The organism is Lactobacillus sp. B4005, from assembly GCF_026536045.1.
Taxonomy (GTDB): domain Bacteria; phylum Bacillota; class Bacilli; order Lactobacillales; family Lactobacillaceae; genus Lactobacillus; species Lactobacillus panisapium.
In genome coordinates, this window is record NZ_JAFNOZ010000001.1 from 288,358 (window position 1) to 346,028 (window position 57,671).

At 35.9% G+C, this 57,671-nt stretch carries 51 protein-coding genes and 2 tRNA genes (2 of these 53 only partly in view); 45 read left to right on the forward strand and 8 right to left on the reverse strand.

What is annotated here, in order from left to right; translation table 11 throughout:
• The 4 genes in view from J3U73_RS01515 to J3U73_RS01530 are tightly spaced (at most 26 nt apart) and all read left to right on the forward strand, a layout consistent with a single transcriptional unit that may run on beyond the window.
• A protein-coding gene (locus J3U73_RS01515; RefSeq protein ID WP_267409380.1) for a type I phosphomannose isomerase catalytic subunit crosses the window boundary here: on the forward strand, positions 1–174 show its end. It extends 795 nt beyond the left edge of the window; the window shows 174 of its 969 coding nt (coding positions 796–969); the start codon falls outside the window, past its left edge; it ends in the stop codon at positions 172–174.
• A gap of 26 nt (positions 175–200) precedes the next feature.
• Complete coding sequence (locus J3U73_RS01520) at positions 201–596, forward strand: SdpI family protein (RefSeq protein ID WP_220269514.1); 396 nt, start codon at positions 201–203, stop codon at positions 594–596.
• Positions 593–1,330: a response regulator transcription factor gene (locus tag J3U73_RS01525; protein ID WP_309478035.1), complete on the forward strand. Its 738-nt coding sequence runs from the start codon at positions 593–595 to the stop codon at positions 1,328–1,330. The genes J3U73_RS01520 and J3U73_RS01525 overlap by 4 nt, the downstream gene beginning before the upstream one ends.
• A gap of 9 nt (positions 1,331–1,339) precedes the next feature.
• A complete protein-coding gene (locus tag J3U73_RS01530; protein WP_267409381.1) occupies positions 1,340–2,791 on the forward strand; it encodes a sensor histidine kinase in 1,452 nt (483 codons plus the stop codon).
• Between the two features lie 55 nt (positions 2,792–2,846).
• Here the strand turns inward: J3U73_RS01530 and J3U73_RS01535 are convergent, their stop codons facing one another.
• Together J3U73_RS01535 and J3U73_RS01540 are read right to left on the reverse strand one after the other, a co-directional pair.
• A complete protein-coding gene (locus tag J3U73_RS01535; protein WP_258562435.1) occupies positions 2,847–3,710 on the reverse strand; it encodes an SPFH domain-containing protein in 864 nt (287 codons plus the stop codon).
• A 50-nt stretch (positions 3,711–3,760) separates the two neighbouring features.
• Positions 3,761–5,956, reverse strand: a complete 2,196-nt coding sequence (locus tag J3U73_RS01540; protein WP_267409382.1) for an LTA synthase family protein — start codon at positions 5,954–5,956, stop codon at positions 3,761–3,763.
• Between the two features lie 144 nt (positions 5,957–6,100).
• Between J3U73_RS01540 and J3U73_RS01545 the strand changes: the two genes are divergently transcribed.
• The 11 genes from J3U73_RS01545 to J3U73_RS01595 all read left to right on the forward strand — a co-directional run bounded on the left by J3U73_RS01545 (position 6,101) and on the right by J3U73_RS01595 (position 17,947).
• Positions 6,101–6,715, forward strand: a complete 615-nt coding sequence (locus J3U73_RS01545) for a VanZ family protein (protein WP_220269518.1) — start codon at positions 6,101–6,103, stop codon at positions 6,713–6,715.
• 91 nt (positions 6,716–6,806) lie between these two features.
• Positions 6,807–8,153 carry a glucose-6-phosphate isomerase gene (locus J3U73_RS01550; protein ID WP_267409384.1) on the forward strand — a complete coding sequence of 449 codons (1,347 nt, stop codon included), beginning with the start codon at positions 6,807–6,809 and terminating at the stop codon, positions 8,151–8,153.
• A 248-nt stretch (positions 8,154–8,401) separates the two neighbouring features.
• The gene (locus J3U73_RS01555; protein ID WP_220221023.1) at positions 8,402–9,787 is read left to right on the forward strand and encodes an MFS transporter; all 1,386 of its coding nucleotides are present in this window, start codon (positions 8,402–8,404) and stop codon (positions 9,785–9,787) included.
• A 132-nt stretch (positions 9,788–9,919) separates the two neighbouring features.
• A complete protein-coding gene (locus J3U73_RS01560; RefSeq protein WP_267409385.1) occupies positions 9,920–12,508 on the forward strand; it encodes a sigma 54-interacting transcriptional regulator in 2,589 nt (862 codons plus the stop codon).
• Between the two features lie 123 nt (positions 12,509–12,631).
• Positions 12,632–13,042 carry a PTS sugar transporter subunit IIA gene (locus J3U73_RS01565; RefSeq protein ID WP_267409386.1) on the forward strand — a complete coding sequence of 137 codons (411 nt, stop codon included), beginning with the start codon at positions 12,632–12,634 and terminating at the stop codon, positions 13,040–13,042.
• The gene (locus tag J3U73_RS01570; protein ID WP_220269522.1) at positions 13,035–13,520 is read left to right on the forward strand and encodes a PTS system mannose/fructose/N-acetylgalactosamine-transporter subunit IIB; all 486 of its coding nucleotides are present in this window, start codon (positions 13,035–13,037) and stop codon (positions 13,518–13,520) included. Before J3U73_RS01565 ends, J3U73_RS01570 begins: the two co-directional genes overlap by 8 nt.
• A gap of 15 nt (positions 13,521–13,535) precedes the next feature.
• Complete coding sequence (locus J3U73_RS01575) at positions 13,536–14,351, forward strand: PTS mannose/fructose/sorbose/N-acetylgalactosamine transporter subunit IIC (protein WP_267409387.1); 816 nt, start codon at positions 13,536–13,538, stop codon at positions 14,349–14,351.
• The gene (locus J3U73_RS01580) at positions 14,344–15,186 is read left to right on the forward strand and encodes a PTS system mannose/fructose/sorbose family transporter subunit IID (protein ID WP_258562436.1); all 843 of its coding nucleotides are present in this window, start codon (positions 14,344–14,346) and stop codon (positions 15,184–15,186) included. The genes J3U73_RS01575 and J3U73_RS01580 overlap by 8 nt, the downstream gene beginning before the upstream one ends.
• Positions 15,187–15,203: 17 nt before the next feature.
• Positions 15,204–16,577 (forward strand): family 43 glycosylhydrolase, encoded by a 1,374-nt coding sequence (locus tag J3U73_RS01585; RefSeq protein WP_267409388.1) that lies wholly within the window; start codon positions 15,204–15,206, stop codon positions 16,575–16,577.
• A gap of 189 nt (positions 16,578–16,766) precedes the next feature.
• On the forward strand, positions 16,767–16,889 hold the full coding sequence (locus tag J3U73_RS01590; RefSeq protein ID WP_258562437.1) for a hypothetical protein: 123 nt from the start codon (positions 16,767–16,769) through the stop codon (positions 16,887–16,889).
• The gene (locus tag J3U73_RS01595; RefSeq protein WP_267409389.1) at positions 16,862–17,947 is read left to right on the forward strand and encodes a PTS sugar transporter subunit IIC; all 1,086 of its coding nucleotides are present in this window, start codon (positions 16,862–16,864) and stop codon (positions 17,945–17,947) included. Before J3U73_RS01590 ends, J3U73_RS01595 begins: the two co-directional genes overlap by 28 nt.
• 75 nt (positions 17,948–18,022) lie before the next feature.
• Here the strand turns inward: J3U73_RS01595 and pgmB are convergent, their stop codons facing one another.
• From pgmB to J3U73_RS01610, 3 genes are read right to left on the reverse strand one after another with little or no spacing between them, the layout of a single operon-like run.
• Positions 18,023–18,715: a beta-phosphoglucomutase gene (gene pgmB / locus J3U73_RS01600; protein ID WP_267409390.1), complete on the reverse strand. Its 693-nt coding sequence runs from the start codon at positions 18,713–18,715 to the stop codon at positions 18,023–18,025.
• Positions 18,696–21,512 (reverse strand): alpha-L-rhamnosidase, encoded by a 2,817-nt coding sequence (locus J3U73_RS01605; RefSeq protein ID WP_267409694.1) that lies wholly within the window; start codon positions 21,510–21,512, stop codon positions 18,696–18,698. Before J3U73_RS01605 ends, pgmB begins: the two co-directional genes overlap by 20 nt.
• Positions 21,513–21,530: 18 nt before the next feature.
• Positions 21,531–23,234 carry a glycoside hydrolase family 3 protein gene (locus J3U73_RS01610; protein ID WP_267409391.1) on the reverse strand — a complete coding sequence of 568 codons (1,704 nt, stop codon included), beginning with the start codon at positions 23,232–23,234 and terminating at the stop codon, positions 21,531–21,533.
• A 189-nt stretch (positions 23,235–23,423) separates the two neighbouring features.
• On the opposite strand from J3U73_RS01610, the gene J3U73_RS01615 reads away from it, so the two are divergent.
• The 5 genes from J3U73_RS01615 to J3U73_RS01635 all read left to right on the forward strand — a co-directional run bounded on the left by J3U73_RS01615 (position 23,424) and on the right by J3U73_RS01635 (position 30,413).
• Positions 23,424–24,434, forward strand: coding sequence for an AraC family transcriptional regulator (locus J3U73_RS01615; RefSeq protein ID WP_267409392.1), 1,011 nt, complete (start codon positions 23,424–23,426; stop codon positions 24,432–24,434).
• 1,304 nt (positions 24,435–25,738) lie between these two features.
• Entirely contained in the window at positions 25,739–27,154 is a 1,416-nt protein-coding gene (locus J3U73_RS01620; RefSeq protein WP_267409393.1) for a family 1 glycosylhydrolase, read from the forward strand.
• A 1-nt stretch (position 27,155) separates the two neighbouring features.
• The gene (locus J3U73_RS01625) at positions 27,156–28,421 is read left to right on the forward strand and encodes a PTS sugar transporter subunit IIC (protein WP_267409394.1); all 1,266 of its coding nucleotides are present in this window, start codon (positions 27,156–27,158) and stop codon (positions 28,419–28,421) included.
• Positions 28,422–28,523: 102 nt separating this feature from the next.
• Positions 28,524–29,990: a GH39 family glycosyl hydrolase gene (locus tag J3U73_RS01630; protein WP_267409395.1), complete on the forward strand. Its 1,467-nt coding sequence runs from the start codon at positions 28,524–28,526 to the stop codon at positions 29,988–29,990.
• A 246-nt stretch (positions 29,991–30,236) separates the two neighbouring features.
• A complete protein-coding gene (locus J3U73_RS01635) occupies positions 30,237–30,413 on the forward strand; it encodes a hypothetical protein (RefSeq protein ID WP_220269531.1) in 177 nt (58 codons plus the stop codon).
• A gap of 27 nt (positions 30,414–30,440) precedes the next feature.
• Here the strand turns inward: J3U73_RS01635 and J3U73_RS01640 are convergent, their stop codons facing one another.
• Positions 30,441–31,451, reverse strand: a complete 1,011-nt coding sequence (locus J3U73_RS01640) for a serine hydrolase domain-containing protein (protein ID WP_267409396.1) — start codon at positions 31,449–31,451, stop codon at positions 30,441–30,443.
• 199 nt (positions 31,452–31,650) lie between these two features.
• Here J3U73_RS01640 and J3U73_RS01645 point away from each other — a divergent pair, with 199 nt between their 5' ends.
• The 6 genes from J3U73_RS01645 (at position 31,651) to J3U73_RS01670 (ending at position 36,435) form a co-directional block, all read left to right on the forward strand.
• Positions 31,651–31,806 carry a hypothetical protein gene (locus J3U73_RS01645; protein WP_220269533.1) on the forward strand — a complete coding sequence of 52 codons (156 nt, stop codon included), beginning with the start codon at positions 31,651–31,653 and terminating at the stop codon, positions 31,804–31,806.
• Positions 31,799–31,999, forward strand: coding sequence for a PTS transporter subunit EIIB (locus tag J3U73_RS01650; protein ID WP_220269534.1), 201 nt, complete (start codon positions 31,799–31,801; stop codon positions 31,997–31,999). The genes J3U73_RS01645 and J3U73_RS01650 overlap by 8 nt, the downstream gene beginning before the upstream one ends.
• A 107-nt stretch (positions 32,000–32,106) precedes the next feature.
• Positions 32,107–32,178 (forward strand) — tRNA-Glu (locus tag J3U73_RS01655).
• 8 nt (positions 32,179–32,186) lie between these two features.
• A tRNA-Gln gene (locus J3U73_RS01660) sits at positions 32,187–32,258 on the forward strand.
• An 822-nt stretch (positions 32,259–33,080) separates the two neighbouring features.
• The gene (locus J3U73_RS01665; RefSeq protein ID WP_267394394.1) at positions 33,081–35,168 is read left to right on the forward strand and encodes a BspA family leucine-rich repeat surface protein; all 2,088 of its coding nucleotides are present in this window, start codon (positions 33,081–33,083) and stop codon (positions 35,166–35,168) included.
• A gap of 565 nt (positions 35,169–35,733) precedes the next feature.
• Positions 35,734–36,435 (forward strand): MucBP domain-containing protein, encoded by a 702-nt coding sequence (locus tag J3U73_RS01670; protein ID WP_267394393.1) that lies wholly within the window; start codon positions 35,734–35,736, stop codon positions 36,433–36,435.
• A gap of 285 nt (positions 36,436–36,720) precedes the next feature.
• On the opposite strand, the gene J3U73_RS01675 is transcribed toward J3U73_RS01670, so the two are convergent.
• On the reverse strand, positions 36,721–38,073 hold the full coding sequence (locus J3U73_RS01675; RefSeq protein ID WP_267394392.1) for a Mur ligase family protein: 1,353 nt from the start codon (positions 38,071–38,073) through the stop codon (positions 36,721–36,723).
• Between the two features lie 145 nt (positions 38,074–38,218).
• On the opposite strand from J3U73_RS01675, the gene J3U73_RS01680 reads away from it, so the two are divergent.
• The 18 genes from J3U73_RS01680 to J3U73_RS01765 all read left to right on the forward strand — a co-directional run bounded on the left by J3U73_RS01680 (position 38,219) and on the right by J3U73_RS01765 (position 52,221).
• The gene (locus tag J3U73_RS01680) at positions 38,219–38,818 is read left to right on the forward strand and encodes a thymidine kinase (protein ID WP_103752223.1); all 600 of its coding nucleotides are present in this window, start codon (positions 38,219–38,221) and stop codon (positions 38,816–38,818) included.
• A gap of 17 nt (positions 38,819–38,835) precedes the next feature.
• Positions 38,836–39,924, forward strand: a complete 1,089-nt coding sequence (prfA, locus tag J3U73_RS01685) for a peptide chain release factor 1 (RefSeq protein ID WP_267394391.1) — start codon at positions 38,836–38,838, stop codon at positions 39,922–39,924.
• Entirely contained in the window at positions 39,917–40,765 is an 849-nt protein-coding gene (gene prmC / locus J3U73_RS01690; protein WP_267394389.1) for a peptide chain release factor N(5)-glutamine methyltransferase, read from the forward strand. The genes prfA and prmC overlap by 8 nt, the downstream gene beginning before the upstream one ends.
• Positions 40,765–41,769 carry an L-threonylcarbamoyladenylate synthase gene (locus tag J3U73_RS01695; RefSeq protein WP_267409398.1) on the forward strand — a complete coding sequence of 335 codons (1,005 nt, stop codon included), beginning with the start codon at positions 40,765–40,767 and terminating at the stop codon, positions 41,767–41,769. The genes prmC and J3U73_RS01695 overlap by 1 nt, the downstream gene beginning before the upstream one ends.
• Before the next feature lie 87 nt (positions 41,770–41,856).
• Positions 41,857–42,486 carry a uracil phosphoribosyltransferase gene (gene upp / locus J3U73_RS01700; RefSeq protein WP_220269542.1) on the forward strand — a complete coding sequence of 210 codons (630 nt, stop codon included), beginning with the start codon at positions 41,857–41,859 and terminating at the stop codon, positions 42,484–42,486.
• 118 nt (positions 42,487–42,604) lie between these two features.
• On the forward strand, positions 42,605–43,318 hold the full coding sequence (gene atpB / locus J3U73_RS01705; RefSeq protein WP_220269543.1) for a F0F1 ATP synthase subunit A: 714 nt from the start codon (positions 42,605–42,607) through the stop codon (positions 43,316–43,318).
• 18 nt (positions 43,319–43,336) lie between these two features.
• On the forward strand, positions 43,337–43,561 hold the full coding sequence (atpE, locus tag J3U73_RS01710; RefSeq protein WP_220269544.1) for a F0F1 ATP synthase subunit C: 225 nt from the start codon (positions 43,337–43,339) through the stop codon (positions 43,559–43,561).
• A gap of 45 nt (positions 43,562–43,606) precedes the next feature.
• Positions 43,607–44,119, forward strand: coding sequence for a F0F1 ATP synthase subunit B (gene atpF, locus J3U73_RS01715; RefSeq protein WP_220269545.1), 513 nt, complete (start codon positions 43,607–43,609; stop codon positions 44,117–44,119).
• Entirely contained in the window at positions 44,119–44,667 is a 549-nt protein-coding gene (gene atpH, locus J3U73_RS01720; RefSeq protein ID WP_267409399.1) for an ATP synthase F1 subunit delta, read from the forward strand. Before atpF ends, atpH begins: the two co-directional genes overlap by 1 nt.
• 14 nt (positions 44,668–44,681) lie before the next feature.
• A complete protein-coding gene (gene atpA / locus J3U73_RS01725) occupies positions 44,682–46,193 on the forward strand; it encodes a F0F1 ATP synthase subunit alpha (protein WP_267394380.1) in 1,512 nt (503 codons plus the stop codon).
• 10 nt (positions 46,194–46,203) lie between these two features.
• Positions 46,204–47,166, forward strand: a complete 963-nt coding sequence (locus tag J3U73_RS01730) for a F0F1 ATP synthase subunit gamma (protein WP_220269548.1) — start codon at positions 46,204–46,206, stop codon at positions 47,164–47,166.
• 23 nt (positions 47,167–47,189) lie between these two features.
• Entirely contained in the window at positions 47,190–48,629 is a 1,440-nt protein-coding gene (gene atpD, locus J3U73_RS01735; protein ID WP_267409400.1) for a F0F1 ATP synthase subunit beta, read from the forward strand.
• A gap of 11 nt (positions 48,630–48,640) precedes the next feature.
• A complete protein-coding gene (locus J3U73_RS01740; protein WP_267394375.1) occupies positions 48,641–49,078 on the forward strand; it encodes a F0F1 ATP synthase subunit epsilon in 438 nt (145 codons plus the stop codon).
• A gap of 71 nt (positions 49,079–49,149) precedes the next feature.
• Positions 49,150–49,380, forward strand: a complete 231-nt coding sequence (locus tag J3U73_RS01745) for a DUF1146 family protein (protein WP_220221054.1) — start codon at positions 49,150–49,152, stop codon at positions 49,378–49,380.
• An 82-nt stretch (positions 49,381–49,462) separates the two neighbouring features.
• Positions 49,463–50,452 carry a rod shape-determining protein gene (locus J3U73_RS01750; RefSeq protein WP_220221055.1) on the forward strand — a complete coding sequence of 330 codons (990 nt, stop codon included), beginning with the start codon at positions 49,463–49,465 and terminating at the stop codon, positions 50,450–50,452.
• Positions 50,453–50,470: 18 nt separating this feature from the next.
• Positions 50,471–50,764 (forward strand): membrane protein insertion efficiency factor YidD, encoded by a 294-nt coding sequence (gene yidD / locus J3U73_RS01755; RefSeq protein WP_267409401.1) that lies wholly within the window; start codon positions 50,471–50,473, stop codon positions 50,762–50,764.
• 8 nt (positions 50,765–50,772) lie between these two features.
• Complete coding sequence (locus J3U73_RS01760) at positions 50,773–51,000, forward strand: DUF2969 domain-containing protein (protein ID WP_220269552.1); 228 nt, start codon at positions 50,773–50,775, stop codon at positions 50,998–51,000.
• 27 nt (positions 51,001–51,027) lie between these two features.
• A complete protein-coding gene (locus J3U73_RS01765) occupies positions 51,028–52,221 on the forward strand; it encodes an FtsW/RodA/SpoVE family cell cycle protein (RefSeq protein WP_267394369.1) in 1,194 nt (397 codons plus the stop codon).
• A 58-nt stretch (positions 52,222–52,279) separates the two neighbouring features.
• Here the strand turns inward: J3U73_RS01765 and J3U73_RS01770 are convergent, their stop codons facing one another.
• On the reverse strand, positions 52,280–52,738 hold the full coding sequence (locus J3U73_RS01770; protein WP_220269554.1) for a universal stress protein: 459 nt from the start codon (positions 52,736–52,738) through the stop codon (positions 52,280–52,282).
• 1,929 nt (positions 52,739–54,667) lie between these two features.
• Between J3U73_RS01770 and J3U73_RS01775 the strand changes: the two genes are divergently transcribed.
• The coding region annotated (locus tag J3U73_RS01775; protein ID WP_267409402.1) for a pectate lyase-like adhesive domain-containing protein crosses the window boundary (this coding region is incomplete at its 3' end): on the forward strand, positions 54,668–57,671 show 3,004 of its 4,752 nt. The annotated region continues 1,748 nt past the right edge of the window.

Here is a 57,671-nt window from a genome sequence, read left to right on the forward strand (position 1 = left end):
AATAAACCTTACCTTTTGGTAACAGTCATTGAAGGCTCAGGTAAACTTGAAGTTAATTCGAAGATTTATGATTTAGATATAGGTACCAATTTAATAATTCCTAATCAGATGAAGAATTTTATATTCACTGGCAAGATGAAAATGGTTATTTCTGCACCAGGAAATGATAACTAATTTTTTTCGTTAAAAGGGGAGACAGTATGATTTATATAGCTTTTGGGTCGATTATTCTAGTTGTAGGTATTTTATGGCTAGTTAACCCACCCAAGAAACCTTGCCCATTTTATGGTTATTATTCATACTTAGCTCAGGTTAATAAAGCTAGTTTTAAATTTGCTCAAAAAAGGGCAAGCTTTTACTTTATTATTTTTGGCGGAATTCAGATAATATTAGGAATTGGGATTCATTCTTTTGAGTGGGATCGCTATTTTTTGCTTTGGCTACTTACATTTTATTTTTTTCTTCTGTTTCCAATTATGGTGACAGAAAAAAATTTGAAGCAATTTTTGCTTAAACGTCATGAATTACCGCGTGATTACACGGATCCTGACAATATAAAAAGGGTAAAAACTAAAGGATTTAGGGACCGAAAATGAAACCAGAAAAGAATTTGAAAATTTTAATGGTTGAGGATGATAAATCAGTTGCTGAAATGATGGACATGTTTATTAAAAAAGAAGGATGGACCATGGATGTAGCTGTTGATGGTGAGCAAGCTGTCAAAATGTTTGCTAAAAATCCTGACCAGTATGATTTGATCACTTTAGATTTAAATTTACCTAAAAAAGATGGTATTCAAGTTGCAAAAGAAGTTTGTGCCATCTCACCAACAATTCCAATTATTATGTTAACCGCTAGGAATAGTGAGGCTGAGCAAATCTTAGGATTGGAAGTTGGAGCAGACGAATATGTTTCAAAACCGTTTAGTCCACTTGCCTTAATTGCTCGTATTAAGGCATTGCAACGCAGGATTATGATTGAAGATAATCAAAGCAAAGTCAACTCTGAAAAAAGAGATGAGACTTTTGATGTCGAAACTAAACATATGAAAATTTCTAAAAAAAGACGAGAAGTACTATTTGATAATAAGGAAGTTGACTATATTACTCCGAAAGAGTTTAATTTATTGTATACAATGGCTCAAAAACCTAAACAGGTGTTTTCGCGCGGACAGTTGCTTGAATCCGTTTGGGGTTACGATTACTTTGGCGAAGAAAGAACAGTTGACGCCCACATAAAGAAACTAAGGCAAAAACTAGAAAAGGTTGGTGCTAAAGTTATTCAGACTGTTTGGGGTGTCGGCTATAAATTTGATGATTCGCAGGTATAAATTTACAATATGAAGTTAATTTATCAGCACATGCTCAGTTTTTTGCTGATTATTCTGACCACAGTGGGGATTATTGGGTATTCTGAAATTTTGTATGTTACTAATCAATCTTATTCTCAAAATTACCAACGAATGGAAGATTACGCATCGGCTCTGGGGTCACTTGCAACTACTGATAAGAAAAACGGTACTTATTTGCTTAACTCCGAATTTTTACATCAATTAGAATTTATTTTACATGGGGATGATCTTCACATTCGTGTTTTTGATTCTAAAAGTAAGCAAATATATCCCAAGACATCTGAGGATTTACATTTAGCTTCTGATGTTTTAGCAATTTTGAAGCAGGGACAAGAAATTCGAATTAAAAATAACAACGACTCTCATACTTATCTCGGCCATACGAAAGATTCATGCACTGGCGTGCTGGTTCCTTGGATTAGTGAACATCGATTCATTGGTGCTGTTTGGATTGGTGCCCGTGTCAAAAATGTGGAAAAACCAATTACTATGGCCAAGCAAAATTTAGTCAATGCCTTGATAGTTGCATTAATAGTTGGACTGGGGCTAAGTTTTGCTTTATCTTATTACACTACGAATAAAATTAAACACTTAACCCATGCAACACAAAGAGTTACCGCAGGCAATTTTGAAGTTCAATTAAATTATACGGGGCATGATGAAATTGATCAGCTTGCTGCTAATTTTAATCAAATGGTAAGAACATTGAAACAATCCGATAATGAGATTAAAAAGCAGGAAAAAAGACGTGATCAATTTCTAGCTGATGCGGCTCATGAAATGCGTACGCCTTTGACAACAATTAATGGTATTTTAGAGGGATTGCAGTACAATGCAATCCCTGAAGAATCAAAACCGAAATCAATTGAACTAATGCAGCGTGAGACTAAGCGTTTAATCAGACTAGTAAATGAAAATCTTGATTTTGAAAAAATTAGAAACAATCAGATTCTTTTGACTAAGACAGAATTTAATGCTGCGAAAATTTTAAATGATGTATCTATTCAACTTTCGCATAATGCTGAAAAAGTACATGATAAAATTACGGTTATTGCTTCAACTAACTTACCAATCTATGCTGATCAGGATCGCTTTACCCAAATAATCGTTAATCTCGTTCAAAACGCTATTCAGTTCACTAAAAAGGGTGAAATTACGATTTATGGTAAGAGAATAGATCATGGAACTGAAATTAGCGTTAGTGATAGCGGGATTGGGATGAGTGATGAACAGATGAAGTATATTTTTGAAAGATTTTTCAAAGCAGATCTTTCACGAGTACGTGATGGTTCTGGAGAATCGGGCCTTGGATTGTCTATTGTATCTTCACTCATCAAACAGCATGGCGGTAAAATTACGGTTAGATCTCAACCAAAGCATGGCGCGATTTTTACGATTATACTTTTTGATAAGGGATATGAACAATACACTACTGAGTAACGAAAAAAGACGCTTTTAGTTAAAGTGTCTTTTTTGTTTACTAATTTATGTTCGCTTATTCGTTTTTAGTAGATTCATTCCAAACTTTAGCTGTTGCTGGAATTGAACTTAAATTAGTCATATCATCTTTGTCAACTACAATCATATTGTTAGGACCAGCGGCTAATTTATTAAAGCTATCCAAACTTTGATTTTTAAAGTACCCATCACTAGCCTCAGCTAAGCTGCTTTGCAACTTACTAATTCTGTATGCCTCAGCATCTGCTTCTGTTTTAACGGCTTCGGCTTTTGCTTTTGCCGTTGCAATTAAAGCATCATTTTTAGCTTTAGTAGTCAATTCAATATTTTTAGCTTCACCTTCAGCTTTTTCAATAGCTGCAATTTTTTCACGATCGGCGGTCAATTGCTTATCCATTGCTTTCTGAATTTCAGCGCTTGGTAACAATTCATCGATATTGACCCGCACAACCCGAATACCATAAACATCAGTTAAATCACCAATGGCGTCAGCTAGTTGGGTATTAATTTTACTCGTTGATCCGAGAGCTTCATTTAAGTCCATGCGGCCAATGATGTCACGTAAATGCCCTCTAATTAATTCAACCATCGATTTAACTGAATCAGTATTATTGTAAAAATATTTATAAGAATCAGTTACCAAATAATTTAAAGTCAAGCTAGTGGTAATCTCAGCATTGTCTTTGGTAATGATAGAATACTTTGAAATTTCTGCTGGAAACATAGCTAAAGAAACGCGCCGCATTTTCTGAATAATTGGAATGATAATAACTAGACCGGCTTTAACGGTTCTAGAATATTTGCCCAGAGTCTCAATTAGTCCTTCGTTATTTTGTGGTACAACGCGTAAAGATGATAAAACGAGTAGAATAACCAAAATGGCAATTATTGCTTTAAACATAATTAAGGTAACCTCCATTAAAAATGAAATTTTTCTGATATCCTTATTTTTTAATTATAAGACTTTCTACCTTTTTTACTAGCTTTATTTTTCTTTTCAACTAAGTGATTGCCCGAAACCGAATCCGGAATATTCGTGATTTCCTCATGCCGGCCAGACAATTCAGCAGCATCGGTTTTGTACAAATTAGTGGTGGATTTGTGATGTTTAGTTATTAGGGCTGTTGAATGCCCTTTTAGTTTTTCTCTTATTTCTTCCATTTGCTGAAAATTAGTTAAATAATCGAATTGTCCCGGATCAACAGGTTTGAAGCCAGCTGGGGTGTAAAAGCGTAGAAGGTTATGGTTGTTTAACAGATCTGAATATTTAAGCGACATTTTACCCTTTTTAGCTAAAGCAGCAATTTCAATTTTTTCTTGTCTAGTAAAATTGATAATTTGCTTGCCAGATTGACGGTCGTAAACAACACCTTTTTGCCCCTTGCCACCAATGATGACGTATTTTTGACTAACGATAGTACCATTGCGGAAGACAATCCAAGGCTTATATTTTGGTGATAATAAGTCATTTCCGAATTGAACATAATGGCGATTAGAAATACCTAATAAATGAAGTAATGTTGGTAATACATCAATTTCACCGGCTACTTCGTGTTTAATTTCTCCCTTTATTATTTTAGGTGAATAAATCATGAAGGGAACTCGCTGCATTTGGACATTGTTATAACTGTTCCAAGTATCTGAACTTTCTCCAACAATCGGAGCCAAGGTTTCATTTTCCGAATTGCTTAAACCATAATGATCACCATATATGACAACCATCGTATTTTTACTTAAGCCAGAACGATTTAAGTAGTTAAAAAATTCGCGGACGGCTTGATCAAGATAATGGGCGGTTTCAAAGTAATTATTAATTGATTTATCATTCGTGTCAGCAGTTTTAAAAGATGGATCTAAATCTTCTTCGTCCATATCAAAGGGAGTGTGATTAGTTACGGTAATAAACTTGGTATAAAATGGCTGCTGCATTCTTTCCAAGTACTTAACACTTTCCGCAAACATAATTTTGTCTTTAATACCATAACCGATTCGATCACTGCGGTCATAACTGAAGTAATTTTGGTCAAAAAAGTAGTTATAGCCCATATTTTTGTAAACATCGTCACGATTCCAAAATGAGCCCACATTACCATGAAATACGGCAGAGGTGTAATTGCCATGTTCACGTAAGATTTGTGGTGCAGCTTGAAAGGTATTAGAACTACCAAGGGCAGTAAATAATGAGCCATCAGAAATACCAAAGGTACTGGTTTCAAGCATATTTTCCGCATCACTGGTCCGGCCAATGCCAACTTGATGGTAGAAATTAGCGAAACTAAGTGAATGCCGGCTATGATAGATTGAGTTGAGAAATGGTGTAACTTCCTTGCCGTTAACTTTTAAATCAATTAAAAATTGTTGGAAGCTTTCTAAATGGATTATAATCACATTCTTACCCTTAGCTACACCATAATATTGGGGGTTAACCGGTAATTTGCCTTTTTTGGTGTAAGCCAAAATTTTATTTAAATCGGCAGTGTTCGCGTTGCGGTTAACTTGCTCAGTTTGCTCATTTTTTATGCCATCATAGATCGTAAACGTATTAATACCAAGATATTTGACAATATATGACCGATCAAAAGTTGTACCTAATAAGCGTGGCCGAGAAGATTCTGCCATGAACACGTTTAGTGACAAAACTACTGCGCCAAAAGAAGTGATTGCAAACGGTGTTAGTAGGCCATAAGATTTTGGGTCAATTCTAATTTTGCGCGCAATTAATAAGCCGATAATTACTATTAGATCAAGCCAAAGAAATAGATCGGAAAACTGTAAGAGGGCAACTGTACTTTTACCAAGCCCTGGTGCAACTTTACCGGCATTAACGATTGTTTTTACCGTAATAAAATCGGAAAATTGCCGATAATTAAGAATATTGGCAAAAAGCAAGCCGGTATCGGCAAAATCCATCAGTAGCATCACACAGTATGAAACTATTGGTTTAGGAAAATAAAATCCGATGCCGATTAACAAGATTGTCGTGCCAATCGGGCTCAACCACATAATAATATGTTGGTAAGGATCGGAAATGCCCAGGTTAAAATCGTGATATGCTGCGAAAATGTATTTCAGTGTGAATAACACCACTAAAAGGCAGAAAAAGCCTGTTCGTGTCTGAATGAACTTAATCAGATTCTTTTTTTTCAAAGTGAACTCTCCTTATTTAATTATTTTAAGATTTTCAGCAGTTTTAGACAATCTTTTCTGCATTGTTAGTCCTTTTTTAAGAATTAACTGGTCAAGATTGAGTATAATTTAAATGAATACTATTATGTATGGGACTGAACAAAAATGATATTTTTAGGACCGCTATATAACCTAATTGCTCAAATGTATGCAACACAAATTAACCATTTTGCCTTGATCAAGTTAATTGTGCTAGCGTTTGATAAAACTATTTTTTACTTTTTAGTTTTTATGGTGCTGCGTTTGTTGTGGCTAATGGCGATAAGACGACGTCGAACAATCAAATCCGAAGCCTCTGTGTGGCTGTTTGCATTTTATCTAATCTTAGTGTTAATGCTAACAACCTTTCGGGGAACATATTTTCCGTGGCAGCTTTCTTTTAACTTTCACCGGCCGTTAAGTGACATTAACTTGGTATTTATGAAAGAAACTTGGAAAATGTTTTATGCGCAAAGCCGCTTAGACTTTGTTTATAATTCTTTTGGTAATATTATTTGTTTTTTGCCTTTTGGCTTTTTGGCACCATTTGTTTTTTCAAAAAGGCAAACATTTATTAGAGTATTACTAAGTGGAATGATGTTTTCGATTTTTATAGAGGCAATGCAATTTTTATTAGCAACTGGCGTGAGTGATATTGACGATGTTTTTTTTAATAGTTGTGGTACAGCCTTGGGATACCTGCTTTACTGGCTAGTACAAAGAGTTCGGCAAAAGTTATAAAACTATTCAAAAAGCTCTGGTATTTATAAAATAAGATTGCTAAAATGGTTTTGTGAAATAGATATTTAATTCAAAAAGGGGAGCGTATTGTATGAATTTAATTAAATTCGATAGCACTAAATTAACACCGTTTGTTCATGAAAATGAGTTAGGCGAAATGCAGGCCATGGTTGACGCTGCGGCTAAGGAATTAAAAGACGGAACCGGTGCGGGCAGCGATTTCCTCGGCTGGTTAGATTTACCAGTTAATTATGATAAAGATGAATTCGACCGGATTAAAAAAGCTGCTAAGAAGATTCAAGACGATTCTGAGGTATTAATCTGTATAGGAATTGGAGGATCTTACCTTGGCGCACAAGCAGCAGTTGAATTCTTAAATGGTGCATTTTACGGCAAGGGCAAAGAAAAGTATCCTACAATTGTCTTTTGTGGTAACTCACTTTCTGGCTCATATCTTCATGATTTGATTGAATGGCTTGGTGACAAGGACTTTAGCGTCAATGTTATTTCTAAGTCAGGTACAACGACTGAACCAGCTGTTGCTTTCCGCATTTTCAAAGATAAGTTAATTCAAAAATATGGCAAAGAAGAAGCACAAAAACGCATTTTCGCTACAACTGACCGAGCAAAAGGTGCTTTGAAGACTGAAGCAGATGCTGAAGGATACGAAGAATTTGTTGTTCCTGATGATATCGGGGGTCGTTTTAGTGTCCTTTCAGCCGTAGGTTTATTGCCAATTGCTGTTTCTGGTGCTGACATTGATCAATTGATGAAGGGTGCAGCCGATGCTCGTAGTGATTATCAAGATACTGATGTTACTAAGGCTACGCCATATCAATACGCTGCTTTGCGCAATATTTTATACCGTAAAGGTTACACGACAGAAATTGTTGAAAACTATGAACCAACATTAAGAATGTTTAGTGAATGGTGCAAACAATTGATGGGTGAATCTGAAGGTAAGGACAACAAGGGAATTTGGCCAGCAAGTGCTAACTTCACTACTGATCTGCACTCACTTGGACAATATATCCAAGAAGGACTTCGTAACTTATTTGAAACTGTTATTAGAGTCGAGAATCCTGCAAATGATGTTGAAATTCCAACAGATGACCGTAATTTAGATCAATTGAACTTCTTAGCAGGTAAGAGTCTCAATTTTGTTAATGACCGCGCATATGAAGGTGTAGTTTTAGCTCACACTGATGGTGGTGTCCCAGTGATGACTGTTAACATTCCAGATCAAACTGAGCATACTTTAGGCTACTTGATTTACTTCTTTGAATTAGCAATTTCAATCTCCGGCTATTTGAATGGTATTAATCCATTTAACCAACCTGGTGTTGAAGAGTACAAGCGCAACATGTTTGGTCTTTTAAACAAACCTGGTTATGAAGACTTACACGATGATCTTTCAGCTCGCTTTGAAAAAGAATAAGACTATTTATTTAAAAGCTAATTGCGTTTTTTGCGAAAAAGCAATAAAATAGTTTAAGTGTATTTACTAACATTATCTTTAATAGCATTGTTTTATCAATCATATTGAGAAATTAGGTAAATTGGAAAAACAAAATTAGTATAGTTCATCCTGTACATGTTAAATTATTGATATTTAGTCAATTATGGAAAGGGTAAAAGTTAATCGCTTTTTACTCTTTTTTTATTATTAAAGATAAGGAGTTTATTATGAAAGAGAAAACAGAAACGCCCAAACACGTTTTGGCAATCATTAGCTGTGCTTTAATGGCTTTTGTCTCAATTTTGACGGAAACTAGTTTAAATGTTACCTTTCCGACATTAATGAAACAATTTCATATCGGCTTAGGGCTAGTGCAGTGGACAACTACAGGCTATTTGCTAATGATTGCGGTGATTATGGTTTCGAGTTCTTATTTGAATGACCGTTTTTCAGCTAGGCAGTTATTTTTAACTGCTGCCATAGCTTTTATTGGCGGCTCGCTTGTTGCCGGGTTTGCCCAAAATTTCTGGGTTTTACTAGCTGGTCGATTGATTTCATCAGTCGGGGCAGGTTTATCTATTCCATTAATGTTTAATCTGGTTGTTGAATTGATGCCACAAGAAAAGTGGGGCTTTTATATGGGCTTAACGGGTTTGGTCGTCATTTTGGCACCATCACTCGGCCCAACTTTTGGTGGAACAGTTGTATATTACTTTGGCTGGCCATTAATTTTTCATATTGTTTCCGGTATCGCTTTGTTGGTGTTATTACTTGGATTTTTTACGGTTGAACAGTATCATGAAAAAAAGCACCCAAGTTTTGACTGGTTAAGTTACGGTGTTATTGCGGCAGCAATGGTCATCTTTAATATTGGCTTTAACCGCATTAGCAATGGCTTAACTGATCTTGGGTTTTGGCTTAGTATGATTGTGGTCGCAATTCTGGTGTTCATTTTTATTAAACTATCTAAGACAAGCGATAAAAAGCTCATTAACTTAGCTATTTTCAAGAATAAACCATTCATCTTTGCGATGATCTCATACTTGTTATTACAGTTTATTAATATTGGTACAAGTTTTGTTTTACCTAACTATGTTCAGATCGTTAATCATGCTAGTTCTCTGGTCGGCGGCCTAGTCTTATTGCCTGGCTGTATTTTAAGTGGTATCTTGAATCCCTGGTTTGGCCATATTTATGATGAAAAGGGCCCAAAGATTCCATTTTTGACGGGAACATTGTTCTGCTTCAGTGCCAGTTTATTATTTACAATTTTTGGTTTAAAAATTTCTACGCTTTTAGTTGGTGTTTTTTACGGTATTATGATTATTGGTCGGCAAATGGCCTTTAACAATACAATGGCGGAGGCTTCGAAACTGCAACCAGATGAACTGCATACTGATGCAACCGCGGTATTTCAAACAGGGCAACAATATGCTGGTTCAATGGGCACGACAGTGATGGCAACAATTATTTCAGCTTGGCAAAAAAGGCCGGGTAATTATGCCGTGTTAACTGCTCAAGGTAGTCAGGTAGCTTTTTTGGTCATGACTGTCATTAGTGTAATTATTTTTCTTAGCTATTTAAATTTATTTAGATTAGAAGCACAAAAGTAGAATAAATTCCTATTTTTTAATTATTAAAGTCTTACCATAAGGTAAGGCTTTTTTTAACTTGTTATTCTTAACTTGGGAAGAGAAGATAAATATGGTTAAATTGAGTAAGCGCTTAAAAAGGACGTGATTATTATGAGGGCCAAGTATCGGGTATTAGCTCAAGTTAAGAAAATGTTGCAAGAACAAGAAATGGTTACCACTCAGGAAGTTGCCTCGGCAATGAAACTGTCGCGAGGTGTGGTAAGCTTGTACCTTTCGCAGCTTTATCAGGAAAATTTATTGCAAAAACGGGGAACAAAACCTGTTTATTGGTTAGACTTGCCTAAAAACTCAACATTTAGTGACTTAATTGGTGCCAATGGTAGTCTTAAAAAAGTTGTAAAGGAGTGTAAGGCAGTTGTTAATTACCCTCCAAATGGTTTTCCAATCATTATCACTGGTCCATCAGGATCTGGCAAAAGCTATTTGGCCTTTTTAATTTTTAGGTATGCTCAGGAAGTTGGTGTAATTTCTTCGAATGCAAATTTCGTGGCATTAAATTGTGCCGATTATGCTGATAACCCTGAACTACTGTCTGCAGTTCTGTTTGGCTACAAAAAGGGTGCTTTTACTGGTGCTGATGAGGATCGCACTGGTTTAATTGATCAGGCTAATAATGGCTATTTGTTTTTAGATGAAGTTCATCGCTTACCGCGTGAAAGTCAGGAAAAACTTTTTATTTTACTTGATTCGGGTAATTTTTATCCTTTAGGTGAGAGTGAGCATGTCAAGCATGTTAATATTCGTTTTTTGTTTGCCACTACTGAAAAAATTGAAACTAATCTTTTAAAAACTTTTCGTCGACGCGTTCCTTTGCAAGTAACATTACCTTCTTGGACAAGCAGGCCAATAAGCGAAAAATGTTCATTAATTGAATATTTTTTTCAAAAAGAAAGTTCCCGAATTGACTGTTCTATCCGTGTTTCTTACGGTACTATCACTAATTTACTTAATTCTCAATTTATCGGCAATGTTGGCTCACTTGAAAATAAAATTAAACTAATGTGTGCAGAAAGTTATCATCGTGATAATACATTTTTAACTTTAAATATTGGTACAGATAGTGATATCGAAAAAGGTAGTTGGTTGATTAAAAGTAGTCAAACTAAAAAGATATTGCAGTGTTCATCTTCTTTATGTCAGACATTATTAAGCACTTTAATAAACACATTGCGAGAAAATGAGGAGCAAAAGCATTCTCTTACTGATCAATCATTAACCATTACACAATTTCTTCGCGATTTACAACAAAATGTCGCACACTTGGCTGTTGATGAAGATTATACCAATTATCTTGTTAGAGAACTTAAGACGACTTTAAAAATTGTTGGGGCAAAATATGGGTTCACCTCGTACTTGAAAGATTCAAAAATAAAGCAAGCCTCAGCTTTAATAGCACTTATGCAGGAAAATACTACTATATCTGAACTAGCAGCCATTGATGCATTAATTAAACGACGTTATCCACGTACAATTTATTTATGTAAACAAGTTCAGCAAAGGTTATCTTTCAACATATCCTCAACTTTAGTAGATATTATCCTTTTATATACTGTCTTTGATGACATAGCCGCTCATCTTGAACACCAAAATCTACTGGGGATTATGGTTTGTCATGGTGGTAGAATTGCTTCTGATATTTGTTCAATTGTTAATGATATATGCCAAAGTTACATTTTTGAGGCTTTTGATATGCCTTTGGAAGTCTCAAATAAGCAAATTGTTACCCAAGTTAACCACTACCTTAAACAACAGAATCGTGGTTACGAAGGCACAATTCTTTTGTTTGATATGGGTTCCCTAAGTAAGTTATACCAACAAGTTAAACCACTGCTTAATAATGATTTATTGGTAATTAACAACTTGACGACATCAATTGCGCTTGATTTAGGAATGAAAATTCAACACAATGAAACTTTCAAGAAAATAGCTGCCGAAGCAGAAAAGTATCCTAAAACCATGAATGTTCAATACTATGAAGGAATTTCACCACAAGCTAATATCATCGTCTCCTGTATGTCTGGTGTGGGACTATCTGAAGAGGTAAAAAGGATTCTAAAAAAGCACCTGAACACTAAAATAGCTATTATCACAATGGATTATCATGATTTGAAATTAGCTCTTAAGAGCCATGAGAATTCTTATTTTGCTAATACTAAATTTATTCTGACCACTAATGATTTGCCAAAACAGAACTCAACTGAAGTTTTAAACATATATAACATAATGGATAGAAATGGTGATCGAAGGCTGCGACTACTACTAAAAAGTTTGGGTGAAAAGCCGGAAACTATCAATAATTTGTTAACTTCGTTTTTAAGATTTTTTACAATTGGCGGAATTAAGGGAAGGCTGCGTTTCCTGAATCCGGACAAAGTCATACCTGAGATTCAGGGAATTGTCACTAAGTTTGAAAATTATTATCATCTTGACTTAAGTAACAAATTTAAACTAAGCCTATATATGCATATAGCTCTCATGCTTGAGCGACTAATGCTAAAAAAAGATGATGCCTCTGAAATTAAAAGTAAAGCTATTACAAGTAATGAAAAAGAATTTTATCAAGTTGCTAAAAAAATTTTTCATCCAATTGAGGTCAAATACAATATTACGGTTGATGACTATGAATTGTCTCTAATCTTTGAGCTTTTTAAGGCAAATTCAAGATATAAAAATGCTTAAAAAAGTGCTTAAAAAAGGCACTTTATTTTTTTATGCTTGAAAGAAATCATTTAAATGAAAGGCTTTCTAACTGTTGGCACAATATTTGCTCTAAAGAAAATGATAGAAATTGGAGGTGAAAAAATGCGTAAATTTATTTTAGTAAGTCATGGCACTTTAGCCGATGGAGTAAAAAATTCCGTTGAACTGATAAGTGGAAAACAAAAAAATTTAATCTCTTTTAGTATGAAAGAAGGGCAAGGACCGGTTGATCTTAAGCAAAAAATAAAGTCTGTACTTAACGAAAACAAAAGGCATGAGATTGTTCTTATTTCTGATTTTCCGGGAGGCAGTGTTAACACGCTGTTAATGGAGTTTTTGCAATATCAAAATGTGTATTTAGTCTCGGGGATGAATTCGATGCTTGTACTCAGCATGATCTTAAACCAGGCAGATATTGCAACATGCATAAAGGCAGGAATTAAAGCCGGCAAAGCAACAATTAAGCAAATTAAAATTGAACAGAATGAACAGGAGGATGATTTCTTTGATTAGTCTTTTACGAGTAGATGATCGGTTAATTCACGGTCAAGTGGCAGTTGTTTGGAGCAGATATTTGGGCGTTAATCGGATTGTTGTGGCAAATGACGAGATCCTAAATAATGAGGTACAAATAATGGCGCTGAAAATGTCAGTTCCAGAAGGCATAAAACCCTTTTTCGTTAGTATCGATAAAGCCATCGGGCTATTAAATAATCCTAAAGCTGATAAATTAAAGATCATGGTTGTAGTAAACAAGCCACAAGATGCTTTAAAAATCGCACAAAAAGTACCTAATATTCCGCTAATAAATTTAGGTAATTATGGCAGAGTTGGCAGTGAAAATATGTCTGAGAAAAAGCAGCTTAGTAAAAATATTTTTGTAACGGCAAAAGATGAGCAGATTTTGCAAGAATTGCTTGCTACCAAAATAAAAATCAATGTCCAACCAGTACCAACTGATCCGGACATTCAATTAGCAGACTTAATTTGACGAGGGAGGTAAAAAATGTTTGTTCCAGCGTTATGGGTTGCATTAATCATGTTCATTGGAAATTTTTCTGATTGTGGGATGTCCGATCCGATGATTCGAAGACCTTTAGTAATGTCAATGCTAGTCGGACTGGCACTTGGTGATTTAAAAACCGGCATTATGATGGGTGCTTCTTTGGAGGTTATTTTTTTGGGTATAAGCGGAATAGGAGGAGCAATGCCATCTGATTCCATGACGGGTGCCATTTTTGGTACTGCATTTGCTATTTTAAATCATCAAGGAGTTGCAGTAGCACTATCTTTGGCTGTCCCAATTAGTTTATTAGCCGTTTTTGTTAATCAATTAGTAATATTTATTCGTGGGTTATTATTAACTTTTTTTGAAAAATATGCTGAGACTGACCGAAGTAAAGCAATTGAACACTTGCAATATTTGAGTATTATTGGTGGTCCGCTGGTTTATGCACTCATTGGCTTTTTAGGTATTTATTTAGGTTCAAGCTCGATTTCTACATTAGTACATGCAATTCCAGAAGTGGTAATGAATGGCCTAACGGTTTTAGGTCAAATGCTACCTGCACTTGGAATCGCTCTTCTTCTTAATATGATTTACGAAAAAGGTAACATGATTTATCTTTTATTAGGTTTCTTATTAGCTTGTTATTTAAAGCTACCAATTATTGCGGTTGCTCTAATTGGGATTATTCTTGCCGTTATCTTGTCATCAATCGATAAGAGCATTTTAGACGTAAAAAACATGAAAACGGTAGAGCAGCCGAAGGATTCACCAAGTAATGAGGATTCGATTGAGGAGGATTTTTTCAATGACTAAGCAACAAAAAACGATTACGGCAAGTAAGCAGTTAATGGATAAAAAAACTTTTCGAAAAATTTTTTGGCGCTCTTTCTTGCTTCAAGGTTCATGGAATTACATTAATGGTGCCGGAGTTGGCGCTTTGTATATGATATTACCATTTATAAGAAAGTTATATCCTAATCCTGAAGATAAAAATGAACGAATTTCTGCTTTAAAGAGAGGACTGGCATATTTTAATATTACGCCAGCAATTGCACCATTTCCGATGGGAATAGCTGCAAGTATGGAAGAACAAAATAAAGAGATCTCTGATTTTGATCCAAGTTCAATTAATGCTGTTAAAGCGAGTCTAATGGGGCCATTATCCGGTATTGGTGACTCACTTTTCTGGGGAACTATTAGAGTTATTGCTGCTGGAATAGGTATTAGTTTAGCCAAAGCAGGCAACATTTTAGGACCTATTTTATTTCTAGTTATTTATAATGTTCCCAATTTATTAGCACGCTATTATGGCTTGAAGTATGGTTATGAACTTGGGGGTGAATTCATTCAAAAGGCATACGCTAATGGATTAATGAAGATCATTACTAAGGCCGCTGGAATTTTAGGAATGATTATGGTTGGTGCGATGACTTATAGCACAGTTACCTTAAAAACAATCTTAAAGTTTAAAATGGGCAGCATGACCTTTAATTTACAACAAATACTAGATCAAATAATGTTGGGTATAATTCCTTTAACGGTAACGCTAGGAACATTTTGGCTAATTAGAAAAAAGGTTAGCGCGAATAAAATCATTCTGTTAATGGTTATTCTTTCTTTTGCCTTAAGTGCATTAAAGATATTTTGATCAGTGAGGATTGAGTAATGGAAAAATATTTATTTAGGCCTGACAATTGTTTTTTTGGTGACTGTATGCCTTTTTACAATAGTCAAGAAGGCTTGTTTTATCTTTACTTTCAAAAAGATACTCGAAATCCTGTTCCTTTTGGCGATCCTTTTGGGTGGGAGCTTGCAACAACTAGCGATTTTGTTAACTATCAACGCTATGGTGAAGTGCTGAAAAGAGGCACAGAAACAGCAAATGACCAATTTATTTATGCTGGTAGTGTTTATGAAGATTTAAAAGGGAAAATACAGGCTATTTATACAGGTTTTAACCGTAATTTTATTGAGCAAGATAAGCCTTCTCAAGTTTTAATGCGTGCTTCTAGCAATGACGGAATAAACTGGCAAAAAAATGGTATCGCTATAGACTTATTACCGCAGCCGGGATACGACTCTAATAACTGGCGTGATCCTAATTTAGTTTGGGACGAAGAAAGAGAAGAATATTTTTTAATTCTTGGAACAAGGCTTAAAACAAATGAAAAAGAAAAAAGTGGCCGATTAGTTTATTATGTTTCCAAAGATGGAAAGGAATGGTCTTTTAAAGGTGATTTTTGGGCACCAAACTTATATACAATGATTGAAATGCCACAGCTATTTAAAGAAAAGAATTGGTGGTATCTGGTATACTCTGAATATGATTTAGAAAAAACGACCCATTATGCGATGAGTAAAAGTATTATGGGACCCTGGATAATACCGGCACAAGACACATTTAATGGTAGGGCTTATTATGCTGCTAGGACTGCATCTAACGGAATCGAGCGGTTTCTTTTTGGCTGGGTACCATCAAAAGAAGCAGGAAAAGACGGAAATAATTATTTATGGGGTGGAACCTTTTTACCACTAAGAGTGCTCATAAGTGAAAATGGAGAACTAAAAACCGCACTACCCACGGCTTTAAAATTGGCGGTGAAGGATCAGCTTAAATTTATTCCACAAGAAATCAGTACGCCATATAAAAGAAGTGAAATTAGTTATCATAAAAGATTATCCGGTAGGAGCTATTTGTTAACAAATAAAATTAAATATAAAAAGGGAACGAGAAGCTTTTCCGTCATTTTTTTTGAAAATCCTCAGACTAAGGTTGGTTATGAGTTTAATATCGACTTCAATAAACAAGAATTAAGCGTCCGCCGTACACCTAATTTGCACTGGTATCAGATGATGAATATTGGGCTTACTAGGCAAGTAAACTTAAAGCCTGATACGGAATACCAATTCTCAGTATTAATCGATGAAACTGTAGCAGTGTTTGAAATTGCGGGTGTTTGCTTAAGTTGTCGAATAGAAAAATGTGATACCAATTCATTATCTCTTGCTGTAGTAGACGGAACAGTAAAAGTAGCTTAAAAATAAAATTGACTATCTAACAATAAAAAACCTGAATTTTGATTGCATTGGAACAAAATTCGGGTTTTTGTTTTCTACTATATTTGAACTATGAAAAGAGCAATATTAATAAATTATTAATTAATTTATTTACTTTTTCATTTTTAATGTTAAAATATTTAACTATATTTATTTTTAGGAGGAAGAATCATGCAAGAAGTCATTACTAACCAAGAGTTGTTGAAAGTCATTTTGAAAGGTAAGGTACATGTAAAGGCAAGAGTAAAAAGTAAAGGAGTATTCTCATGGCAGATGCAACTAACAGCAAATTAACCGTTAAAACCTTTTTTAACAATATTCTAGCAGGAACTGCTACTGGCATTATTGTCGGCTTAATTCCGAATGCCGTAGTGAGTGCCATTTTAAAATTATTTGGTCAAAATCAAGTTACAGCAGGAATAGGTCAGGCACTTTTGATTTTTCAATGTGCCACCCCCTTATTAATTGGTGCCCTCATTGCTATTCAATTCAAGATGGCACCTTTAGATGTAGCGATAGTTGCGGCAGCAGCTTATGTCGGTTCTGGTGTAACCAAATTTGTTCCTCAGATTGTCAATCCAGCAACCAAAGCTCCTGGTGTATTTATTTCCGCAGGAACAGGGGATTTAATTAATACGATGATTACAGCTGGATTGGCTACCAGTCTGATCTTACTCGTTGGCAACCGTTTTGGTTCGGTTAAAATCGTTGCAGCCCCAATTCTAATCGGTGGGGGTGCTGGCTGGATTGGCCTGTTGATATTACCGTACGTAAGTAAAATTACGACGTGGTTAGGGACTGTTATTAATTCCTTTACTAATTTACAACCAATTTTTATGTGTATCTTAATTGCTTGCATGTTTGCAATTTTAATTATTTCTCCTATTTCAACAGTAGCAATTGGAATGGCTATCCAATTAAATGGTCTTTCAGCTGGGGCTGCAGCAATGGGTGTGGCCGCAACAACAATCGTCTTAGTTGTTCACTCATGGCGGACAAACAAATCCGGTATTACCTTGGCAGTGGCTCTGGGGGCTATGAAAATGATGATGCCTAATTTATTTAGACATCCGATTATTTTACTGCCAACCCTAATAACCGCAATTGTTTCGGCTATTCCCGTAGCCTTATTCCATGTTAGCGGAACGCCGGCATCAGCTGGTTTTGGGTTAGTCGGATTAGTTGGTCCACTTGCTTCAATCGATGCAGGTAAGGCTAGCATTAGCGTCATTCTAGCATTAGTAGTTTGGATTGTTATTCCGGCTTTGGTAGCAATTATTTGCCGCTTTGTTTTTGAAAAAATCTTTCATGTATATGATGAAAAAATTGTTTTCGCATACTTAGGTGAATAAGGCTATTGTCGAAGTTTATATCAAAATAAAAGGATCCAGCCTCAAGTTAAAGAGGTTGAATCCTTTTTTGTTTGTTTAAGTTTTTTCAATTTCAAAGGGTCGATTAAGCTTCTTAAATTCTTCCCAAGCAGATTCTATTTGGTCATAGTTTAGGGCTGAAGTATCTGGAAATAGTAGTTTTGCTTCACTCAACTCATTTTTAGCACCAACGCCAACTGAAAGTGCACCGGCTTTATTAATTGCTTTAATACCGGCAATTGAATCTTCAATTCCAACACAGTCTTTAAGATCGACATTGATTGCAGATGCTGCTGCTAGGAAAATATCCGGCGCAGGTTTACCCGCTGCCACTTTGCTTGGATCAGCAATTGCATCAAAAACAGAATTTAATTGTAGTTTCTCTAAGATATAAGGGCCATTAAGGCTGGCTGAAGCTAGTGATAATTTAACATCATGTTGTTTAAATTGGGAGATTATGTCAGATATTCCTGGAAGAATATTTTGTGGTGTTAAACTGGCAAGTAATTCACGAAAGACTTTATTCTTTTCGTCTGTCATTTCTTGAAAATCTGCATCACTAACTTTGATATCGAGATAGTTTAAGATTGCTGTTAAAGAGTCTTTACGACTAACTCCTTTAGTTTGCTTTTCTAATTCGTCAGGCAAATCGCGGTTAAAATGATCTTTAATTAACTTACGCCATGCCTGAAAGTGGTAAACAGAGGTATCGGCAATTACGCCGTCAAGATCAAACAGTACGCCTTTCATTTAAGAACTTCCTTTCACTTGCTAATGGTGTTTGTACCATGATTTCTTTGATTTTTGCAAAATCATCATCTGAAATATTAATAAATGGGAGCATTACGTTCATCTTGGTTAAAGAACTACCACCAAAAGTTTCCAGATTCTTAGGATCTTTCAAAAGGCCAAATACGTCATTAATTGGTTCTAATTTTTCAACTAATTCCTGGTCAGCCATAATTTGCTTGGCGGTCATTGCTAAGTTGTAATATTCAATGTAACTAGTTACTGGTTGGTAGCTAATAGTGTATTTTCCGCCGGTAAGGGTCAATGGTAGGCTTTCACTCACGCCATTGACTTGCACTTGTCCGTTAGTCCGAGGCAATTTAACCGTTACTGTTTGTCCAAATGGAATAGTTAAGTTAATTTCAATCGTATGTTTTTCGTCTTTTTCAAGTTGATATTCAATTTGCAGGTCACCATATGAGCTTTCATAATGGCCCTGAACATGTTTAAGACGATAATCAAATTGTGGTGCAAACTCAACTTTTTGGTAGCCGTTTTCTTGATGATGAAGACCGAGAACTTGTTGATAAACCCACTGCATGATTGCTCCGATGGAGTAATGATTTAATGAATTCATTCCTTCAGGGTTCATTGAACCGTCAGGTAAAACTGAGTTCCAACGTTCCCAAATGGTAGTAGCTCCAAGGTTAACGGCATAAAGCCAACTTGGGAAATCTTCGTTTAAGAAAATTTGGGTAGCTAATTTATGCTCACCGTTTTCTGACAATACTTGACAAATTAATGGGGTACCCACGAAACCAGTCTTTAGATGATTATTATCCTTACCAAGGCGTGTCACTAAATCACTTACGACACGCTTTTTCTGTTCTTCAGGAATTAAGTCAAAGCGCAGTGCTAATGCATAAGCGGTTTGGGTGTCAATTGCTAGACGCCCGTTGTTCGTGATATATTCAGCTCTAATAGCCTGCTTGATAGCTTTAGCCTGTTCAGCGTATTTTGCTGCATCTTCTTGATGACCTAAAACTTTAGCAGCGGCAGAAACGATTGAACTTGAATAGTAGTAGTAAACGGAGGCAATGAAGTCTTCATCAGTTTTACCGGTAGGCATTGCCGGATTTTCACCATCAAGTGATAACCAATCACCAAATTGGAAACATCCTGTCCAAAGATTTGGTGTTGAAGTCGATTGACTAATCCAGTCAACCCAAGCCTTCATACTGGAATAGTTTTGCCTTAAAATTGCTGGATCACCGTATGCTTCATAAACTGTCCACGGAATGACGGTTGCAGCATCACCCCAAATAGCGGCTCCACCACTGTCATTACCCATTGCTGGGGCATACATAGTGAGCATGCCATCGTGATTGTTTTGCTCAATTTGCATGTCACGGGCATACTTCTTAAAGAATGCGTATGCATCCATGTTTAAGACAGCAGTACTTGAAAAAATGTCTGCGTCTCCAGACCATCCAAGACGTTCATCACGCTGCGGACAATCTGTTGGTACATCAAAGAAGTTGCTCTTTTGACTCCACATTACGTTAGCTAACAAGCGATTAACCTTGGCATTATCTGTCTTAATAGCCCCGGTAGTTTTCATGTCTGAATAGATCACTGCTGACCTAAAATCTTCCTTAGTTAGTGGTTTAGTATTGCCAGTAACTTTGACATAGCGGTAGCCGTAATAAGTGAAGTGGGGACGAACCCATTTTTGTTCACCATTTGAAGTATAGTGGAATGCTGCCCGAGCCTCTCTCAAATTGTCACGGTAAAAATTACCATTTTGCAGAATTTCGCCAACCTGTAATTTAAGTGTAGTGCCGCTATTTTCCCGGTTAAAGAATTCTGGCCATCCAGCATGATTTTGACCAAAATCTAAGACTGTTTCACCAGCAGGTGTCGTAATTATTTCTTTAACTGGAAGGTATTCGTTAACTTTAAGAGGTAAGCTCAAACGATCATGTAGAATTTCTTTAGGATGATCGAGTACGGTTACCGGTTCCCAGTCAGCTATTACATGAGTATCATCATAATCCTCACCATAATAGATAGCCGACTTAGTGATTTTACCGGAAGTAGTTTTCCAGGAAGCATCACTTAAAATTGTTTCTGTTGAATTATCATAGTATTGAACATGTAATTCAGCAATAGCCATTTGGCGATCGCCGTAGATATTGTCTTGGCCGCCATCAAAACCAAAATTGCCTTTATACCAACCATCACCAAGTGAAATTAATAATTCTTGGTCAGAGGATTTTTGAAGAAGTCTGGTTAAGTCATAAGTCTGCACTTGAACCAATTGGTCATAGGCGGTTACACCGGGGGCCAATATTTCATTGCCAACTTTTTCCTTATTCAGGTAGGCTTCATAAACTCCTAGACCGGTCATGTAAAGACGAGCACTTTTTACCGGCTTTTTTAACGCAAAGTTCTTTAAAAGCAAAGTATTTTGAAGATCTTTATTAGAATTGCCAATCCAACTTGCAGTGAATGGCTCAGCCATTTTACCCGTTTCAAAGAAACTATTTTTACTGCTTTCATCGTTAGCATTTTTTACCGAAACGGTTAATTCATAGCGCGTTCTAGGCTGCAAGTTAATCGCAAAATCAAAAAAGTTATTCTTGTAATCTTGCCAGTCTGAATCGTAAATTTCTTGATCAGCTTTAACTACGACTCTTTTCTTTGTATCTTGCATAGCGGCAGAACTAGTAAGATTAAAGTCAACCCGTAAATGATTATCTAAATCATAACCAAGTGGTTCGGTTAAATGATTAATTGTAATCTGATTAATTTCAATCATGATTTTACTCTCTTTCTATAGACGGGTATCGAAGCGACCGCAGAAAGGATCTACTGGGTTTTTACCGAGAAATTCTTCTTGACCCATCATTTTCTTTAATAAAGCATCGATAGTAACATCGTTGCCAGTATATGCATTGACGTAAGTTGAAACCATTGGGATATCAAAGAGGTGGTAAGGGTTGCAAGTGGAAACAAAGACAGTTGGGATGTCCTTCATGAACCACGGTGCATCTGCGGCCATTAAATGAATCCAATCTAATCTAGTGGTCGTTTGGTTACTTGCAGTTTCAACGTTGGCAACGTAAAAGGCAAGGTCAAAGCGATCTTTTTCAAATTGGACACCACCTTCAAAAACTTCTTGGACGTCTAAGTGCTTTCGATCAAAGACAGAAACCTGGAATCCTTTTTCCTCAAGTTTTTCTTTAAACTTGGCAGTTACTTTACCACCTTCTTTAAAGCCACCATCATCCGTATCACCTAAAACGACAAGACGAACTCGTGGATATTTCTTCGGTGTTATTGGCAGTAATTGGTCACGATCCTTAACAAGTGTTACTGATTCTTCAGCAACCTTAGCAGCAAGCTTTTCGTGTTCTGCTAGCTTTAAGTCGAAATTACTTGATGAAGGTTCACAAAGTTCACCTGCGGTATTCATTACGCCTTGTGCTACCTTAGTTGCGATAATTCTCGTAACAGCTTCATCAACGCGTGACATTGGAATAGTTCCGTTAGCTACGGCATCAGTAATAAATTGATAATCTTCGTCAATGTCTTTATTAAAGAGAATCATGTCAATACCGGCATTGATTGTTGCAGGTAAGGCTTCTGAGCGCTTCATGATTGCGTTATAACCAATCATTGGCGTTGCGTCAGTAATGGTTAGGCCGTTGAAGTTCAAAACTTTCCGAAGTAAGCCGTTAATTAAAAGCTTAGAAGTTGAAGCCGGTCGTAAATCTTTATCTTCAATTCCTGGTTCAAGTCGGCGTTCCCAAGCAGGCTGCATAATATGAGCAATCATGATACTTGGTAAACCATTATCAATTAAGTGATGATAAATTTCTCCGTAGGATTTCATCCATTCATCAGCCGAAAGCGAATTAATCGAACTTAATAAGTGCTGGTCACGTTCATCGACACCATCACCAGGGAAGTGCTTGGCAACAGGAATAACGTGGTTAGCATTTAATCCGACAATTTGAGCATCAGACATTCTAATCACTCGTTCCTTATCACTCCCATAAGTCCGGACATTCATAATTGGATTACGGAAGTTTTGGTCCAAGTCGACGATCGGTGCAAATGACATGTTGCCACCAACTTGTTTTGCTTCGTAACCGGAGACATCTCCTAAGTTATAAGCGTTTTGAGCGTCATCGGTTGCAGCAATCTGTAATGGGCGGCCAAACCATGTACCGCCGTTAACAAGTCCATTACCACCAGCTTCAAGGTTAGCTGCGATTAAAAGGGGAATGTCACTTGCTTTTTGTGAAGTTGCAATTTCGTGTTGCAGTTTTTTGGCATCATCGGGACGGTACATAATTCCGCCTGGTTGATATTTTTCGACAAATGCTTTCAAGTCCGTGTTTTCTTCGTCTTCACCGATAACAAAGAAAAGTTGACCGATTTTGGCATCGGTGGACATGCTTGCTACTTTTTGCTTGACAAAGTCAATTTGCGCAGCAGACAAGTTATAAGGTTTTTTAGATAGGTCTGTCATATTTTTCCTCCGTGTGCTATAAATATAAATTGATTTTAGTCTTAACTTTAATCTTAAGCTTGTGACGATTTAACCGCTATTGTCAAAAGCCATAAAAACTATGTTCATTTCACATGTTTTAATATTGATAAAAGAGATAATTTATATTTTAATTAAGCAACTTTTTTAAAGTAAATGAGGTCGAACATTTTGATAGAACAAATTTTAAAAATACTTAGAAAAAACAATTCACCTAGAAACTGGGTAGAGGTTTTTGAAACAGTTAAGAAAAGTGGTAATTTAACCAAGAAAATTGGTAAAGTCAATAACGAACCTGTGTATCGTTTTTTTGATACTTATTCCGATGATTTAACTCTTAATAGCAGTTCGATCTCTATTGCTGTTCAGCCTACAAAGTCCTTTATTCCATTTCATATACACGATTATGTAGAAATTATGATTCCTTTAGTTGAAAACTGCACTGTTGTAATGGAACATTCTGAAATTTTAGTAAAACAAGATAATCTTATTTTTATGGGGAACAGGACAATTCATAAAGTTAAACCTATTAGTGAAAATGGTGTGGTTGTCAATATTGCTTTGCGTGGGTCTGCTTTTTCATTAAATGAGCTAGATTATTTGAACAGTAAAGAAAATGGCTCAAATATATCAAATATTCTGTTTTCACTTTTGTCAAATGAAGAATTTGGTGAAGGTAGATATAGTTTATTTGATATTAATCATAACCTTAAAATCAAAGAATTAGTATATGATATTATTTCAGAATATTACCATCCAGATATTCAATCAGATCAGTTGATTAGGTTAGAAATGCTAATCTTGTTTTCTCGTTTGATTCGACAAGCGGCAAAGGATGAAATAAAAGTTCAAGACTATCGCAAACAAAAGAATAATCTATTATCATTACTTTTATATATTGAAAAGAACTATCAAAATATTACGTTACAAAAAATGGCAAAACATTTTGGCTTTAATCCAAATTATTTATCAGATTACCTAAAAAAACAAACAGGAAAAACGTTTATTAATTTAGTACATTTACAAAGAATTAATGTTGCAGCGGAATACTTAACATATACAACCGCACCTATTGAGCGGATTTCAAATCGAGTCGGTTATGAGAACCCTTCATATTTTTACAAAATTTTCAAAAAATATTTTGGTATTTCTCCGGCTGAATATCGTAAACAAAATAGTTAAGTAAAATAGACTAGTTATCTAAAAATAGTAATAGTTTGAGAAAAAAGTCTATTTTAGTTAATTTAATTCTTTTAAAACCAATAAAGATCCTATTAAACCAAGGCTTATGACTACCAAAATTTAAAAGGATCTTTTCATTTCTTACGAGGTTTTTGAAATCAATTTGATTAAACCTAACTAAATTAAATCCATTATCAATGGTAATAAGGTTATTCTTGGTATTTTTCAACAAAGTAATGCAGGTTGAATGATCAACTTGAAGTGAACCAAAAGATTGATGATTAGTTTAGCCTTATAGACTAATTGGGTAATAAACGTAAATAATTTAGAATTATGGCAAAAAATAAGTTTTCACTTAATATATTACAAAGTTTATTTGCTATTGGAGCAATAGTACACCTTTATATTGAATTTCTGATAAACAGTGAAGAGCTACAACTTTCAAAGTTAATTAAAAGTTGTAACGGCATCATTGTGTGTCGTTTAAGGTCTCAATACACTCAGATTTACAGCTAATAAATCATTGCTTAAATCTAAGAGCAGGCTTTTACTTACAACCTTGCCCATAACGGATATATTTTCATATTGAATAAAATTCACAATGTCAAAGTCTGCTCTTCCAAAAATTTAAAGAAATAAATTATCACAACGTTTCGTGCAGGGTCGACTCAATGGATGATGATTTCACAGCAAACTTCGTTATCTTGCTAATGTTTATGGCTATGAAGTATAATTACATAGTTATTTGGAGCTTGTATGACTATATTTAACAATAAACGAACTAAGTCTAGATTAAAAAATTCTAAGCTAGGGGAATAATAAAATCAAGCTCTAGTAGATTGGCTATTAAATTTAAATGTTCAATTTATACAATTGAATATAAAAAGCTGATCTTCAGTATGTTGTAATATATCTTGACGAAATCTATGTAGAAGCTAAATTCTAAAGCAAAATCTGAACCATTGATGGTATAAAAATAGCGTATTTTATTAAATATCTTGAAAAATGCTTTCTTTGATTTTGCCTGATAAAGTTCTTACGAAGAGTCAATAGTGAGAGCAAAGCAAGTTAATAATTTAATAAAAGGGTCAAATCTTTTTTAAGGGACTTGTCCCTTTTATCGTTTCCGGATATTTATCAATGTTTTTTCATAATTCATCTAAGTATATTAGTCAGAAAATCTGTGAATTCAACATAAATCGTCTGTATTTTGAATATGGTAAGTAAAAAGTCTGTCGAATATACTTTAGTAACAAAATAACCGAATACATTTTGTTGAAAACCAATAGGGAATGGAGGAAATTATGAAGATAAGTAATAGCTTTCTATGGGGCGGCTCCACTGCTGCAAATCAGATAGAAGGTGCGTATTTAGAAGATGGAAAAGGTTTGAGTACTGCCGATGTTTTAACACAAGGCTCTAGAGAGAAAAATAGAAGAGTAACTATTAATATCAAAGATAATGAAATTTATCCCAATCATACAGGTATAGATTTTTATCATCATTATAAAGAAGATATTAAGTTATTTGCTGAAATGGGTTTTAAGTCATATCGCATGTCCATTGCATGGACAAGGATTTTTCCAAACGGGGATGATAAAAGCCCTAATAGCGAAGGTTTGAAGTTTTATCACCAAGTTTTTGATGAGCTACATAAATATAAAATTGAACCAATTGTTACTCTTTCTCATTACGAAATGCCTTTAAATTTAGTGAAAAAGTATGGTTCTTGGAGAAATCGAAATTTAATCGATTTCTTTACTAAATTTTCTAAAACGGTTTTTGAAGAATATAAAAATGATGTTCATTACTGGCTTACCTTCAATGAGATAAACGCGATTTCTGGAAATCCTTGGAATCCGGCCGGTATTGAAATAGAAGATGACGAGAATAGAGATCAAATTATATATCAGGCTTTGCATTACCAGCTTGTTGCTAGTGCAAATGCTGTCATTGAAGGACATAAAATTAATGAACAAAATAAAATTGGAAATATGATACTTTTTCCAATTGTTTATCCAAAAAGTTGTGACCCTGACGATGTCTTATCAGCCTCAAATATGCAAAGTGAGGTCTTAGAAGCAGGTGATATTCAAGTCTTTGGTGAATATCCTGAAAGATTGCTAAGAAAATTTAAAGATAAGCACTTGGATATCGATATATCAAATGATGATTTACGGATCTTAAAAAAAGGTACAGTAGATTTTGTCAGCTTTAGTTATTATTCATCGTTAGTTACAGAAGATTCAAAAAAGGACTCGGATACCGCATCAGGAAATGTGATTTTTGGTATTAAAAATCCGTATTTGAAAACAACTAAATGGGGCTGGCAAATTGATCCAGTTGGTCTGAGACTATCGCTGCGCTTTTTGTATTCAAGATATAAAAAGCCATTAATAGTTGTTGAGAACGGACTAGGTACCGAAGATCATTTATTAAATGGAGAAATAAATGACGATTACCGCATCGCATATTTAAAGGAGCACATAAAAGCTATTAAAGATGCTGTAGAAAAAGATGGAGTAAATGTTTTTGGTTACGACGTATGGAGTGCTATAGATCTTGTTAGCGCTGGAACAGGAGAAATGAGAAAAAGATATGGTCTCATATATGTCAATTTGGACGATGATGGAAAAGGTGATTTGCATCGGATTCCCAAAAAATCTTTTTACTGGTACAAAAAAGTTATTGCATCAAATGGTTTAAATTTGGAGGAGTAATATGAATAATGAATTTACTGCTAAATTAGGTAAAATTAGTGAAAAAGCAAGTAAAAATAAAGTTATCCAAGGATTGTCTAATGGGGTAATGGGAGCATTTCCACTAATCGTTGTAGGAGCTTTTGCTAGTCTTTTCAATGGCTTAAGAATTCCGGCTTGGCAAACTTTTATTCATCAAACTGGAGTTGCTGATTCTTTATCAATGATCACTAATGCAACTACTAATTTTTTGGGAGTTTTAGTTGCTATGACATGTGCGGCGAGTTTCGCAGAACAATATGAAGTTAAGTATAAACATATTGGGCTATTATCTTTAATGTTCTATATGATACTTCTTCCAACTTATATGATGAAAAAGGGAACTGTTGCATATTTAGCATATGATTACTTGGGACCTGCTGGAATGATTACGGCAATTATCGGGGCATGGATTGTAGTTAAATTGTACAAGTTTGTTGTTAATGACCATAATTGGACTATCAAAATGCCAGAAGGCACCCCACCGTATGTTTCAAATTCATTTTCTGCATTAATCCCTGGTTTTGTTATTGCGATTGTTGCTCTAATTCTAAGATTAATTTTCCTTCTTACGCCTTTTAAATCAGCTTTTGATCTTATTTACTTTGTATTACAAACACCTCTAAATGCCATCATTGGTAATAACATTTGGTCTATTGCTTTAATTAATTTGATTATTCAATTAGTGTGGGTATTTGGTATTCATCCTGGTTTTATACAATCACTTCTGGGAACAATTTTAATTCAACTTGATACTGTAAATCAAGCTGCCTACGCAGCCGGTAAAACTTTACCTAATATTATTGGTTTAGCTTTTAGTTATAGTTTAGGCGTCGCTGTATTTTACCCAGCATTAGCAGTAGCAGTCTGGATTTTTGCCCGTTCAAAACGTTTGACTACTTCGGCAAAAATTTCAATTGTTCCAGCAATTTTTGGTATTTCAGAGCCAATGAATTTCGGTTTCCCTATAATTTTTAACCCAATTCTTGCTATTCCATATGTGATTGTACCTGTACTTAATCTCTTAATTGGTTATTATACAATTAAGCTTGGTATTGTTGCACATTATGCAGGAATACTCGTTATGAATATTCCATTAGGTTTCACCGGAATAATTAATGGTAGTGTTTCAATAGCTATAATGGAGGTCGCATTATTCGTTTTAGATATTTTATTATGTATGCCATTCATTAAAGTTTATGATAGAACTATATTAGTTGAAGAAGAACAAGCTAAAAATAATAACTAATAAATTTATGGATAGAAAAGTTACTATTTTTTTCTAGTTTTTGAACAAAATTATCTAATATACTTGGCTTTAACATTTTAAGGGTTTAAAAGAAAGCAAAAAATGTCCAATTTTACAATTGACGAAAACAAAAAGACTGATTTTTCCCATTATTGGGAAACTTGTGTTGGAAGCTGTCATGCTTATACGGCATTGAGGGAAGATTACCGTGAGCAATTAACCAAAGTTCACCAAGAATTAGGATTCAAATATGTTCGCTTTCATGGCATTTTTGATGATGAAATGAGTGTTTGCGTCGAAAACTTTGATTTTAACGGCAAGTCTCAAGGGATTACATATAATTTTATTAACGTTGATAAGATTTTTGATTTCTTATTAAAAATTGGTATGAAACCCTTTGTCGAATTGAGTTTTATGCCTTCTTGTCTTGCCTCAGGAAAGAATCGCGTTTTTCCGTATGGTGGCAATAATACAATGCCTAAATCGGATGCAATGTGGGAAGAACTTATTAATCGTTTTATTTGTCATTTAATCGAGCGGTATGGCAAAGATGAAGTTGAATCGTGGTTTTTTGAGGTTTGGAACGAACCCAATTTACCATTATTTTTCGCCGGGAAACAATCAGATTATTTTCACCTATACCAAATTACGGCCTTAACAATTAAGAAAATTGATTCTAAGTTAAAATTAGGAGGTCCAGCAACTTCATTTAATTCATGGATCCCTGAAATGATTGCTTTTTGTGAAAAAAATCAGGTTCCGCTTGATTTCATTACGACTCACCATTACCCAACAGATGATCCATTATGGCAAAGTGGTTTGGGAATTGAGGAGTTTTTCAAAAACTCAAATCAAGAAAAAACAGACTACCATCGTGGCATCTTGAAGGAAATGACTACTAGAACAAGGGAGCAAGCTAAATCATATCCCCTTTATTATACCGAATGGAATGTTTCTGCAATGGTAGGTGATTTAATTCATGACGAACCATATGCTGCTGCAATGGTAGCTAAAACATTAGCTGACAATGATGGCTTAGTTGATGGCTATTCGTTCTTTACTTTTACTGATATTTTTGAAGAGCAATATCAAAAGCCGGGAGTATTTCATGGTGGCTACGGCCTGCAAACAGTTCAGGGTATTGAAAAACCTGTCTACCGTATTTTTGAAATTTACCACCAATTAGGTACTAAGCGACTAAAAGTTATCAATAAAGATCAAGGAACAGCTGAGGTACTTGCAGTCCAAAAGCAAAAAGACTTACAGATACTAACATATAATCATAATGTTCCAAGTGAAAAAATAACATCAGAAAAAGTGATGATTAATATTGCCAATCAGAAAAACTTCAAGGCTATTATACAAAGAATAGATCAGAATCATGCTAACTCATTTGGAAAATGGCAAGAAATAGGTAAGCCGGAATATCTTAAACAAGCAGAAATTGCTGAGCTTCGAAAAGCATCACAGCTACAAAAGCAAGAAATGGTAATTGAAAACGGTCAGATTACAGTTGAAATGCCACCTCATTCATGTGCTTTGATTACTATTCACAATTATTTTGCCTAAGAAAAAGATCAGTATAATCATAATTAAATTACATAACGGTAAAATTGATTAAAATCGACAAATGTAGCCGATTGCTTTTACAAAAAAGTTTATTAATGCTTACGATTGTAAACATTTTGGAATAATAACAAAATTTCACAATGAATTTTAAAAAAGCCTATTTTTGCGATTAAATAACCTGAAAAATCCCCTTTTTTCTCTTAAAAAACGGTATAATTGGCTAGGAAACGAAGGGGGTTTTTACCAATGATGTGTGATAATTTGTTTTTTAAGATTGTTTGGGTAATTGTTTACGGCATTACCGCTTACTTTACTTTTACCAATAACATGATGATGGCAATGTACTGGATGGCTGGAGGCATGTTTGCTCAGGCTGTTGTTGATCTTATTTATCATTTTTGGCCAAAGCAACGCAAATGCTAAAAAAGACAGTCAGAAGACTGTCTTTTTTTATTGGTCATTTTCTTTTAAGAAGCTTTGAACGATTCTTTCGCGCATAGTCAGGAATATTTGATTGTGACCGGTGGGATGAATTCTGTTAGTTAGTAAGATTAATCCTGATTTGCGCACGCGATCAAGCAAAAGCAAGACGCCGGTAAAACCAGTATGCAAAATCAAAGGATAGTGCAATTCAGGATCAAAACGAAGATCCCAGCCCCAAGATCGGGGCTGAAGTCCTGCAGGATTTTTGTTATCAAAGAGCTGGGCAATAACTTCTTGACTAAGCGGTAAGACGTCTCGCTCGATTCCCAAGTAGCCCTGACAAATTTTAATTAAGTCAAGCAGCGAGGAAAAAAGTCCAGCAGAACCGCAATCACTGCCCAACTGGCGGGCTTTGGGATCATGAGGCACGCCTTGAAGCAATTGATCATTGAGCCAGACGGTTGGCACACAGTTAGTTTTAACAGGGGAAAAAGTCGTGTCTGGCAAATCCATTGGCATAATAATTTCTGACATCCCCACGTCTTGGACTGGGCGACCGTAGATTTTTTTAACGACCAAACCTAACAAAATAAAATTGGTATCCGCATAGCGCATTTTATGTTCAAATTCGTCTGTCACTGGGAGATGAATGATCGCATTGAGTAGCTCGTCATGGCTTAACTGATCGCGGTGGTCAATCCAGCCGCGAATGCCGCTAGTATGTGTTAAGAGGTGAAAGAGCCTAACTCGTGGGTCCCTGAACTCAGGGATAAAATCAATTAATGGCTCGGTAAAATTAAGTTTTCCTTTTTGATATAGTTTTAATAAGATGTTTTCAGTAATCAAGACTTTTGTGAGGCTGGCTAAATCGTATTGCGCAAAGGGACTAAGTTGGGTCACTTTGGGATATGTACTAGCAAAACCAATGGTTGAGGTAAAGACTTGCTTGTTTTTGATAAAGGCATAGTTGACGCCGGGAACAATTCGCTCCGTTACCATTGATTCAATTAAGCTTTGAGTGGTTGAATAATCAATCATAAAATTTTTCCTTCAATAAATCTTTCTCCTTCTATTATATACAATTATAAAGGCATTTTATGATTTAAAGTTATGAAATCTAAGCAAAAATGTTAAGACTTATAGTTGCCGTCAGTCGCTAATTTGTTAGCAAGGTTAATTTTAACTCGTATATATTTTAAAAAACGTTTTATGATGTTTTTACTAAAAGCGCTAGTAGATGGCTATATTAGCTTTAATAAAAGAAAAACGTGATTTTGAAGCGTTACTGGCAGAGCAAGCGAGATCGAATGTACGAACGATAACCATTATTAATGATGTTATTTTATGTGCGCTTGATTTTTTTATTAGAAAAAAGAAGGGTCAATATGAATGAGCATCAGATTGCTGAACAAATCCTAAGTGAAGTTGGTGGCAAAAATAATGTGTCTGGAATAACGCACTGTTTTACTCGACTGAGATTTTTGTTAATGGACATTAAAAAGCGAATAAAGCGGCGTTTAGTCAGATTGAAAGTAATCCGAATTGTTAAGGCTAAAAAGCAGCTTCAAGCCTTTTTGGGTAATTGAAAGAATATTAATATTTTGAAAGCGCTTCTACAACAAAAATTATGCCTTATACGTGAAAATCTCTTGACATTAACTTCACCTTCAAGCATAATAATTAATGTTGATTTTGCCCGTTGGTCAAATGGTTAAGACGCCACCCTCTCAAGGTGGAGTTACGAGTTCAATTCTCGTACGGGTGATTTAACACTGGGATATAGCCAAATGGTAAGGCACAGGTTTCTGGTTCCTGCATGTTTCGGTTCGAGCCCGGATATCCCAATATTTTAATTTACCTTTATATCAGGTTGCTTAAACTCTGGTATAAAGGTATTTTTTGTTTTCGATGACTGTCGAAAATGATTTATATTAGATCAAAATAATTTAGATTTTAATTAGACGTGTAAGTGGATAAATCCCAAGCATTTAGCATAAAGATTGATATAAGGACATTCTTTTTTAGTTATGCCGATAAATCGTCGACGATGCAAAATAGACTTTGATTTAGAAACCGGTTTTATCGTAAGTAAAAATGATGAAAAGACATTTTTTGCTGCTTTAATGTAAAAATTTATTGGAAGTGCGTTTTATACCTAAGTAAAACAGGAAGAACGGCAAATTTAAAAGTTTTTTAGTTGGCAAGTAAGATGTAGAGTAAGAAAAATAATTTAGCCTTAAAAAGTAAGAATCTTTTTTTACATGATTTTGGTGTAATTGTAATTTTGCTAGTGATACACAAAACAAATTTAGTATTCCGATAAGATTAATGAGCAAATCATATTTCCTACTGAAAAGCTAATTTTTGTTGAGAATATTACTTGATGCACTAGTAAAGCTAATATGCTACTGCTCAAATAAAGAACTAGCAAGTATATATTTGGTTAATTTAGTAAACCAAGTAAATTATGTTATGGGTAATCTGAGTTTTGGGGATTATATCTCGAGGTGGCTCTGACTGGATTCATAACTATATTATTTTTTTACAAGCTAAATAATTTAATAAAACTGTGCTTTTTTTAGGAAAGTTATGTAATTTATAAAAACTGGTGTTAAAATAAATTATGTATATAGGAACATATATAAAAATGATAGAAAGGAACTTATTTTGAAAAAAGAAAAGAATACTAAAGCTGTTATTGCAACTACAGTAGTCGGATTAGTATGTGGGCTGGCTTTAACGCAGCAGCAGGCAAAGGCGGCAACGGTAGATCCTGCTAACAGTCAAAACACTGCTGCAATTGTACAGGCACCGAAGGCAGAAAAAGGTGTTATACCAGCAGAAACAGATTCTCATGTTAATACTGGTATAGAAGATGATTCTACTGCAAAAGCAACCGAAAACAAGCCGACAGATAATGCTGGTAAAGATGTTGCTTCGACTTCTATCGACAAGAGTGAAGCTGCAAATAAACAAGCAGTAACAAATCCTGAAACAATTGATCAAGGCACATGGGGGACTAGCAAGTGGGAATATAAGCATGAAGGTGATGATTATGTTCTTTACCTGCATGAAGGAACCTTGGGAAACATATATCATCAGAGTATTAATCAGTTAAACAGCGCTTTTGCAGATCAATTAACAAAAATTAAGGTTGATCGCGGTGTAGTTGCCAATCAAGATTCACAAGGGCTTTTTATGGGCTTGAACAAGCTGACCACAATCGATGGCTTAGAAAATTTAGATACATCAAAAGTTACTAACATGCAAGATATGTTTGAAAACTGTCGCAATATAGAAGTATTGGATGTAAGTCACTTTGACACTTCCCAAGTTACTAACATGGATTCTATGTTTGCTTTTTGTAGCAATTTAAAAACATTGAATGTAAGCAATTTCGACACTTCCCAAGTTACTGACATGGCTAGTATGTTTGAAGATTGTAATAATTTAAAAACATTGAATGTAAGCAATTTTGACACTTCAAAAGTTACTTACATGGATTGGATGTTTAGTGAATGTAATAATTTAAATACATTGGATGTAAGTAATTTTGACACTTCTCAAGTTATTGATATGGCTTGTATGTTCGGAAACTGTTACAATTTAGGAACATTGGATGTAAGCCATTTCTACACTTCCAAAGTTACTGACATGTCTGGTATGTTTGACAGATGCAATAATTTAAAAGCATTAGATTTAAGCAATTTCGACACTTCTAAAGTTACTCAGTGGACCCATATGTTTTACTCATGTAACAGCCTTAATCGCTTAGTTCTTGGGGCAAAAACTAAGTTGACTTCTGACGTTAAATTACCCACAGTCCCCGCTGTCAATACCGTGATTTCGGGGACCAATCGAATTGTAGCTGCGCCTTACTGGGTAGCAACTAGCGGTTATGAACAAGGTAAGCGTTATACATCAGATGAGTTAATGTCATTAACCGGCCGTGATCAGGTCACAACCTATGACTGGGATACGCAAACATTAGCTACCAATACAACGCAAACTAAGGCAGTAACACGCTTGATTGTCGTTCATCAGCCAGATGGTTCAACTAAGACAGACGCGCAAACGGTAATGATTACCAGGCCAGGACTAGTCAAACCAGATGGTACAATCGCATGGGGCAGCTGGACAACAGCGCAATGGACAGCACATGAAGTACCTTCTTTTGCTGGTTATAAGCCAAGTGTTAAAGAGATACCAGCCCAAACAGTTACTAGTCAGACTGGTGATCAGGCAATTGATATATACTATGACCCAATTGAACAGACAATCACGGTGCAATATGTTGATGCTAGTGGCAAAGTTGTTGGCACGCAAGAGCTAACTGGCTATACAGGCGATACGTTGACGCCTAATTATCATGCGCCAGCTGGCTATGAACTAGCCGCAGCACCACAGCCAAGTATTAAAGTTGATGGTTCAGGAAGTCAAGTTATCAAAGTTACGGTTAATCCAAAGTCAATTCAAAATACAGAGCTGAAGACTATCACCAGAACAATTAATGTCCACCAACCTGATGGCAGCATAAAAACTTATAATCAAGTGGCGATTATCAGACGAACTGTAAGTCAAGACCAAATAACAGGCGAAAAGACCTATGGCAGTTGGCACAATGACAGCTGGGACGAATTCAAGGTACCAGTAATTACTGGCTATACGTCAAATCAAGCAATAGTAGCTGGTCAAGAAGTAACAGCGGATAGTGAAAATGAACAAGTGGAAATATACTATTTTGCGAATAAATAAAGCTGGTTCATTGTTAATTTATCTTAATAGAATTTTATAATTTTCTAATTGAGCGTCAGGCTATTAACTAGACTTGATGCTCTTTTTTGATCGTAGTTTTTGTCTCTTCTAGTTCACTACCGTCAATTAAATGACTTAGTCATAATTTGTCTTTCAGATCCTTTTTGGACAAGCGTTAAGTCGACTTTGTCATATTTGCTATAAGGCTTTAAAGTTGCTGTTAATTCATGTCTAAGCCTTAACTTTATACCCTGATTATAAACCTAAGTAGCGTTAATTCTGAGATGAATAAAATCATTTATCTTTGCTTTTATTTGTTTTATTTTATGAGTTTTATAATACTAGTTATACTTATTGTTATTTTAAACAAAAAATAAAATTCCATATAGATTACAAGCAAAAAGTGCTATAATATCTGCAACAGCTTAAGGTTAAGCATTTTCCTAATAAGTTCAATTTTCTTTTTCTGTTTAGTAGTGATTTTTAACAATTCATTCTAAGCAACGAAAAAATTAGTTTATTTAAGAAATGTAATGATTTGAAGTAAGAAAATGGAGAAATTGTTATGAATAGAACAAAAATTGCAAATAAAAAGATTAAAGCGTTATTAGTTACTAGTATTTCGTTTGCAGCATTAACATTTGGCTATGCTAATTCGGCTAATGTAGTTAAAGCTGATACAACTACCACTGAAGATACTACTGCCTTTTATGGCAAGTCAATTGTGGTTGCTCACTACCAAGATGAAAATGGTAATAAACTTGCAGAAGACCAGGTTATTGATGGTCGCGCAGGTGTGGCATATGGTACGATGCGGAAAGCCATTGACGGCTACACATTAAAAGACTGGCAAGGTCCAACAGAAGGTTACTTCCATAATCAACCAAAGGACGAGGTAACTTATATTTATACTAAGGGTAATGTTGGGGTAAATAATGAGCAGACTCCTGTAGCTAATAAAGATCAACAGACTGGTACGGATAATAACCAACCTGAAGCACCAGCCGGTGATAAGCAAAATGCACAAAAGCCAAGTGATGATAAGCAAAATAATACTAACGCCACTGGTAAGACACCTGAAAAAAACCAGACAGTTCCAAGCGCAACTCAGCAAGGAAAGGCTAATGTAGCAGATCCTAATAGCAAAACTCAGCTACCACAAACAGGTTCTGCTAAAAATGCTTCATTAAGCATGATCTTGGCCGGTGTTGCTGCATTATCAATTTCTTTCTTGGGGATGTTTGGTATTCAAAGAAAGCAAAATTAAATATTTGTTTTTGTCAAGGATAATTTATATAATAGATAATATACAAAACGTCCTATTTATTTAAAGGCTGGTTTTGCCGTGAAAGCAAAGCTAGTCTTTTTATTTTGACTAAAAGCCAGTTAATCCTTTAGAATCAGGCACAGGTTAAAAGGCCGCACCCCGATTGAATATCGGAATACGGCCTTAGCGAATAAGAAATAATGTTAATATCCAATTTTAGGGGTTAACTTTAGTCTAGGTGCTTTAAAATTGCTAATTAAGCTCGTTTCTCTTATTACGTACAAGCTACATGCCAGCTTTAATGATTTTTTGTTCAGCCATTGTTTTACGCAAAGAAAGCAGTGCGGTATAAGTTGATAAAATATAAACTTTTTCTGTTGGCAATTTAGCGATTTCATTGATGACAGACCCATTGTCAGGGCAGGTAGTCATGATACTTGGGTCAAAACCAGCAACATTAAGACGAAAGCCCATATCGTGCCAACGCTCGCCACCAACTAAAATCTTTTTAATTTGCTCATGATTAAGATCCTCAAACTGACCATCCCATATCCAAGAGGTATCGATTCCGTCAGCATGGTTGGCGTTAAGAAGAGTAACAAGTGAGTAATTGTCTTTTTCAGTATTTAGCATGTGTAATACTTCATCAAGTCCGACCGGATTTTTCACTAAAATTAAGTTAATCTTTTTTCCGGCGTAATCAATCAGTTCTTGGCGGCCAAAGACGCGTTTGTTTTTAGAAAAAGCATTAGCCACTTCATCATCACTCAAGCCAAAATGTCTGGCAACCGAATAGGCGGTCAACGCATTGTAAATATTATAGGTTCCACCAACATTGATGCTATAATTTTTAGAGCCCATTTGAAATTCTAAATGATTTGGGCTTTGTGCAACGATCTTGTTAACGGAATAAGTTAGTTCTGGACGATGATAGTCGCAGTTGGGGCAGAAAAAATCACCTAAATTAGCGTAAATCCGTTCGTGGTAATGTAAAATATGATCACATTTCGGACAAAGAACGCCATCAGTGTTGACCGGCGCTTTTACATCGTTTTTTGCTTGGTCACTGGCAAGCTTGAAGCCATAAAAAATCTTCGGATTAGGTAAGTCAACGGATGAAAAGATACTTGCATCACCATTAGCGATAATAGTTGCTTGGGGCGCAAGCTTGATTCCAGCAATAATTTTTTCGTAAGTAGTATAAATTTCACCGTAACGATCCATTTGATCACGAAAAATATTGGTTAAAACAAATACACTTGGATGAACCAGTTGTGTAACCATTTTAACGTTAGCTTCATCAACCTCAAGAACAGCGATTTTCCGGCGTGTTTTTTTATTTTTATGAGCTAAAAAGGCGGTAACAATTCCTTGCTGCATATTAGAGCCGGATGGGTTGGTAAGGACATCACCATATTTTTCCCGCAGTGCTTCAACAATGAGAGCTGTGGTCATGGTTTTACCGTTTGTTCCCGTTACAATTACTGTTTCGTAATCCTTAGCTAACGTGTTCAAAATTTCTGGATCAAGATTCATAGCCAGCTTACCTGGAAAGCTGGTCCCGCCTTTTAAAACATTGTGCAGAAACCAGTAGCTTGATTTTCCGGCAAATTTTGCAATTCCAGATTTTACGTTCATGTTTATCCCTCGCTTTAAAATCATTATCAACTATAGCATAGGGAGCAAATGAAAACGAGTTTTTGACAACGATTTAAATGCATAGAATTTATTTTTCATCTATACTAGATGAGTTAGGTGAATTTAATTAGACAAAGGAGCAAAAATGGCACAATTATTTTTTCACTACGGGACAATGAGTAGTGGCAAAACACTTGAAATTCTCAAGGATGCACATAATTATGAAGCCCAGGGGCGCAAAATTGTGCTGATGACAAGTGGAATTGATAATCGTAGTGGAGTTGGAGTAATTGCTTCGCGAATCGGACTGCACCGCGAGGCAGTTCCAATTGAACGTGAAATGGATGTTTTTGCTTATATTAAAAAGATTAATGTCCAAGAAGAAAAACGTGGTGATGGCCCGATTGCCTGTGTTTTCATTGATGAAGCACAGTTTTTAGAGCGGCATCATGTTTTTGAATGCGCCAAGATTGTTGATGAATTAGGCATTCCGGTGATGACTTTTGGGTTAAAAAATGACTTTCAGAATAATTTGTTTGAAGGCACTAAGAACTTATTGATTGTAGCTGATAAGATTAATGAGATTAAAACAATTTGCCACTATTGTGGCCGTAAGGCTACAATGAATCTACGGATTCATAATGGCAAGCCTGTTTATGAAGGTGAGCAGGTCCAAATTGGTGGAGATGAAAGCTATTACCCGGTTTGTCGTTTTCATTATTTTCACCCAGATAAGCAAAGATAGAGAGGGATTGAGAAAACATGGATAAGATTATGGCACAGCTTGAAGGGCTTGTGGCTCACTATGATGAGTTGCAGGAAATGATGGCCGATCCAGAAGTTATCAATGATACTAAGCGCTACATGGAGATATCTAAAGAAGAATCTGACTTGCGCGAAGTAGTCGAAAAGTATCGTAAATATAAAGCAGATAAAAAAGAAATTGCAGAAAATAAGGAAATTATCTCCAATGAAAGTGATTCTGATTTAGTTGAAATGGCTAAAGAGGAAAACAGCGACTTAGAAAAAGAAATCTCTGATTTGGAAGACCAGATTAAAATTTTGATGCTGCCCAAAGATCCTAACGATGATAAAGATATCATTATGGAAATTCGGGGCGCTGCTGGTGGAGATGAAGCTTCTTTATTCGCCGCTGACTTACTTAGAATGTATGAAAAGTATGCTGAGCGGCAAAACTGGCAAGTTTCAATTGTTGATAGTGAAGCGACTGAAGTGGGCGGTTATAAGCGCGTCGCAGTTATGATTACTGGTGATAAGGTTTACTCTAAGCTTAAATACGAAAATGGTGCTCATCGGGTACAAAGAATTCCAGTTACTGAATCCCAAGGTCGTGTTCATACGTCAACTGCCACTGTGGCCGTAATGCCAGAATATGAACAAGTTGATTTTGAACTTGATCCAAAGGATATTCGTGTTGACGTTTATCGTTCAAGTGGTGCCGGTGGCCAGCACATTAACAAGACTTCTAGTGCTGTTCGGATGACGCACTTGCCAACTGGAATCGTAGTGGCGATGCAAGATCAGCGTAGTCAGCAGCAAAACCGGGAAAAAGCAATGCAAATTCTAACTTCTCGTGTCTATGACTATTACGAAAGTCAAAATAGGGATCAATATGATGCCAAAAGAAAAAGCGCTGTTGGGACAGGTGATCGTTCCGAAAGAATTAGGACATATAACTATCCGCAAAATCGGGTGACAGATCATCGCATTGGTCTAACATTAAATAAATTAGACCGAATTATGAACGGTGAACTTGATGAAATTATTGATGCACTGATTTTATATAATCAAACTAAGCAGTTAGAGGAGCTGGCTGAGCAAAATGTCTAAGATTGTCACTTTAAGTGATTTACGAATCTGGTCTTCTGAAACAGCGCCTGATGAGCGCCCAGAAGATATTGCTTTTCTATTGGCCGAGCGGCTAGGATTGAGTCCCAGTGAATTTCAATTAAAACAGGATTTGCAATTAACTACTAAGCAGATAGCCCAAGCAAAAAAAGATATTACTAAACTGGCCAAAGGTATATCACCGCAGTATATCTTGGGTTACTCTTGGTTTTACGGCTATAAAATAATGGTTCAGCGGGGTGTGCTAATTCCGCGCTTTGAAACTGAAGAACTAGTAAGTTGGGCTTTGGCGCATTTAGCAAATAACCAAACAATTCTTGATTTGGGCACTGGTTCAGGCTGTATTACAGTTGCTTTGGCTAAGCAAGCAAAAGAAAAGGGGATTAGTAACCTGAATTTTTATGCTTCAGATGTTACTGATGCTGCCCTTAGAATTAGTGAGGAAAACTTTTTACTTCATGACATTGATGTAACCGTAAGAAAGGCTAATATTTTAATTGGATTAGAAAAATTTGATGTGATTGTTTCTAATCCTCCTTATATTAAAGAAACAGAACAAGATGTCATGGATCAAAATGTCCTGCAAAATGAGCCAAAAGAAGCGCTGTTTGGTGGTAAAGACGGAATTGTTTTTTATCAAAAATTTGTCAAGCAAGTTCGGCAGCATTTAAATCCTGGTGGAAGATTCTTCTTAGAGTTTGGCTTTAGTGAAAAAAAGCAGCTTGAAGAATTGTTTGCTAAAGAATTGCCTGACTTTACGATTGAATTTAAAAATGATTTGGCTAATAAGCCCCGTATGGTAAGTGGAAAGTGGAATAAGTGATGGAAACAAAGATTTTTGATCAAGAAAAAATCAATGATGCAGTTGAACTTTTAGCTGCTGGGGAACTGGTAGCTTTTCCGACCGAAACGGTTTATGGCTTAGGCGCTTTGGCAACTAATGAAACAGCCGTAAAGAATGTTTATGCTGCCAAAGGTCGCCCCAGCGATAATCCATTAATTGTCACAGTTTCTGATGAAAAAATGATGGCTAAATATGCTAGGGAAATTCCAGAAAGAGCCCAGAAACTGATTAAACATTTTTGGCCGGGTCCATTGACTATTTTGCTTTTTGTCAAACCAGGCAGTTTACCGTCCGCTGTGACTGGCGGTTTGGAAACAGTTGCGTTTCGTTGTCCTGATGATAAATTGACCCATGAACTTATTGCTAAACTGGGAGAGCCAATTGTGGGTCCGTCGGCAAATACTTCGACTAAGCCGAGTCCAACGACTGCCCAACATGTTTACCATGATTTAAATGGCAAAATTGCTGGAATTATTGACGGCGGACCAACGAAGGTCGGTCTTGAGTCAACAATTATTGATTTATCTGTTAAAACACCAGTTGTTTTACGTCCTGGTGAAATAACTCCTGAAGAATTGAGCCAGGTTTTAGGTGAAAAAGTACTGATTAATTCCGGTAAGGTAGCTGAAAAGGGTGTACCCAAAGCTCCTGGAATGAAGTATCGGCATTATGCACCAAGCGCTCCCGTCATTGTGGTTGATCACTTAGAAGATTTTTTGCAAATTGATTTCAATGATACGATTGGGGTCATGGCAGTAGAAGATATACTCGCAAAGATTAAATTACCAGAAGAAAACAAGTTTAATTTAGGTAATTCCTTACAAGAAGCTGATCATAATTTGTTTGGTGGCTTGCGTTATTTTGATGATAAACCACAAATTAAGCAAATTTTTGTCCAGGGATTTAGCGGCAGTGAGTCTTCACTTGCTTACATGAATCGGTTAGATAAAGCCGCTGCGGGGCATCACTATATGACAAAATAAAAAAACGACAGCAAAGGACTTTAAACCCTTTGCTTTTTTGATTAAAATAAGCGAGAAGTATTATTTGTTTAGTAGGAGGAAAAAAAGATGGGCAAATTTACGGTTTTAGATCACCCGTTGATCCAGCATAAGTTAACAATTATTCGCCGTAAGGAAACAAGTTCCAATGAATTTCGGCAAATTGTTGGTGAAATTGGGGGACTAATGACTTATGAAATTACTCGCGATTTACCGTTAAAAGATGTTGAAATTGAAACACCTATTGGCAAAACCACGCAAAAAGAGATTGCTGGCAAAAAGATGACCATTGTCCCAATCTTACGTGCAGGAATCGGGATGCTCAATGGTGTGATGGAAATGATTCCATCGGCCAAAGTTGGCGTAATTGGAATGTACCGTGACGAGAAAACATTAAAGCCACATGAGTACTTTTGCAAAATGCCAAAGGATATAGCTGAGCGCGAATGCTTAGTAGTTGATCCAATGCTGGCAACTGGTGGTTCTGCCAACATGGCCATTGGTGCTTTAAAAAAGCGGGGCGTTAAAGCAATTAAGCTGGCAGTTTTAGTTGCTGCTCCCGAGGGTGTTAAAGCCATTCAAGAAGAAAACCCTGATGTTGATATTTATGCAGCTGCTGAAGACGAAAAACTGTTGCCCAACGGTTACATCACACCAGGGCTTGGTGATGCAGGTGATCGTTTATTTGGCACAAAATAGTGTCTTTAAGCAAAAAAATTAAGAAAATTCGCTTACAATTTTTCACAAAATTTTTGTTTGGTGTTAATATTGTATGAGTGTTCTATAATTTGGGCACAAGAAGGGAGGTCACGAAGTAATGGAGAGACCATTTGTTTTTAAGTTCTTGGGTTTGACCTTTGATCTTTCGGGGATTATTGGCTCAACTTTAATGGCAGCTGTGGTTTTATTTGTCTGCATCTGGCTTTCACGAAAAGTTGAAATGAAGCCTAACAAAAGGCAAAATGTGATTGAGTACCTGCTTGATTTTACTGATGGAATTGTTAAAGATAATGTCAGTGATCCTGATGCGCGCAAGCACTTGTCCTTATATGCTTTTGTGTTGTTTCTATTTATTTGGTTTATGAACCAATTAGGTCTTTTCTTGGAAGTCAAGGCTGGCGATAGCATTTTCGTTAAATCCCCAACTGCTGATCCAGTAACGACAATGTCGTTTGCAATGATGACCTTGCTTCTATCATTTACATTTGGAATGCAAAGATTTGGCACTAAAGGTTATTGGCGTAATTATGCTGAACCTGTTGGTTTTCTTTTTCCGATTAATATGATGGAAGAGATTACTAACTTTTTAACGCTGTCTTTGCGTCTATATGGTAATATTTATGCAGGTGAAGTTTTACTAACTTTAATTGGTAATAGTTTTGCACCTAGCTATGGTGCACTAACTTTAGTTTTAGCTGCACCGCTTGCTATGATATGGCAAGGTTTCTCTGTCTTCATTGGCTCTATCCAGGCATATGTTTTCGTAACCTTATCAATGGTATACATTGGTAAAAAGGTTACACAAGAATAATTTTTCGGAGGTTTAAATATGTCACAAGCTTTTAAATATATTTCCGCAGCGGTTGTAGCTGGTATTGCTGCTTTAGCTGCTTCATGGGGTAATGGTAAAGTTATTACAAAGACGGTTGAAAGTATAGCTCGTCAGCCTGAAAGTGCAGGTAACTTGAGATCGACTATGTTTATCGGTGTTGGTTTAATTGAAGCCGTTCCAATTTTGGCGATCGTTGTTGCTTTTCTGATTCTCTTCCGTTAATTTTTTAAAAATTTCGGTTAAAGTAAAAAGAGAGAAGGGCAGTAAATGATATTTCAAACTTTATTTGCAGCCTCTGCAGGTCATATATATCTTGGCAATACCATTTGGTATTTAATAGTTTTTGCGATTTTGCTTATCTTAGTAAAACATTATGCTTGGGGACCAGTTTCCAACATGATGGAGAAAAGACGGCAAAAGGTGATTAATGATTTGGATTCGGCTGCTGACAACCGTAAAAAAGCTGAAGTTTTAGCTAATGAACGTGAAGCTGCCTTGAAGAATTCAAAACAAGAGGCAACGCAAATTCTCTCGGATGCAAAGGCGAATGCTCAGAAAACAAGCAGTCAAATTGTTGCTGAGGCTAATGATGATGCAGCATCTATTCATGAAAAAGCTCAAGCAGATGCTGCTCAAGCTAAATCAGATGCTCTAAACGAAGCCCGCGCACAGGTTGCAGATATTTCAGTGACGATTGCAGAAAAAGTGATTGCAAAGAATTTATCTGCTGACGATCAGAAAGATTTAGTCGATCAATTTATTAAGGGGCTGAACGAATAATGGCCTTGACTAAAGAAGAAATTGCTGCACGTTATGGTACTGCACTATTTGATTATGCGCAGGACATGAATGCTTTAGATAAAGTTCATGCAGATTTAGGGGAATTGTGTGAGGCAGTTTCCGCTAACCCTAAGATTTTAAGTGTTTTTAGCGATCCGGTTTTTAATAGCGCTGAAAAGAAAAAGTCGTTATCAATAATTGAAGCAGGTTTTACTGAAGAAGTTCAGACCTTTTTAAATTTGCTGTTAGATTATAACCATTTTTTACAATTAGTTGACATTATTGATTGCTTTAATGAGCTATATAATGACAATAAGAAAATTATGACAGGTACGGCTGTTACCGCTGTTGAGCTTGATGATGCACGATTAAAAGCTTTAGGTCAGAGTTACGCAAAAAAGTACGATTTAACTAGTGTTAATCTAAAAAATGAAGTTGACAAAAGTATAATCGGTGGTGTAATCCTGAAAGTTGGCGATTGCGTGATTGATGGCTCAGTTAAAAACAAACTGAAAAAAATTCGTGCGCAGTTAATTAGTAAAAATTAAAAGAGGTGAAACCATTGAGCATTAAAGCAGAAGAGATTAGCTCTTTAATCAAGCAACAGCTTGAACACTATGATGACAAACTCGACATCAACGAAGTTGGGGTTGTAACTTACATAGGTGATGGTATCGCCCGGGCTCATGGATTGAATAATGTTCTTGCTAATGAACTATTGGAATTTGACAATGGTTCTTATGGTATTGCCCAAAACCTTGAATCTAATGATGTTGGTATCATTATTTTGGGTAACTTTGATGATATTCGTGAAGGTGACCAAGTCAAAAGAACCGGTGAAATTATGAGAGTGCCGGTTGGAGATGAGTTAATTGGTCGGGTCGTAAATCCATTAGGTCAGCCAGTTGATGGCTTAGGCGACATTAAGGCCTCAAAAACTCGTCCAATCGAGGCTTCAGCACCGGGTGTTATGCAGCGACAATCAGTTAATCAACCACTGCAAACTGGTATTAAAGCGATTGATGCTTTAGTTCCAATCGGTCGTGGTCAGCGTGAGTTAATCATAGGTGACCGTAAAACCGGTAAAACTAGTCTGGCAGTTGACACAATTTTGAACCAAAAGGGACAGGATGTAATTTGTATTTATGTCTTTATTGGTCAAAAAGAGTCAACTGTTAGAACACAAGTAGAAACATTAAAACGTTTTGGCGCAATGGACTATACCATTGTTGTTGAAGCAGGACCAAGTGAACCAGCACCAATGCTGTATATTGCACCATATGCTGGTACAGCTATGGGCGAGGAATTTATGTACAATGGCAAGGATGTTCTGGTGATCTTTGATGATCTATCCAAGCAAGCTGTTGCTTACCGTGAACTTTCTTTGCTACTTCGTCGTCCGCCTGGTCGTGAAGCTTATCCTGGTGATGTTTTCTATTTGCATTCACGTCTGTTGGAGCGTAGTGCAAAGTTGAGTGATGATCTTGGTGGCGGTTCGATGACTGCCATTCCATTTATCCAAACTGAAGCTGGCGATATTTCGGCTTATATTCCAACCAACGTAATTTCTATTACGGATGGTCAAATTTTCTTACAAAGTGATTTGTTCTTTGCGGGAACTCGTCCAGCTATTGATGCTGGTAATTCAGTTTCTCGTGTTGGTGGTAGTGCCCAGATAAAGGCTATGAAGAGGGTTGCCGGTACATTGCGTACAGATTTGGCAGCCTACCATGAATTGGAAAGTTTCGCTCAATTTGGCAGTGATTTGGATCAGGCAACCCAGGCTAAGTTAAACCGGGGACGCAGAGTTGTTGAAGTATTAAAGCAACCTTTGCACGACCCAATTCCAGTCGAAAAGCAAGTTATTTTATTGTATTCATTAACTCACGGTTACATCGATTCCGTTCCTGTTGAAGATATCGCGCGGTTTGAAAAAGAACTTTACGATAACTTTGATAGTAATCATGCAGATCTATTAGATCACATCCGTAAAACAGGAGAATTGCCAGATGAAACTGAGTTGAAATCTGCAATTTCACAATTTGCTGATAGTTTTTCACCAAGTAATAAATAGGAGGTAGCTTATGCCTGCATCTTTACTTGAGTTGAAGAAAAAAATTGCTTCAGTTAAGCAAACTGGTAAGATTACGGAAGCCATGAGAATGGTTTCTGCTTCAAAACTTAATCAAACTGAAAAGCGCGATGAGGGCTACACGATTTATAACGATCATGTAAGACAAACCTTGTCTCGCTTAATGAGTGCAGAAGTTGTCCGTCATTTACAGAAAGAAAATGTTGCTGTTGACGAAGATAGTATTGGCAAAATCGATTATGAAAATGTTTTTGGCTTAGGAATCGTTTCTGATATGGTTCAAGCAAGGAAAAAGGTCAAATCAACTGGTTATTTAGTTATAACTGGTGACCGTGGCCTTGTTGGCTCATATAACAGTGCCGTCATTAAAAATATGATGGGTCTTGTTCAAGATTCCAAAGCTGAAAATAAAGATATTAAAATTTTAGCAGTGGGCTCTGTAGGGGCAGAATTTTTTAAAAAGAATAACTTAAATGTTGTGTATGAAAATGCTGCTATTTCTGATGTTCCAACATTTGATGAGGTTTTACCAATCGTCTCAACAGCGATTAAAATGTATTTGAATGGTGTTTATGATGAATTGTATGTTTGTTATACGCACCACATTAACTCTTTGTCTTCTGCATTTAGAGTTGAAAAAATGTTACCGGTTGTCGATATTGATATTGGAATCAAAGAAGCTGAAGCACACAGAGATTTAGAATATGATATTGAACCAGATGTTAACGCAGTTTTGACCACTTTAATTCCACAATATGCTCGTTCAACTATTTACGGAGCTATTCTGGACGCAAAAACAGCCGAGCATGCAAGCTCAATGACTGCTATGCAGAGTGCGACAGACAATGTTAATGACTTGGTTTCAAGTCTGACAACTAAATTAAACCGTGCAAGACAAGCAGAAATTACCACTGAAATCACTGAAATTGTCAGTGGTGCTAATGCTTTGAAATAAATTGAGAAAAGGAGGTAGATGTTTTGAGTGAAGGTGAAGTTGTTCAAGTAATCGGCCCCGTTGTCGATGTTAAATTTCCACTTGATAAAAACCTACCTGATATTGACAATGCTTTGCGTGTAGTTAAATCAGAGGATGAAACTATTGTCCTTGAAGTCACGCTAGAGCTTGGGGATGGCGTTTTAAGAACAATCGCCATGGAATCTACCAATGGTCTCCGTCGCGGAATGAAAGTCGAAGATACCGGCGGTCCAATATCCGTTCCTGTTGGTAACGATACTTTAGGACGTGTGTTTAATGTTCTCGGTGAACCAATCGATAATGGTCCAAAATTTGATAAGGATCATGCTCGTAATAGTATTCACCGTAATGCACCAAAGTATGATGAATTAACAACTAGTCAAGAAATACTTGAAACTGGAATTAAGGTTATTGACCTGCTGGAGCCATATGTTCGTGGTGGTAAAGTTGGGCTGTTCGGCGGTGCCGGTGTTGGTAAAACAACTATTATTCAAGAGCTAATCCATAACATTGCGCAAGAACACGGTGGTATTTCCGTTTTCACTGGTGTTGGTGAAAGAACTCGTGAAGGTAACGACCTTTATTTTGAAATGAAAGCATCTGGCGTTTTAAGCAAAACCGCCATGGTTTTCGGACAAATGAATGAGCCGCCTGGTGCCAGAATGCGAGTTGCATTAACCGGGTTAACTTTGGCAGAGTATTTTAGAGATGTTGAAGGGCAAGATGTGTTGCTCTTTATCGATAACATCTTCCGGTTTACGCAAGCTGGTTCTGAGGTTTCAGCTTTACTAGGTCGGATGCCAAGTGCCGTTGGTTATCAGCCAACTTTGGCAACTGAAATGGGGCAATTGCAGGAAAGAATTACTTCGACAAAGAAGGGTTCAATTACTTCAATTCAAGCCGTTTATGTGCCTGCTGATGACTATACTGACCCAGCACCTGCGACTACTTTTGCTCACTTGGATGCTACTACTAATTTGGAGCGTAGCTTGGTTGAGCAAGGTATCTATCCAGCAGTTGACCCCTTAGAGTCAACATCAAGCGCTTTGGATCCTGAAGTAGTTGGTGAGGAACATTATGATATTGCAACTCGTGTACAACATATTTTGCAACGTTACCATGAACTGCAAGATATTATTTCTGTTTTAGGTATGGACGAATTATCTGATGAAGAAAAAGTAATTGTTAGTCGTGCTCGTAAGATTCAGTTCTTCTTGTCACAAAACTTCTTTGTTGCTGAACAATTTACCGGGGTTCCTGGTTCATATGTTCCAATTAAAGAAACAATTAAAGGCTTTAAGATGATTCTCGATGGTCATTTGGATGATCTTCCTGAAGATGCATTTCGTAGTGTAGGCCCAATCGAAGATGTTTTACAAAAAGCAAAAGATATGGGCGTAACAGCTAGTGATCCTGAAGCTAAAGCCTTGTTAGAAAAGTAGGGTGATGTCACATGGCAGATCCAGAAAAGCTTTTTAAGGTTAATGTTGTAACTCCAGATGGGCTAATTTTTTCACATCATTGCAGTATTGTGGAAATGCGCGCAATAGATGGTCAGCGGTCGATTCTGTATAATCACTTACCGATTTTAACGCCACTCGCAATTGGCGAAATCAAAGTAACTCGTAGTCGACAGATGAATAATGCTGTTAACCATATTGCTGTTAGCGGTGGCTACTTCGAATTTTCAAATAACGTTGCAACTATTATTGCGGATAGTGCGGAACGCTCCAGCAATATTGATGTTTCGCGTGCCGAGGCAGCTCGAGAACGTGCACAAAATGCAATGAAAGAAGCTAAAGCTGCGCATGATCAACGTTCACTGGAAAGAGCCCAAGTTGCATTAAGAAGGGCTGTAAACAGAATTAGTGTTTACAATTCAAGTAAATAGTATTAAAGTTTTAACGGACGCACAATTTTGTGCATCCGTTTTTATTTAATTGAAGAAATGTGAGAAGAAGTATGTTTCAACTTGGTGTACATGCCTTGATTAGTATTGTAATTTACTTGATTACAATCGGCTTATCGTTTCAAATTATGAAAAGCGTTCAAGTAGAGAAAATTATACGAAAAAATAAAATTTTTGAGGCTCAGCTTTTGTTGATTTTTGCTGCAATTGCTTTAGGCTTTTTAGTAGGCAACTTTTTCATTACTCTAATTGACACATCTTTGCAGCTGAGTAATTTCTTTTAAGACTTAATTAAACGAATGAAGCTAAAAGCAAACTTGGTATCTTTATGGTAAAATGTACAATGAATATTTATGGAGGATTATCGTGGCACGAGATATAGGAATAGATTTGGGGACAGCCAATGTGCTTATCAATGTTTCTGGCAAAGGAATAGTTTTGAATGAGCCCTCAGTTGTCGCTGTTAATACAAGTACAAATAAAGTTGTAGCCGTTGGTACAGAGGCTTATAAAATGGTTGGGCGGACGCCCGGTAATATTCGGGTAATTAGACCATTGAAAAATGGTGTCATTGCCGATTTTGATATTACAGAGGCGATGCTGTCCTACTTTATCGAAAAGTTAAATGTCAAAGGCTTTATGTCAAAGCCTAACATACTAATTTGTGCGCCAACAGGAGTTACGTCAATTGAACAAAAAGCGATAATTCAAGCAGCAGAAAAATCTGGTGGCGGTAAAGTATACTTAGATTTCGAACCTAAGGTTGCCGCAGTAGGTGCTGGTCTTGATATTTTTAAGCCGCAAGGAAACATTGTAATTGATATTGGTGGTGGAACTACCGATATAGCCGTTTTATCAATGGGTGAAATTGTAACTAGTCAATCTTTGCGCTATGCCGGCGATCATATGAACCAAGCAGTTGTTTCATATATTAAAAATAAGCACAATCTTTTAATTGGATCTCGGACCGCTGAACAGATTAAAATTGAAATTGGCAGTGCTTTCGAGCCGGATAAAGAAGAAACGATTACTGTTCGTGGTAGAGATGTAGTTGATGGGTTACCTAAGCAAGCCACAGTTTCAGCTCCAGAAATTCAAGAAGCACTTCATGATGGTTTAATGACTATTATTGCGGCCACAAAAGATGTTTTAGAAAAAACACCACCGGAATTATCAGCTGATATTATTGATCGTGGCATTATGCTTACTGGTGGTGGAGCACTACTTAAAAATATTGATAAACTTATTTCGTATTATCTTAAAGTTCCTGTATTGACTGCCGATCATCCTTTAGAGGCTGTAGCCTTGGGAACAGGTATTTTACTTAAGAATATTGAAAAGCATCAGCGTCATTGATAGAATTGGGAGATTGGCTTGCGTAAATTAATGATTTTTTTAGTTAAAATTTATCAAAAGGTTATATCCCCGGCTTTACCTAAAAGTTGTCGTTATTATCCAACATGTTCAACCTATATGATTGATGCATTAAAGAAATTTGGACCGGTTTTAGGGTTAGTCATGGGAATTTGCCGAATTTTACGGTGCAATCCATTTGTACGCGGCGGAGTAGATCCCGTGCCAGATAAATTTACTGTTTTACGTAATCCTCATCCAGAAAAATATGAAGATGAAATTATCGCTAAAAAATTTCATCCATATGTAAAGTAGGAGAAGTTATGTCAAGAAAGCCAGAAAATATAAACGTTGAGATAAATGAATTAAAAGGAAAGGAAAACCCAACTTGGGAAGTAGTGATTCCAAATAAAAAAGCGATTGGTTTAATTGAAAAGATTTCTGGTCGTTATCGTGCCACAACTGGAAAGACTAACAGTATCTTGTATTCAAAAAGTTTAGAAAGCAGCATTAACGACTTGCTTTCTTACTTTTCATTACATGAAAAATAGTTAAACAGTATCGGACAGTGATAATTAATGGTAAAAGTACAAAATAAAACTAGTCTTTTTGATCAGATAGCTTGGAATATTGTGATTCCTGTTTTAATTCTTGCGGCAATTGGTCTTTACTCAATTTACTTTGCGGCAGTTGATGATCCAAGTCATATGGGTAGCCCATTAAAAGCCGTATTGATGCAGGGATTATGGTACGTTATCTCGTTTGTAATTGTTATTTTTGTGATTCAATTCGATGCGGAACAATTATTTAGGATCGCACCTTATGTTTATGGTTTTGGGATAATGCTGCTTGTTGCCGTTTTATTCTTTTATAATCGGAGTATTGCGGCTGATGCGGGGGCAAAGAGTTGGTTTAAGCTCGGACCAATTTCATTTCAGCCTTCGGAGGTTATGAAACCGGCATTTATTTTAATGCTAGCGCGGGTTGTTCATGAACATAACCAAAAGATGGCACATACAATAAAAAACGATTGGCTACTCATCGGTAAGATGCTAGCTTGGCTTTTTCCGATTGCTGTCTTGTTAAAATTACAAAATGACTTTGGGACCATGCTAGTGTTTATTGCTATCGTTGGTGGCGTTATACTTGTTTCAGGAATATCGTGGAAAATCATCACACCGATGTTTGTAGCTGTCTTTATATTAGGAACAGTAACTATTTTTATGGTTACAACTGCTGGAGGACAGTCTTTTCTTAGCCATTTCTTTCAGCCTTATCAGTTTAGACGAATTATGTCCTGGCTTAATCCCTCGACGGATACTTCAAAAGCAGCCTACCAGCTATGGCAGAGCATGCAGGCGATTGGTTCAGGGCAGATATTTGGTAATGGTTTTGGGAACCTTAGTGTGTATGTTCCAGTTCGCGGCTCTGATATGGTTTATTCTGTCATTGGCGAGTCCCTTGGCTTCGTTGGCAGTGTCGCGGTAATATTGTTATACCTATATTTAATTATTCAAATGGTTCGTATTACTTTTGATACAAAAAATGCTTTTTATTCGTATGTTTCAACTGGGGTGATTATGATGATTTTGTTTCATGTTTTTGAAAACATTGGAATGAGCATTGATTTATTGCCATTAACCGGTATACCTCTACCATTTATTTCGCAGGGGGGATCAGCCCTAATTGGCAACATGATTGGAATCGGCATGATTCTCTCAATGAAGTTTCATAATAAGGATTACATGTTTAGCCAAGCAGGTGACTTCTAATTAATTTATTTATTCGCATAAAAAAACACTTCGAAAATTCTTGAAGTGTTTTTTTAGTTTAAATTAAATCCTGGTTCTCTTTTGAACGGCAAACTAGAACATCACAGTCAGCGGTTCTAGTAACATACTCGGTCACACTACCAATTAAAATTCGTTCAACTGCATTTAAGCCAGTAGCACCAACGATGATTAGATCAATTTGATGCTTCTTTGGAAATTCGTGAGCGATGATTGATTTTGGAGAGCCAAATTCAATTGAAAAGTGTACTTCTTCAACACCAGCTTTCCTAGCTTCGTCATAGTATTCCTGCAATTTTTCTTTCGCGTCATTTGAAACCTGTTCAACCATTTCAGAGTCAAAACTCGAAACATTTTGAAACGAACGGGTGTCAATGACATGTAAAATTTCAAGTACTGCCTCATTACGTTTAGCAGCAGCAACAGACTTTTTAAAAGCTAAATCTGCTTCTTTTGAACCATCAACGGCCACCTGAATACGGTGATATTGTTTCATCATATAAAACACCTCTCTGATACTATTTTACCAAATTTTTGCTGCACTAATCATTCTTTTGATTAATTAAAAGACTAAAAATTAGAATAGTAATGGAACTAAGAAACAAGGTTATTAAGTTCAGGTATTTATTTGCTTGAAATAATATGAAACAGCCGATAAGACATTCAATTGTTAAAATAATTGCTGTCCATGACATGATATGAGTAAAACTGGTGTTGCTTTTTTGACTGTAAATTAAAAATTGCCGCTTGCGGTTGCTCCATAAGTATAGGGCAGTTGCCAGTATGATTACCAGGTAAATCGTCATAACAAATTTAAGAATCATCAATTTCTCCAAATAAAAAAACGGTCATCAGACCGCTTCGTAATATTCTAAATAAATCCAAGTCGACTAAAGTAGCAAAACAATGCTTGTTGAACCCGCAGTGTTCAAATAAATGAGACGTATCGCAACGAATATGGATCCTATCAACAGATAGTCTTCCGATTCGAAAGTTATTTACAATCTCGCATGTTTTATGTTTGACCGGTCAACTATAAATAATTAAGCCATTAGTTCGACTCAGATCAATTATTATACTACCTAAGAGCATAATATTTGTCAAGGGTTTATGAATTATGAGGAGGCTTAATTCCATCGTAAAAGCAATTAATATATTTGCTAGGTTTAAACTCAATAAATTAAACTTTTTAGTATCGTTTAAAATTAATAATCTTTATAAGCGTAGTAATATTTTTTAATTCGTGAATATCATTGTACAATAATGCGATGGCCGGCGCTCCAATGTGATTTGCGCAAAAGCCAGAAATTTTTTCTTAGTTTTTAAAGCTAAAATTAAGCTTGTACTGCATTAATAGCTTTTAATTACAAAACTAATACGAAGTAAAGACTTAGGTCAAATTATAAATACACTCTTGAAAATTGTTAACCCGAATAGCCTGAATTTAAAGGGCTATTTTTTATTTAGATAAGTTGGTTAACAACAGCATTTTAATTTTTCATTGCTCGGTTCTAATTCATTTTAGTTTTTTAGCAGACTGAAACTCTAACTGCGCATCTTTCAGTAGCTTTTAGCAAGCTCACTTTTGAGAGCAAATCTTGACATTTTCATGAGAATAATCACGGGCAACCCTTATTTGCATATAACTAGATGGCCATGGATTGCTTCAAAAATAATAGTTTCAATGACTATGTGTAGCTGTTGTTCATAAAAAAACAATGTGTGCCGAAGACCTACCTAAAAGAGTAAGTTTGAAAATAGCTCTAACACTTTTGCTAAACGAGGTGAGTTAAGCCTAACCGATAATTTCTTTTCCAAATACATTGTTCTTATAATCAGAATAAAGTGTCCGACATCGTATAAAAAATTCTAATTTTAACTGATGAATATTTGGCTATAGAAAAGTATTTTTAATAGTTTGATTTAAAATCTGAATTTTATGTGGTTTATTAAAAGATCCGGTCTTCTTTATCACAGTATTGCTAGCAGTATTAAATCATACTAAGCATATGTAAATTAATAATGAATAACTAAATATAAATAATTAAGCTTAGGCAATATGTTTCAATTAGTTCTTTCTTATTGTTAAGCTTTTACTACTTATTTATTTAATTAAACCTGGTCATGTTTTTTTAAACAAGATTGATGTTGAAAAAGAATTAAAAGGTATAAAAGGTCTCACCTAAAAATATTATTCTTTTTACCTAAATGACAAACCAAGAAAATTGCTTAATACGTTATTTTATTTAAGCCGCAAAAGTTATGTGTTTTAGAAAAAAATAGACCAATAATCGAATATAAGATTAATTAAAATTACAAATTTAGTTTTTTATAAAAGCACATAAAAAATAAATTAAATATTGACATCTCAATAATTTGGGGCTATCTTAAACCTGTATAGTATTTGTCAATAGGAAAGGACGTTTGTATGTTAGGAAAGAATAATTACAAAGAACGCTTGAAGAAGATGGAAATGCAATCTAAGCAAGACCATTTTTCAATACGTAAACTAAGTATTGGAGCGGCCTCTGTATTACTTGGCTTTACTTATTTTGGTTTAAACAGTCAAACAGCGAAAGCTGATACTGTTGACCCTAATCAGGAAGTTAGTGAAAATGTAAACACAGATTCTGCTCAATCCTCTTCGAATAGTTCTGGGAAAAAGATTGAAGTCCAAAATACTCAATCTGACAGTATAAAAGTAAAGAATCCCAAGCTGTCGACTTATAAAGGTTTAACTTCATTTTTTAAAGGTACTGACAAGGTAATTGTGAAAAATGATAACAATAACAATAATCAACCTTTGAGTAAATCTAGTGAAACGCAATCTGTTGCTGAAAAAGACAATCAGATTGACAATTCTGCAGAAAAACAAGCAACTGATCAGAAGAATTCAGATCAGAATCAAAGTTCTGCTCTTACCAAATCGAGCCAGAGCAATGCTTCTGACATCACTGGTTCAACGGATGTAAAAGACGACACTAGTAAATTAATGGCTAATTCTACCGCTAACCAGGAAAAAGCTGATGAATTAACGGGGAGTGATATTCCGAATCTTGCCGTTACTGATCAAGAGCAAAAGGTTCAAGCTAGAGCTGATGACAACACAACAGGCTCTATACCAACGATTATTAATGGTGCTGCGTATATTTACACCTGGGCCCAACTTAAAACAGCTTATGGTTCCGCCGATGTTTCAAAAATTTATATTATGAAAGACATTGCTGCTGATACTGGCAATGACACACAAGATGAAATTAGCACTCCCGCAAGAAGATTATTAATTACCTCAGGTGGTAATACTAGGCATATTATTGATTTTCAGGGTTCTCATCCTGTTTTAGTTAATAGTAATAATCAACTTAGGATAACTTATCAAAATTTACAAATTTGGAGTTCAGATTATTACGGTATAATTAAAACCGATGTTTTAAATTATGATGCAGCTAGGGATAACAAAGCGGTTATTACGCTAGATGATATTGATTTTCATGGTTCCCAAATGTTATATGTAGGTAACCATAACGAAATTCACTTAAAAAATAACATTACTGCAGAAACAGTTAACAATAATTATACTAGTCCAGTAGATGGTACAGTACCTAAAGGTGGTGGTAATAACCAGCAGTTATTTGAATTTACTGGGGGTAATAATACCATTACTTTTGAGCAGCATTGTACTTTCACGGGTTCAACTTACGATGGTAATGTTATCGAAATGAGAGGCACCGATTGTAGCGTTACAGTTGCAAAAGATGCCACTGTTACTTTGAATCCATTATATAATAAAGATTCATTAGGAGGCGGTAGTGATAGCGGTGAAAATACTGATGGTGTATGCCACGGTATTTATACAGAAAGTTCCGGGAAAGTTGACGTTGAGGGAACTTTAAACATTAATGTTGGTAAAAACCCTAAGCTTAATTATAATGGATCACCAAATAATGCACGGGCTAAGGCAATTAGTCTTAAAGGTAATTCATTGTTTAATATTGGATCTGGTGGTAGTGTTAATATCACCACTAATGGTAATATTTCTAGCGGAAATGGTAACAATAATTTAGTTTATGACGGTGGTAATTTCATTATTAATCCCAATGGTTCTTTGATAATAACCGGGGAAGATATGGGCAATTACTCAAGTACATTGGTTGCAATTGCCGGGAGTGCAGATGTTGAAAATGGTACTTTTGAAATTCGTCTGAAAAATGGTGGATCGACTGGTGCAGGCAATCAGCCAATAACACTAATTGATGTCACTGGTACCAATAGTACTTTAACAGTTAATAATCCTAAGTCTTTAGTTCTGGATGCACACCTTAACACGAATCCTGGTACTAGTATCATCGGCAATAACCAGGTTACCATTTCCAACGTACGGCAAAAATTAGATCTTACAGATGCTGGTATTGGTAAGATTACCTTGCCACCTTACCACTTATTAAAAGTTAGCAAGACTAATGGAAAAATTACGGTTGCTCCAAATGGTATTGAATTATTAAATGGTCAGCAAGTTTTTAATAACGATACTCTTGCCAAAATCATGGCTGATGACCAATTAAAGACTATTTTTAATAAACTACCAAAAGAATTTTTGACAGTATTACAAGATGCTGCTAACCAAGGCATTACTTATGACAATCTCTTTAGTAAAATTATCAATTTTGCCTTCAACGATTCTTCACACATGGGTTATAACGATATTAGCTTTATTCCGGCCAATCCATCCGGCTTTTTGGATATTAATCCTGCTGATGTTAAAGTATCTTATAACGCAGATGGCTCTAGCACTATTAGTGGATCGATTTTGAATTATACAGATGAAAATGATGGCCCTTCCAGTGATGGCATATTTAGTAAAATTCTACCAGGTGGTACTCATGCTTATGTAAGAGCTTATATCAGGGACCTAAGTGATACAGAAACAGCTATTGCTCCCGACCCTAATAGCAATGTAGATGATCCATATGCTGATACAGCCGAAGCAGCTGATGCAGCTTCTAGTGATAAATTGCCACATGAATTTACTACTGTGGCTAAACTTAATAAAGACACTGGCCGTTACGAGTTTAGTTTCACAATTCCAAAAGATTCAACCAACGAGTTAGTTAAAGGCTATAAAGTTGTATTATATCCTAATGCTAATTTTATCGAATATAATCCACTGGCAACTAAATTGCTTGAAACAGATTTAAACCACAGACCAATTGCTGTTGACGTTTTAACAGCGGCTCAGGATACGGCAGCCAAAGCTATCAATGATAAGATAAAAGAGATTAATGATGCAGGCTTAGTGGTGATTAGTGATGATTTGAAGAATGCTATTGCTAATGCCAAACAAGTTGCTGCTACGTCAGATTCTAGCAACTATGATTCTCAAAGCTCAGTTTATGGTGCTGAAACCATTGCGGAAGTTAACTCAAGAAAGAATA

Bases quoted from the DNA above. Each gene is read 5' to 3' on its own strand.
- J3U73_RS01520 (WP_220269514.1), top strand. From the start codon at position 201: ATGATTTATATAGCTTTTGGGTCGATTATTCTAGTTGTAGGTATTTTA.
- J3U73_RS01525 (WP_309478035.1), top strand. From the start codon at position 593: ATGAAACCAGAAAAGAATTTGAAAATTTTAATGGTTGAGGATGATAAA.
- J3U73_RS01530 (WP_267409381.1), top strand. From the start codon at position 1,340: ATGAAGTTAATTTATCAGCACATGCTCAGTTTTTTGCTGATTATTCTG.
- J3U73_RS01535 (WP_258562435.1), bottom strand. From the start codon at position 3,710: ATGTTTAAAGCAATAATTGCCATTTTGGTTATTCTACTCGTTTTATCA.
- J3U73_RS01545 (WP_220269518.1), top strand. From the start codon at position 6,101: ATGATATTTTTAGGACCGCTATATAACCTAATTGCTCAAATGTATGCA.
- J3U73_RS01550 (WP_267409384.1), top strand. From the start codon at position 6,807: ATGAATTTAATTAAATTCGATAGCACTAAATTAACACCGTTTGTTCAT.
- J3U73_RS01555 (WP_220221023.1), top strand. From the start codon at position 8,402: ATGAAAGAGAAAACAGAAACGCCCAAACACGTTTTGGCAATCATTAGC.
- J3U73_RS01560 (WP_267409385.1), top strand. From the start codon at position 9,920: ATGAGGGCCAAGTATCGGGTATTAGCTCAAGTTAAGAAAATGTTGCAA.
- J3U73_RS01565 (WP_267409386.1), top strand. From the start codon at position 12,632: ATGCGTAAATTTATTTTAGTAAGTCATGGCACTTTAGCCGATGGAGTA.
- J3U73_RS01575 (WP_267409387.1), top strand. From the start codon at position 13,536: ATGTTTGTTCCAGCGTTATGGGTTGCATTAATCATGTTCATTGGAAAT.
- J3U73_RS01580 (WP_258562436.1), top strand. From the start codon at position 14,344: ATGACTAAGCAACAAAAAACGATTACGGCAAGTAAGCAGTTAATGGAT.
- J3U73_RS01585 (WP_267409388.1), top strand. From the start codon at position 15,204: ATGGAAAAATATTTATTTAGGCCTGACAATTGTTTTTTTGGTGACTGT.
- J3U73_RS01590 (WP_258562437.1), top strand. From the start codon at position 16,767: ATGCAAGAAGTCATTACTAACCAAGAGTTGTTGAAAGTCATTTTGAAA.
- J3U73_RS01595 (WP_267409389.1), top strand. From the start codon at position 16,862: ATGGCAGATGCAACTAACAGCAAATTAACCGTTAAAACCTTTTTTAAC.
- pgmB (WP_267409390.1), bottom strand. From the start codon at position 18,715: ATGAAAGGCGTACTGTTTGATCTTGACGGCGTAATTGCCGATACCTCT.
- J3U73_RS01610 (WP_267409391.1), bottom strand. From the start codon at position 23,234: ATGACAGACCTATCTAAAAAACCTTATAACTTGTCTGCTGCGCAAATT.
- J3U73_RS01620 (WP_267409393.1), top strand. From the start codon at position 25,739: ATGAAGATAAGTAATAGCTTTCTATGGGGCGGCTCCACTGCTGCAAAT.
- J3U73_RS01625 (WP_267409394.1), top strand. From the start codon at position 27,156: ATGAATAATGAATTTACTGCTAAATTAGGTAAAATTAGTGAAAAAGCA.
- J3U73_RS01630 (WP_267409395.1), top strand. From the start codon at position 28,524: ATGTCCAATTTTACAATTGACGAAAACAAAAAGACTGATTTTTCCCAT.
- J3U73_RS01635 (WP_220269531.1), top strand. From the start codon at position 30,237: ATGATGTGTGATAATTTGTTTTTTAAGATTGTTTGGGTAATTGTTTAC.
- J3U73_RS01640 (WP_267409396.1), bottom strand. From the start codon at position 31,451: ATGATTGATTATTCAACCACTCAAAGCTTAATTGAATCAATGGTAACG.
- J3U73_RS01645 (WP_220269533.1), top strand. From the start codon at position 31,651: ATGGCTATATTAGCTTTAATAAAAGAAAAACGTGATTTTGAAGCGTTA.
- J3U73_RS01650 (WP_220269534.1), top strand. From the start codon at position 31,799: ATGAATGAGCATCAGATTGCTGAACAAATCCTAAGTGAAGTTGGTGGC.
- J3U73_RS01670 (WP_267394393.1), top strand. From the start codon at position 35,734: ATGAATAGAACAAAAATTGCAAATAAAAAGATTAAAGCGTTATTAGTT.
- J3U73_RS01675 (WP_267394392.1), bottom strand. From the start codon at position 38,073: ATGAACGTAAAATCTGGAATTGCAAAATTTGCCGGAAAATCAAGCTAC.
- J3U73_RS01680 (WP_103752223.1), top strand. From the start codon at position 38,219: ATGGCACAATTATTTTTTCACTACGGGACAATGAGTAGTGGCAAAACA.
- prfA (WP_267394391.1), top strand. From the start codon at position 38,836: ATGGATAAGATTATGGCACAGCTTGAAGGGCTTGTGGCTCACTATGAT.
- prmC (WP_267394389.1), top strand. From the start codon at position 39,917: ATGTCTAAGATTGTCACTTTAAGTGATTTACGAATCTGGTCTTCTGAA.
- J3U73_RS01695 (WP_267409398.1), top strand. From the start codon at position 40,765: ATGGAAACAAAGATTTTTGATCAAGAAAAAATCAATGATGCAGTTGAA.
- upp (WP_220269542.1), top strand. From the start codon at position 41,857: ATGGGCAAATTTACGGTTTTAGATCACCCGTTGATCCAGCATAAGTTA.
- atpB (WP_220269543.1), top strand. From the start codon at position 42,605: ATGGAGAGACCATTTGTTTTTAAGTTCTTGGGTTTGACCTTTGATCTT.
- atpE (WP_220269544.1), top strand. From the start codon at position 43,337: ATGTCACAAGCTTTTAAATATATTTCCGCAGCGGTTGTAGCTGGTATT.
- atpF (WP_220269545.1), top strand. From the start codon at position 43,607: ATGATATTTCAAACTTTATTTGCAGCCTCTGCAGGTCATATATATCTT.
- atpH (WP_267409399.1), top strand. From the start codon at position 44,119: ATGGCCTTGACTAAAGAAGAAATTGCTGCACGTTATGGTACTGCACTA.
- J3U73_RS01730 (WP_220269548.1), top strand. From the start codon at position 46,204: ATGCCTGCATCTTTACTTGAGTTGAAGAAAAAAATTGCTTCAGTTAAG.
- J3U73_RS01740 (WP_267394375.1), top strand. From the start codon at position 48,641: ATGGCAGATCCAGAAAAGCTTTTTAAGGTTAATGTTGTAACTCCAGAT.
- J3U73_RS01745 (WP_220221054.1), top strand. From the start codon at position 49,150: ATGTTTCAACTTGGTGTACATGCCTTGATTAGTATTGTAATTTACTTG.
- J3U73_RS01760 (WP_220269552.1), top strand. From the start codon at position 50,773: ATGTCAAGAAAGCCAGAAAATATAAACGTTGAGATAAATGAATTAAAA.
- J3U73_RS01765 (WP_267394369.1), top strand. From the start codon at position 51,028: ATGGTAAAAGTACAAAATAAAACTAGTCTTTTTGATCAGATAGCTTGG.
- J3U73_RS01770 (WP_220269554.1), bottom strand. From the start codon at position 52,738: ATGATGAAACAATATCACCGTATTCAGGTGGCCGTTGATGGTTCAAAA.